Raw genomic sequence first — 57,671 nt, forward strand, 5'->3', positions numbered from 1 at the left:
GGTCCACACCGAATCGGACGAGTGGATGATGAGCTACTACAACCAGGGTCTGGCCACGTTCCACGACAAGCTGGCGTACAAGTTCACCTACCCGGCGACCCCTGACAAGGACGCTGACTTCAACCTGGATCCAACGCACATCACGTTCGAGAACACCAGCACCCTGAAGTACCTCACGGGGCTGACGATCAACACCGCGGGTGACACCAAGGTGAACATCGAGCTGGACGAGCCGGAGCGTGCTGAGTTCATCGCACACGGTTCGTTCGTGGTGAAGTACAACAGCGAAAAGCCTGTTGGCTTCCACAAGGTCAGCGCCGGCCTCTACGAGGTCTCACTCGGCGAGGGCGTGTACCCGACCAACTTCGAGGCTGTATTCGAAGAGATCGACGGCTTCGGTGACAACACCGCTGAGCTGCAGGGTGTCCAGAAGGACACGCTGGGCGCGAACCTGAACGAGATCGACGTGCGCGTCGGCGGTATCGTCAACGGCAACAAGGACCTGACCGGTAAGACCGAGCTGTTCCGTGAGCCCAACGACAGTGAGCGCAAGCTCGTGAGCACCAGTACCGGTGTTCTCGCCGGCTACACCCCGAAGCTCGGCGCAGCCATGGACCTCGAGTTCGACAAGCTCTCGCTGTATGACTACGGAACCGACGGCATCACCCCGAACACGTCGACCCTGTACGCAGGTATGACGAACAACTCGGAAGCTGACATCACCGCGTTCACCATGGATGTGAACCTGGACAGCGCCTACCGTGCACAGGAGATCCGCATCCCGGTAGCCGTCTTCAAGGGCGGTGACTGGGAGGCCAAGAAGGTCACCATCAGCCAGCCCGGCGGCGACGTTGTTCTCGATCTCGGCGAGTTCAAGCTCGAAGGCACCGACTACGTCCTCGACGTGGACGCACTGTTCGACGCTGACATCCTGGAGGCAACCACGCTCAAGGTGGACGCCGGCGGGGAGTCCACGCTCGACGTTCGACGCATCACCAAGGTGAGTGTTGACTTCGCGGCCGCCAAGCCCGGTGTCCGCATGTGGGGCTCGCTCGCCCAGGAGCTTGAGACTGAGAAGGTTCTGCCCAAGCGCATGATCGATGGCGACTACATCACCATTACCGGTGACTGGGTTGACGAGGCGATCGACGGTTGGACGGGGGAGCGCAAGGAGTGGGACTCCAAGCCCGCAGGTCGCGGCGACGGCGAACGTGTCACCGCCGGGACGCACCGCACCGGTTCGTTCTCGGTTCACGGTACGGATTTCGTTACCCCGCAGGGCCTGTGGGCGAATGCTGCCAACAGCGGCAACGCCGGTAGCCACCCTGACCTCAGCAAGGGTTCGATCAGCAACGCCCCCACGGTGCACCACCGCACGGTGGATATGCAGTTCCGCGGCGCGCAGCTGAACGAGGACTTCACCCTGGCAAAGGGTGGTTTCCCCTACGACGCTGACACCAAGGAGCAGGTCGCAACCACGGACATGGTTGTACAGGACACCGCCAAGGTGCTCTACGAGATCCGTAACTCGGCTGCAGTCGATGCTGAGAACCGCAATGCGATGTTCGACCCGTCGGCACACTTCACCGCGCCCCAGGGTATGAAGATCACCGGTATCGAGGTTGTCACCAAGGACTCGGCACAGGGTTTGCATGACGCGATTGCCGCACTGGGTCGCACCAGCTACGACCTCAAGGACAGCAACTTCACCTTCCTGGACACCAACGACCAGGAGAAGTCTCGCTCTGTTCAGTTCAACCTGACTCTGCCCAAGCAGGAGTCGGTGTGGGTGTTCGTTGAGTACGAGGCGATCAACGACTACAGCGATGACCTCGCGGCAACGCAGAATAAGTCGGTCACCATCCGCGCCTACGCCACCCCGGGCATCCAGCACCACCTGGAGAACTTCAACCACTCCGCTGTCTCAGGCAACGGTGTGAGCGAGTCCTCCGGAAGCGAGGCTGACTACAACCAGGACGGTTTTGGCGAGGACAGCGCTGGTCTGGCTGCGACGTACACGTACGCGAACCCGACCACCATCGACATCGAAACGAACTTCGACGCGGAGAGCCTTTCGGGGACTCCGATGACGATCACCGTCGACAAGATGAGCAACCAGCTCCGTCACCACAACACCCACATGGTTGTTGACGTGACCTTCGATACCCGTGCCCGCGGGTTCGAGCTCACCGAACTGCCGAAGCCGACCCACGCGGATGGCTTCCCCGCACCCAAGCTGACGGTTCTCGTCGGCGGCGAGTACGTGGAGTTCGATGCTGACAAGCACGAGCTGAGGGACATCAACAGCATCCGCGTTGACTACGGCATCGTGCCCGGTTACGTCGGCGACGGTGAAGACCGTAAGGACTTCACTGTTCCGTCGTTCGAGATCGTCGGCACCGGTTGGTGGCAGAACTACGGTGGCGAGTCGACCAAGAGCTCGACCATCACTTCGAGTGTGGAGATCGACCTGACGCACCACGACGGCGCTACTGACGGAAACCCCGCAGTGGCTCTGTACGAGGCTGCTGAGACTGACTCGGTCGTCATCTGGAAGGGTCTGCCCCAGGTTGAGTTCAACCTGCAGTCGTTCGACACGAAGCCGGAAGCCGGTACACCGTACGACAACACCAAGGTGGGTAAGGTCAACTACCTCGCCGGTGATGACGTGTTCCTGAAGCTGACCGCTCGTAACGAGAACACCCCCGCCTCGACCAACACCGGTCTCGGTAAGGCTCCCGTTAATGATCCGGTCATCTACGACAAGGTGCCCGAGTACATCGTCAACTCGCTCGACAAGTTCGTCACCGATGGTGAGCTCGACGTGGCTGCAGCTGTGGCTGCCGGCAAGCTCGTGATCAAGCATTACGACATCGACGGTAACGAGATCGCTGACTACGATCTTCCAAGCGTCACCGTGAAATCGATCTCGGGTAAGGATGTGGGCGGAAACCAGAAGTTCACCGACATTCCCCTTGCGGGTGGTGTCCAGGTGGACCGCTCTGGCAAGATCTCGGCAACCGAGCCCACCGACCAGGGTGCAAACCCCGCCGCTGACGTGAAGTTCCAGCTGTTCACCTACGAGTTCGCACGCGACCTCGGCCGCGGTGAGCGCATCGAGGTCATGTACGACGCGAAGATCCGCGAGGAGAAGCTGCCGTACGCGACCTACGAAGACGGACGTCCGGTGTTCGCACCGTTCCTCGGCTGGTACGGCAACGAAGACCCGATCTCACAGAGCGCCCATACGTACGACATGGACATGGCGGCCTTGCTGCACGACGCCGGCTTCAGCGGTACGCGCAGCTTCGAGCAGACTCCTGCTGAGTTCCTGGCACAGTCCAGCTCGTGGGTCTCGGGTGACTCTCGTGAGCGCCGTGTTCAGGACGGCCGGTCGGACACCCATGACACCTACTACGATGCATCGGCGAACAGCCAGGTCGCTGACCGGGTGTACCTGCGCGAGGAGTCTGGGAACAAGCTGTACGAAGGTATTGGCAGCGGTGAGCAGAGTGACATCTCTGCGTACCTGCAGCCGGCCCGGGTGAACGATGGTGTCGTCACGCACGACGAGCGCATCCTGTGGTCGCACGACAACCTGCAGCTGAAGCGTGCATGGCTCTACGGCGCCAGCGAACTGCTCCCCAAGGTGCAGCGCACGACCGCATCGGGTGTCTCAGACGCGAACTTCATCGAGCACGACGGGGACCTTCGGGCGCCGGTGAGCGTGACGGAGTACACCGCTGACAACTACAGCTACGCAGTTGAGCTGGACGAGATCGTCACCGCCCGTCTGCACGCAGCGAACCTGGGTGACCGTGCGATCGAAAGCGGCATCGAGTACACCGAGATCCTGCCGATCGGGTTCAACCCGTTCGATGAGGACGGCAACCTCATCGGGATCACCGCATTCGACGGCTTCGGCAACACGATCGCCCATACCTACGATGTCCTGCAGACGCCCGAGGACGACAAGGGCTACCGTGCTCCGCGTCAGAACCAGGAAGCCGGCACCTTCAAGAAGCTCGACGCAGATGGCACCACCATCGAGAACGAGGTGCCCTACGTGCTCCGCATCAAGGTCGCAGGTGCGCTGAACGGCATGTTCAACGCCGCAGCCACGACCGAGAAGGCGAAGTACCAGTACGTCGATGTGAAGGTTCGCGTCGACGAGCAGGCCCTCGTCCTCAACGGCTCGCAGCGCTACTGGTTCGACCAGCTCACCGTCAGCACCATCGCGGCCGAAGAGTACCTGGCGCTGTACAGCAAGGAATACGGCGCTCTGCACAAGGACCCGAACGTTTACAACCCGAACACCTGGCCGAACGACGGCATCAAGCCCGGCATCGACCTGGCGGACCTCAGCTGGTATCACTGGGGCACCAGCGGGTATACGAGTTACTCTTCGTTCGAGCCTCACGGCATGTACATCCGTGGCCTGAATGCACAGGCGACCGCCACCGTGACCGACCAGAAGCCGGCGCTGGTGACGGGTGACCAGATGGTCATGCGTAAGCCGGCGCTGCGCGTGTGGAACGACATCTCGAAGGACAGCTACCTCACGGGATACCACTCGACGGTGCAGGACTTCACGACTGATCTCCACGAGAAGCTGACCATCCACGCAACCGTGGAGAACCAGCAGATCGAGACTCAGAAGGACTACCACGGCACTTCGGGCAACCGCCTCGGCGAGCTGACTCATCAACCCCAGACCAAGGGCGGTGCCCGCGGTTCGTGGTTTGAGCCGACCGTGACCGTGTCGATGCCGTTCGGTATCGTCCCGATCCTCGAGGACGGCACCATTGCTCGCTACACGGGCAAGGTGGAGAACCAGCAGCATGTGGCGTTCACCGCTCACATCAGCGACGTGGCTTACAACAGCACGACGCCTGCGGTCGATGTGGCCGAGCACCTGAACCTGCGCGTCGAGCGCGTCAAGAGCGAGCAGGGCGAACGCTTCGTGCTGCACTTCACCGCGAAGGACACCCCCGAGGCTCAGCAGATCCTGCACACCATCAAGTACGGCCAGTCCCTGACTGTGTCGCCCCGCGCCACGGTGATCGACATGCCTCCTTACGGCACGGACGAGTCCCTTTCCGACGAGACGAAGTTCCAGGAGATTATGACCTTCGCCAACTCGGAGGCCGACATCTTCGAGCCGATCGTCTCGGGTATGTACAAGACCGGTTCGTACGTGCAGAACCCCAGCGCTGACGCCGGCCGTCTGGACAGCATCGGTACCAACGGTGTGAACCGCATCACCGAATCGCTGATCTCGGAGACGAAGACCTACAAGCGGGACACCGAGGTGCCCCTGCATGTCAGTGGTTCGTGGAAGGTTGCAGGCTCGACCCTGCTCCCCGAGACGGTTCAGGAGTCGGCAACCAACTACGGCGCCTACGGCGGAACGCGTATCGTGATGCGCTTCCCGTCCGTGGTGAACGAGACCAAGATCGGCCCCTACGCTGACGCAGCATCGAACGAGGTCACCCTGCTGGGTGCCGCTGCGAAGTTCTGGGTCTCGACCGAGGCGTACAACAAGCCGGACAGTGCAGGCAGCGACTACAGCCGGATGCTGAGCACCGGCACCGTGCACAACTCGCGCTTCATCTTCACCTCCTACGTGTCATCGTTCGCGGAGAAGACCGGGGATGTGCGCATCAAGGTCGGTAACACGATCATGGACCGCAAGGCGTTCGAAGCTGCCGGCTACACGGTGAAGGCAGTGACTGAGGACGAGCGCATCAAGGGTTGGTCTGAGCGCCAGGTGGTTCGCTGGATCGTGACGCCGCCGGCACCCGACGCCGATACGGCTGCGGGTCGCCTCGAGTCGGATCAGCGCTTCACGCTGCTGCAGGAGTACAGGCTGGTTGACGGCTTCCGTGATGACGAGGCCGAGGGCGGTAAGTGGACGGCTGAGGACTTCAAGGTCGACACCTACATCTCGCTCATCTCGGACGATCTGACCCTTCTGCCCGAGGGTGCAAGCAAGGACGACTTCGTCGTGCAGCCGCTTGCGCCCGTCCGTTACGCGAAGCTCGTGACCGAAACTCTCGTCACCGGCGACATGGACGGTAACGGCAAGGTGGGTAGCTTCCTGGCACAGAACGATGCTTCCTTCGAGGTTGCAAAGCCCAAGGGTGAGGTGCGCGTCAACACCACGCGTCCGCGTATGGAATACACCAACGGCTCCATCGGTGACCCGTACTTCAACTCGTCGGACACGATCGAGTACCTGGTGACCCACGCCAAGAACACCGGCTCGGGCCTGCGGGAGATGGCCATCGACAGCAACCTGCCGGCGCCGGAATCCAATGATCCGAACCACCCTGTGACGAAGTACTGGATCGACACTGCAGTGCTGTCTGTGTCCAGCGGTAAGTGGGAGATCCCCGCTGATGTCGTTGCCCACATCCAGAGCAACGGTAAGACCGTTGACCAGGTGTTCGAGTCCGAGGTGTTCGTCTCACACGTTGACCCTGCAACCGGTTACGCGACCGATGAGTGGGTCTCGCTCGGCAAGCAGAGCATCTACGAGAACAAGACCATCGCAGTGGACCCGGACCTCGTTCGCGACCTCCGTCAGGTTCGTGTAGTAGTTCGCTCGATCGACGCTGACTACCTGGTGCCCACCGGTACCCGCCTGGCAGTTGATGCCGACGCGGACAAGGCCGGCAACCAGGACGTGACGGAGACTGACCCCGAGAACAAGGGTGTCACCAGCTTCGGCGCCGGCGTCACCGACGCTGCGATCAAGATCAACATGCGTGCATCCTCGGATGAGAAGCAGACGATGTTCATCTACGACACCGTTGAGCTGTGGGGTAACTACGTCGCAGACGCAATGGCGAAACTGGATGATGACCAGAACCGCTCCTACCTCACGCCCGCTCGTCCGGTGGTGAACGTCTTCCACGACGCTCTCTACTACCGCTACGACGGAGCCAAGCCTGAAGATCAGCGCTGGGGATGGTCGGACAACATGGCCATCAACCCGTCGTCGTCTTCCCACCTGAAGTTCCGCGGTGAGGTCGTGAACGCCGACGACACCATGTGGAACGAGGAAGAGTCGATCACCTACGCCGAGGACATGCTCATCGACCCCAAGGTGACGTTTGAGCTGCCTCGCGTGATGACCGTTCGCGGTGAAGACGATTGGGTCTACGTGCCCGCCGACAAGGTGGACGAAACGAACCCGCTGAATGACGCTCACCGTTCCAAGGGCCCGCTGCAGAAGAACGCCACGGCAAACCGTGAGTCTGATGCATTCAAGTGGACCTGGAAGATCGTGGCCGCAGACGGCACCGTCAAGCAGTCCGAATCGAACCTTATTCACAAGCGTATCCACGCCGGTGACTGGGACGGCATGGACCGCAACGTCGTAACCATCTGGTTCGAGGGCCAGGTGCTGCCCGGTGACAAGATCGTGATCGACTTCATCGGCCTCATCGACACCTACACCCCGGGTGCAACGAGCGAGGACACCAAGTCGCGCGTCTACACGACCAACAACACCGGCCTCGTGCAGCCGCTCAACTCGGATTGGAATGCTTCGAACACGCTCGGTTACGAGACTGACCGCAACGACCTCGATGCCAACAACCTGCGGAACGACCGCCTGGTCTTCACCGACCGAACCCTCTTCGAGTACGAGGTGTACGACAATTTCGGCAAGCGAAAGGTCGCCTACTCTGACCTGAACCGCGCCGGAACCGCACACCCGCGGATCACGCCTGTTCGTGAAGGCGGGGACTTCAACTACACCCTGACGATCGACAACACGAAGGAGAAGGGCGAGACCCCGTACCCGTTCCCGATCATCTACGACGTGCTGCCTTACGACGGCGACCACGCTGTGATGAACGAGAGTGTGGCGCGCAACTCGCACGGTTCGTCGATCCTGAACCTGGACAGCTTCAAGCTGACCGCAGAGGGCGGTCTGAACAAGACCTACGGTGCACGTGATTACACGATGTACGTGGGTCCGTTCACCAGGCAGGGCGGCAAGGTCGTTGAGGCTGAGCTGCTGCCGGCAAGTGTGGTCAGCACCCAGGAGTTCTACGACTCCATGGGTGTGGGCGGAGCTGCCTCGGCCGAGCGTGACAAGCACTTTGTCTCGCTGGCTGACTTCAAGGCCGCTGTTGCTGCAGACCCGTCGCTGCTGGGTAAGGCCCAGTCGCTGCTGATGCTGTTCAACAACGCAGGCGAGACTCTGCCCGGTCAGAGCAAGCTCACCCTGTCGTACGGCATGAGCACTCCGCTGAACGCACCCGCGTTCCTGGAGACCTGGGACACCGACGCCAAGCCTGATGACGTGGCTCAGTGGAACTCGTTCGCTGCGACCCAGCTCAAGGAGAACTTCAAGCCCCAGGAGTCGAACAACGCCGGCACCTTCGTGACCGAGAAGGCCGACAAGGTCTCGATCGGCAACTACGTCTGGCACGACGCCAACTTCGACGCCGAGCAGAACGAGGGCGAGATCATCACCGATGTGAACGGCCGCGAACTGCTGAAGCCTGCCAAGGACATCGACTTTGACGGCGACATCGACGATGCGGGTATCAACCAGGTCAAGGTCACCCTCCTCAGCCCGAACGGTCGCCACGTCGACTACCTCGGTAACCCGATCAAGAAGGTCGGCAACCAGTGGCTCGTCGTTGACGATGCAACCGGTGAGGTCTTCGTTGACGAGATTGGCCAGAAGACGGAATCTGACGGCCCGGTGGTGACCACCACCCGTACCGACATCAACGGCTGGAACGGTTACTACGTGTTCTCCAACATCACCCCCGGTAACTACCGCGTGATGTTCGAGATGCCGAAGGCGTACGACGGCTACTCGGTGACCACGCAGAAGATGATCTCCGGTGCGGACGTGACCACGTTCCTCCCGAGTAAGGCTGCAGACGTGCAGGTTGCACACGATGCTTCTGCACTCGTTGCAGTGACCGACGTACGTACGGTCACACAGGAGACTGCGGACGACACCCGTATGGGCTTCGACCTCGGTGTTGGCCACCTGTTCGACTTTGGCGGAACTGTGTGGAACGACAAGAACCGTGACGGCCTGATGCAGTCCGACGAGGATCGCCTGGAGAAATACAAGGTCACCCTGAAGAACGCTGACGGCACCGTAGTGCTTCATGCGAACGGCAAAGAGATGACTACCTTCTCGGACACCAATGGTCAATACACCTTCCCCGTCCTCGCACGCCCCGGCCAGTTCTACGTCGAGGTTGTTCACCCCGGTGGCAGCTACGACAAGACACTGCCTGTCACGCCGATTACGCACGCGGAGAACCCGTTCACCCGTGTTGATGACAATGACGTGACGCTCCGCGGCACCGGAGACGACGCCGCGGTTCGTACGAACCTGTTCTCCTTCGATCTGAAGAACCTCTACGAGACCAAGTTCGCTGACCGCATGGCAGTGAACGCCGGGTTCTACACCTACCGCAACACCGGTGTCATCGGAAACCTCGTGTGGGACGACAAGAACCGCAACGGCATCCAGGAGACCGGCGAGCCCGGTCTCGAGGGCCAGGAGCTGAAGCTCGAGCAGTACGAGAACGTTGACGGCCAGTGGGTGAAGAATGACGGCTTCGTCATGACCACCACCTCGCAGGCTGACGGCCTCTACTACTTCCACGAGGTTCCGGCCTTCGCGGGTGACGCTGAGACGGGTACGGCGTACGCCTACCAGGTGATCGTGGACGGTCTGCCGGCCGGTTACACGTTCGCTCCGTCGCGCGAGGGGGGTGACCGCGAGGTTGATTCCGACTTCTTCCTCAACGGCACCATGAACGCGAAGGGCGGTCTGGACAACCTGATCGCGCTGGCTGTTCAGGACGGTCAGTTCCTGCGTGCAGTGGACAACGTGACCATCGACCTCGGTGTGATGGAGCACGCAACCGGCGTTATCGCCGGTGAAGTGTTCATCGACGGGAAGGCTGATGGTCAGAAGGCTGGCGACGGCCTGGCAGCAGAGCGCTTCACCGCGACTCTGCAGGTCAGCACCAACGGCGCCGACTGGACCGACGTTGCAGCTCAGACCGGTGTGAACAAGTACCGCTTCGAGGGTCTGCCGATCTACAACGACGCAGCCGGTGCTGCTAACCAGTACCGCGTGGTTGTGACCGAGGTCCCGCTGTGGCTCGCGATCACCAAGCACAACCAGGGCGCTGACGAAACCGACAGCGACTTCGTTGAGACCGGCCGTAATGGCACCTTCACCGCGCTATCGGATGTCTACACGCTGGCCGAGCCCGTCGAGGGTCAGTTCCTGCCCGTGGACACCCGTGAAGCACTGACGCACGATGATGTTGACCTGGGTCTCGTTGAGCCCGGGGTCGTCATCGGCGGCAAGATGTGGGACGACGCGAATGCCAATGGCCTGCGTGAGGAAGGCGAGAAAGTTCTCGCCGGCCAGACCGTGGTCCTGTGGGAGCTCGTGGATGGCGCGTGGGTCAAGGCCGGTGACTCGAAGGGCGTCACCGACGTGACCGACGAGAACGGCGACTACCGCTTCGTGGTTGAGCCAATGCACTTCGACGAGAGCCACCCTGAGTTCATGCAGGCACGCGAATACCGTGTGACCGCCGAACGCCTGGGCAACCAGCTGTGGTCGCCGCTGAACGTGGGCGGGGACAAGCTCATCGACAGCGACATGATCACGGAAGCTGCAGAGTTCGGTTTCCAGCTGACCGGCGTGACGAACGTTTTCTCGATCATCGATCACGAGAACGGGGTCTCGGTTCCGACCACGATGCGCGACGATGTTCAGATGGATATCGGTGTCACCACCTATCCAGACTCGGTCACCATCGGCGGCGTCGCGTGGGTGGATGCCAACGAGGACGGCACGTACAACGGCAACGAAGACCGCATGGCTGACCGCGAGGTCACCCTCTGGGAGAAGGTCGGCGGCAAGTGGGTTATCGCCGAGGACGTAAACGGCGACTCGGTCAAGGTCACCGATGAGCTCGGCTACTACGGGTTCGAGGTGAGCCCGACTCACTACGACGAGGATCACGCCGGCTTCATGAAGCCGCGCGAGTACCGCACCACGATGGTGATGCCTGACGGCTACCGCCTCAGCACCGCTGACAGCGTTACCACCCTGCAGTTCGACAACGAGGCGACGACCCTGGAGGCCTTCATCACGGAGGTCGCCGAGGACGGCAACATCGTGGTCACCTCGCTCACCGACGATCTGGATCTGGACTTCCCGTTCGTGCTGGTTCCGGTCGAGGGTGGACTGGCGCTCACCGACGATCTGGATCTGGACTTCCCGTTCGTGCTGGTTCCGGTCGAGGGTGGACTGGCGTTCACCGGGGCTAAGGGCTTCGGCCTGCTCCTCCTCGGCGCACTGGGTGCCGGTGTCCTGGGCATCCTGCTCCTAGCTGCAGCCCGTCGCCGCAAGAAGGAAGAGGAAGAGATGCAGGAGGAGCGAGTATGAAGACTGCGCACGAAGAAACCACGCCGGTAGCCGCCGCTGAGGCCGAGGGTGAAACCCCCTCGGCCCGGCGGGGCCGCCGGGCCCGCCGGTCTCATGCTTCCTCCCGCGTCTGGGTCCGCGGGTCCCTCATCGGGATGCTGGCCCTGGTCGTTGGTGGGGCGGTCTGGGCCGGCCTCGGCGCCGGGGACGGCACTCGCACCTACGAGATCGCGGGCGAGGACTACACCTCGAACGTGGAGATCAAGGAGGAAGCCGGAGGGGTCTACATGTACCTGCCGGTGAACACTGACATCGAAGTGGTCGAGGTGGTTACCGCCGACCCCGACGCCACACAGCAGCTGCAGGAGCAGCTGCAAAACCTCGATACATTCGTTCCAGGTGAGCACATCCTGGAACTCCCGGATACGTCCATCCATGTGATTATCGACGGTATCGAGCGGTAGCTTGAAAAGAAGAACCCCCGCCGGATAGTGAACTGCTCCCCGAAAGTTGGACTGAGAAATCAGTTCACACTCGGGGAGCAGTTCTACGCATGGCAGAAGTTCGTTATCGGAGGAACAGCGTGAGGCAGCGGTAGCCCGACTCGGACCCCCAACCCAGCTCAAACAGGTACAACAATGAACGCATCTCGACAAAGCTCAAGGGCCTGAGCCCGGTGCAATACCGTGCCCAGGCCCTCGCGGCTTAGGATCTTATTTGGCCAGTCCAGCTTTCGGGGGAGCAGTTCACACTCAGTGAGTGCGGGCCTGGTCCTCTTAAGTTCTGCCCTGTCTAGGACTCAGCGGGCGCTTCCTCGCCGGCAGCCCAGACGATCGGCTCTCCGGACTCCCAGATGGGGTCGCTGAAGGTCCATACGCCGTCCTGCTCGGAGTAGGCCTGGATCGCGGAGATGCAGACTCCTTCGGAGTGCTCGGCTACCACGTGGATGGCGTCTGTGCCCTCGTCAGGCAGCGTGATGTCGGAGAAAACAGCGACGGCGCGGTTCTGGTCCTTCTGCTCCTCCAGGACGGTATAGAGGTCATCGATCATGGCCTCTGCATCCAGGTCTTCATCGCTCTCCTCGGGAGAGACGGCCACCATGCGGAGTTCGCCGTCGTTCTGCACCACCAGTGCGGCGGGCAGGAAGGCGCCCTGCGCTTCGAGCTGTTCCTGTGTGACACCGAGGGCGGTGCCCAGCAGGGAGTTCAGGTCATCCTGTACCTGGGCGGACGGTTCTCCGCCAGCCAGTTCTACGTCAGCCATGAGCTCATTTCCTAACTAGTTCAAGGACACGGTCGCGGACCTGTTCCATGGTGGAGAGGTCCTCTGCCTCGGCGTTGAGCCGGAGGAAGGGTTCTGTGTTGGACGCGCGGAGGTTGAACCACCACTGTCCGTCATCCGAGGTGAAAGTCAATCCGTCGAGGGAGTCAACGGTGACGCCCGGCCGCTCGAATTCGGCACGGACGCGGTCTACGGCCGCCTGCACGTCGTCGAGCTTGGAGTTGATCTCGCCGGAGGAGAAATACGGTTCGTACTCGCGGGCGAGGTCCGAGAGCGGAAGTTCCTGCTCGCCCAGGGCGGCCAGGACATGCATGGCCGCAAGCATGCCGGTGTCGGCGTTGTAGAAATCGCGGAAGTAGTAGTGCGCGGAGTGTTCCCCGCCGAAGACCGCGCCCTCGGAGGCCATGAGCGCCTTGATGAAGGAGTGGCCAACCCGGGTGCGGACGGCACGGCCGCCGGAAGCTTCGACCAGTTCGGGTACGGCACGGGAAGTGATCAGGTTGTGGATGATGACGGGGACCTCTTCACCGGCTGCCTGGGCTCGGGCAATTTCGCGCCGCGCCACCAGTGCGGTGATCGCCGAGGGGCTCACCGGTGCGCCCAGTTCGTCGATGACGAAGCAGCGGTCGGCATCGCCGTCGAAGGCCAGGCCCAGGTCTGCTCCGTGTTCGACGACGGCGGCCTGCAGGTCGCGCAGGTTCTCCGGTTCCAGCGGGTTCGCCGGGTGGTTGGGGAACGAGCCGTCCAGTTCGAAATAGAGGGGGATGATGTCCAGGGGCAGCCCGGGCAGCAGGGAATCGCCCAGCACGGCGGGGGTGGTGAGCCCGGCCATGCCGTTGCCGGCATCGACTACTACCTTCAGCGGGCGGATGCCGCGCAGGTCCACGAGTTCGCGCAGGTAGGCGGCGTAGTCGCCCAGCACATCGCGGACACTGATCAGCCCGGGCTTCTCCACGGACGGGATCACGCCGTCGTCCAGGTACCGTTCCGCAGCCTTCTGGATTTCCTTCAGCCCGGTCTCGGAGGAGATGGGGACTGCTCCGGCCTTGGCCATCTTGATGCCGTTGTACTGGGCCGGGTTGTGGCTGGCGGTGAAGGTGACACCGGCAGCGTTCAGGGAGCCGCAGGCGTAGTAGAGCTCGTCGGTGGAGATCAGGTCCACCACCAGGACGTATCCGCCGCGGGCAGTGGCCCCCGCAGCGAAGTCCTTGATGAATTCGGGGGAGGACTGGCGCATGTCGCCGCCGACCACGATGGTTTCGCCGGCGAGCTCAAGCACATCGACGAATGCGGCGCCGACGGCCTTCACGATCTGCGGAGTAATGGTCTCGCCCACGATGCCCCGGACGTCGTAGGCCTTGAAGGACTCGGAAAGATCGAATGCAGTAGTCACGCCTTGAAGTCTATAGGGGAGCGCGGGCGGGCCGGCCCAGCCGGGGCGTGCTGCCGCGCACAGGTGTTCTTTTCCACATCCGGTGCCGGGAACGCAGGGACATGTCGGTGGAGGCTGGAATAGTGGAAGGCATGGAACCCGTATCCGTGCCGCCCGTCCAGCCCGTCCAGCTGTCAGCATCCTCCGAAGCCTTCGGCCCGGAGGATGCCCAGGCTCTCCGTGCCGAAGCAACTGCCCTGTTGCGGGCGCTGGTGGGCCGGGAGGATGCGCAGTTCCACGAAGGCCAGTACGAAGCCATAGAGGCCCTTGTCCGCGGAGGGCGGAGGGCCCTAGTGGTCCAGCGGACCGGCTGGGGAAAGTCCGCCGTGTATTTCGTGGCAAGCCTGCTGCTCCGCTCCCGGGGCGCCGGTCCCACGCTGATTGTCTCGCCGCTGCTGGCGCTGATGCGGGACCAGGTTGCCGCTGCGGCACGCGCCGGCGTGCGGGCCGCGGCCATCAATTCGGCGAACCAGCTCGAATGGCAGGACATCTCCGCCCGGCTGGAAGCTGACGACGTCGACGTCCTCCTGGTCTCACCGGAGCGGCTGAACAATCCCGGCTTCCGGGAGAACCATCTTCCGGAACTTGTCCGCCGCTCGGGACTGCTCGTGATCGACGAGGCACACTGTATCTCCGACTGGGGGCACGACTTCCGGCCCGACTACCGCCGGATCCGCCACCTGATCGAACGGCTTCCGGCAAGCGTTCCCGTCCTGGCCACCACGGCCACCGCCAACTCCCGCGTGGTGAAGGACGTCGAAGAGCAGCTGGCCGCCGGCGGGGAAGACGTCTTCACCATCCGCGGAGCCCTGGCCCGTGAATCCCTGCGGCTGGGGGTGCTGCGGCTGCCCAGCCCGCGCAGCCGGCTCGCCTGGCTGCTCACCCACATCGGTGAGCTGCCCGGGAGCGGGATCATCTATGCCCTGACGGTTTCTGCCGCGGAGGACACCGCACGCCTGCTGCAAAAGGCCGGGCACCGCGTCCTGGCCTACACCGGCCGGACCGATCCTGCGGACCGCGAGCAGGCCGAGGCTGCCCTGAAGAACAACGAGGTCAAGGCCCTGGTGGCGACAAGCGCGCTCGGCATGGGCTTCGACAAGCCGGACCTCGGATTCGTGGTCCACCTGGGGGCGCCGTCGTCGCCCGTGGCGTACTACCAGCAGGTGGGTCGTGCAGGCCGCGGGACCCCGAACGCCGACGTGCTGCTGCTGCCCGGAAGCGAGGACCGCGACATCTGGGAATACTTCGCCACGTCGTCCATGCCCGCGGAGGGCCCGGCTAACGCCGTGCTGCGGGAACTGGCCGACGGGTCCGTGCTTTCGACCGGGGCGCTGGAAACCCTGGTGAACCTGAAACGATCGCCGCTGGAACTGCTGCTGAAAGTCCTTGCCGTGGACGGTGCCGTGGAACGCGTTACCGGCGGGTGGCGCGGGACCGGGCAGCCCTGGACGTACGACCGTGAACGCTACGAGCGGATCGCTGCCGCCCGCGTCAAGGAACAGCAGGCCATGCTGGACTACGAGAACACCAGCGGCTGCCGGATGGAGTTCCTGTCCCGCCAGCTGGACGATCCCGCGGCGGCTCCCTGCGGGCGCTGCGACAACTGTGCCGGCCGCTGGTACCCGGACGACATCGCCTCCGAGGCGACGGACAGCGCCAGCCAGGAACTCAGCCGCGTGGGCGTGGACATCGACCCGCGGGGCATGTACCCCACCGGAATGGACCGGCTCGGCGTGCCGGTCAAGGGCAAGATCAAGCCCGACGCCGCCGTCTCCACCGGGCGGGCGCTGGCCCGCCTGACGGACCTGGGCTGGGGCGGACGGCTGCGGGAAATCTTTGCTCCTGGTTCGCCCGACGCTCCGGTTGACCCGGCGCTGCTGCAGGGCTGCGTGCAGGTTCTGGCCCAGTGGGGCTGGGACCAGCGTCCGGTAGCCATCGTGTCAGTCCCCAGCAGGTCCCGTCCGCAGCAGGTCGGTTCCCTGGCCCAGGGGCTCTCGGAACTGGGACGGATCCCTTACCTCGGTGCCCTGCAGCTGCCCCACGGCGGACCTTCCGGCGGTCCCGGAGGAAACAGTGCCTTCCGGTTGGCATCGGTCTGGGAGCAGTTCGCTGTGCCCGAGGGCGGTGCGGACTGGTTTGCCGCCAACCCGGGTCCGGTGCTGCTGGTCGATGATTTCTCCGACAGCCGCTGGACGCTCACTGAGGCCGGGCGCGTGCTGCGGCTGGCCGGGGCGGAATCCGTGCTGCCTTTTGTGCTGGCGCTGAAGGCATAGCGGTTCGTCGGGGGGGGGGCAGGCGCTCAGGCGGCCTGCGAGAGGCGTAATTCAACCCCGCTGACGTGCACGGTCATTAGGGCGCGTGCCAAGTCCGGGTCGCCGGTGCTGATGGCCCGGGCTATGGCCGCGTGTTCGGCCAGCGTGGCCGCCACCGCCTTGTCCAGCGTCAACTCGTTCCAGATCCGGGAGCGCATTGTGCTCCCTGCCAGGCCGTCGAGGAGGCTCTGCAGGTACGAGTTGCCAGAAGCCTTGGCGATCCGCGCGTGGAAAGCCAAATCGTGGGCGACCAGTTCCTCCTCGGAGGAGTTCTCGCCGACGACTGCCACACAGTCCCGGAGATCCGCGGCGGCTTCCGGGCTGATGCGCCTGGCAGCCAGCGAAGCTGAACCCGGTTCAAGGATCCGGCGGACTTCCAGGAGCTGGGCCGCCGAATTCTCCTGGTGGAGGTCCACCACGAAGGACATGGTTTCCATGAGGATCGACGGTTCGAGGCTGGTCACGTAGGTCCCGTCCCCGCGCCTGACGTCCAGGACACGGATCAGCTCCAGCGCTTTCACTGCCTCTCGCAGGGAGCTGCGTGAGAGTCCGAGCCGCTCGCTGAGGTCCTTTTCCGGAGGAAGCCGGTCACCGGCCTTCAGCTCACCTGAGATGAGCATGTCCTTGATCTTGGTGATCGCTTCGTCCGTTACTGCCATGCACCCAGTCTAGTTTCCAGCCGGTGGACCTAGTCCCCGGTGAAGACTGCGGGACGGCGCTCGGCGAAGGCGCGGGTGGCTTCTGCGAAGTCCCGGCTGGGCAGGAACGCGGTATTCCAGACCTGCACGTAGTCCAGGCCCGTTTGGACAGCTTGCTCCGCACCCTGGTCCAGAACCCGCTTCACGCCCTGGACCACCAGTGGAGGATTCGCTGCGATCCGGGCCGCGAGCTCCCGCCCGCGGGCAACGACGTCGTCAGCCAGTTCCGTGACAAGGCCCAGTTCATGGGCGCGCTGGGCCGTGAAGTCTTCACCGGTCAGGGCGAGGTGCCGGGTGGCGCCGGCGCCGATGATCGCGGGCAGCCGCTGGAGGGAGCCGAGATCCGCCACGATTCCCACCCGCACCTCGCGGATGCTGAAGGTGGCACCGGGCGATGCAATCCGGATATCCGCGGCCGAGATCACGTCCACACCGCCGCCAATGCACCATCCCTCGACGGCGGCGATAACGGGTTTGCCGCAGCGGGCCACGGAGCTAACCGCGTCCTGCAGTTCCTGGATCTGGCGGCGGAAGCTGCTGCGCAGGCGAGCATCCGTTCCCCGGGATTCCAGCAGCGGAGCGAAGACGGGCTGCATGGCAGGCAGGTCCAGTCCGTAGCTGAAGGTTCCGCCGGATCCGTAGAGCAGGATGGCGCGGACCTCATCGTCAGCGCCGAGGGCTTCGAACACCCGCGGCAGTTCGGTCCAGAAGTCCGGACCCATGGCATTTCCCTTGGACGGGCCGATGAGCCGGACCTCGGCAACCGGTCCTTTGAGCTCGACGTTCAGGGAAAGCAGGGCGGAATCGAATGTCATGGCATCCTTCGCGGGCTGGGCCGGACGAACCGGCGGGAGCTGGACCTGCGCGCCAATATACCGCGGGCGGAACAAGGCAGGCGGAGAAAAGCTAGGATCAAGGTATGGAGTTTGTGGTCATTGTCTTGTTCGTCGCCGCGATCGTGCTCGTGAACTTTTTGGTGGGCAGGGCCCAGCGCCGCCGTGCTGCACGTCCCGCCGAACCAAAGCAGGCCGGACAGGCAACGCCGAAGGCCGGAACGTCCAAGGCCGCGACGTCCATCCCCGGCGGCCGTGCACCCGCGGGAACATCCTTGGAGACTGCCCGTGAGGCTGTCTCCCGGCTCGACGAAAAGGGCCATCAGCAGGTCTACGCGGCCATCGCGCAGGGCCAGCCCATCCGGGCTATTCAGCTCTATGCCCAGCTGACCGGCTCCGGCCTGCGGGCCGCCAGCACCGCCGTCGCGTCCATGGCCTCCCACCCGCTTCCGTACGTCAAGCCCAAAGCCGCCCCTGCGGCCCCTGAAGAGGCAGCAGCACCGGAAACAACCCTTTCCAATACGGCAACTGAGGAGAGCCCCGACCTAGCGGGTGCGGCTCCCGGGCAGGCAAAGCCTGCTGCAGCCGGCAAGCCGGCCAAGGCTCCGGGCGACGGAAAGTCCGCGGATTCCGCAGATAAGGATGCCAAGGCAAAGGACGCGCAGGCACTGCCCGACGAAGCCGAGATCAGCAAATGGGCGCAGAACCTGCGCCCCGAAGACTTCTAGGCACGCACCCCGGCGTGCCGCCGCACGACCCGCTAGTGTGGCAACATGCTCCCCGCTCCCACCGCCAGGCTGCGCTTTCGCGAAATGACGCCGGTTGACCTCGAACTCATGAGCGGCCTGTTGGGGGATCCCGAGGTGATGACCTACTACCCCGCTCCCAAAACCAGGGATGAAGCAGCCCGCTGGATCCAGTGGAACCAGGACAACTACGCCGCCTACGGGCATGGGCTGTGGATCGTGGAAACGCACGACGGCGAGTTCGTGGGGGATTGCGGCCTCACCTGGCAGAAGGTCAACGGGCGCCCTGAGCTGGAAGTCGGCTACCACACGCGCACGTTCCTGCAGGGCCGCGGCTACGCCACCGAAGCAGCCACCGCCTGCAAGGACCTCGCCCGTGACGATCTTCAGGCAGAGACGCTGGTCGCCATCATCCATCCGCAGAACACCGCATCGCGGCGGGTCGCCGAGAAGCTCGGCATGCTGCCCATCGACGAAGACTACGGCGGAAACATCCCCGTCCGGACCGTCATGGGAATGTCGCTGCGCCGTTAGCTGACCCTGCGCGCGCGCTGGTTCACCCCGTCCGGCCCATAGGGGTAGTTGCCGACCACCGGGGCGCTGAGCGCGTCGAGCCGCTGTGTTTCGGCTTCGGAGAGCTCGACGCCGGTGGCCTGCAGGTTGTTCTCCAGCTGCTCCGGAGTTCGCGCGCCGAGGATCACCGACGTGACGCCGGGTCTCCCGGCCAGCCAGGCAAGCGCGATTTGGGCGGGTTCAGCGCCGTGCGCGGACGCCATCTGCGCCAGCGCATCCAGGATGTGCCAGGTCCGCGGGTTGCTGCTGCGCAGATCCCATTCCTGGAACTGGCGCGTCGGGTTCTCGCCCACCCGGGTATTGCCCGCAGGGACGCTCTCCCTGCGGTATTTCCCGGTGAGCCAGCCGCCTGCCAGCGGTGACCAGGGCAGCAGCCCAAGTCCGGCGTCGAGCGCTGCGGGGATAATCTCCGACTCGATCTCCCGTTCCAGCAGGTTGTACTGCGGCTGCAGGGTCACCGGCGGCTGCCAGTTGTGCAGCTTGGCCATCCACACCGCCTTGGTGAGCTGCCAGCCGGTGAAGTTGGAGAAGCCGTAGTAGCTGATGAGTCCGGAGGACACGGCGTCGTCCAGGAACGCCAGGCTTTCCTCGAGCGGGGTCAGCGGATCCCAGGAATGCAGCTGGTAGAGGTCAACATGCTCCACGCCCAGCCGCCGGAGCGAACCCTCGAGCGCGCGCCGCAGGTGGCGGCGCGAATTGCCCGCGTCGTTCAGGCCGTCTCCGGTGGGGAAGCGGCCCTTTGTTGCCAGGAGCATGGAGTTCCGGGCAGCCTGGTTGGAGTGCAGCCACTTGCCCACAATCTCTTCCGACGCACCGGCATTGTAGATATCCGCGGTGTCGATGAAGTTGCCGCCTGCGGAGAGGTAGTTCTCCATCATCCGGTGCGACGTCCGCTCGTCCGCCTCGTTGCCGAACGTCATGGTGCCCAGGGCAAAGTTGCTGACAACGGTTCCACTGTTGCCCAGCAGGCGCATATCCATTGGGGTACCTCCCGGCCGGCGTCTGGTGTTGCGCTCCACCCTATGCCCCTGTCCCTGAACGGGAAGGGCGGAAACCCCTAATTGCGGGGCGTCAAGTAGTTTCAACCACATAATCGGCAATGGAGAGGGACGACGTCGCAGACGGCGAGGGCGCGTTCCGCAGCAGGGTCGCCCTGCCGGCCTGGTCCCCTGCGCATCCTTCCGCCGAGCGGCCATTTACGGCTCGTTTCGGGCCTGAAAAGAGCTTCTTCTGACCTCTCGGTGGGGGGAGAGGGGGCGGGGCAACAAAAAAGGTCCCCCTGGTGAGAGGGGGACCTTCATGTGGCGGAGACGGGGGGATTTGAACCCCCGGTGGGCTTTAGGCCCACACTTCATTAGCAGTGAAGCCCATTCGGCCGCTCTGGCACGTCTCCATTTGCCCTGGCTAACTCACGCTGCCAGCCTGTCAAGACTACCCACAACGGGGTGCTTTCGGCAAAACACGTTCAGGACAGGCGGCCCGTCAGCGCTTCCCACAGGAACTCATAGGACATGGCGTGCATCCGTGCGGACTGCCGGTTGTCCGCCGCCCCGGCATGGCCGCCTTCCAGCGCCTCGTGGAACCAGACCCGGTCAACGCCGAGTGCCTGCATCCGGGCGGCCATCTTCCGTGCCTGGACCGGGCCCACGCGGTCGTCGCTGGTGGCAGTCCAGATCAGCGTGGGCGGGTATGGTGCGTCTTCGCGCAGCAGGTGGTACGGCGAGAAGGTCTTGATGAATTCCCACTGCTCCGGATCATCGGGGTCGCCATATTCCGCAATCCAGGAAGCGCCCGCGGAGAGCTTCGTGTAGCGGCGCATGTCCAGCAGCGGCACCCCGCAGGACACCGCCCCGAAAAGCTCCGGGTAGAGGGTGAGCATGTTCCCCACCAGCAGGCCGCCGTTGCTGCGGCCGGTGCAGCCGAGGTGCTCCCGGCTGGTGACGCCGCGGGTGGTCAGGTCACGGGCAACTGCGGCGAAATCCTCATAGGCACGGTGCCGGTTGCGCTGCAGCGCAGCACGGTGCCAGTCCGGCCCGTATTCGCCGCCTCCCCGGATGTTCGCCAGGACATACACTCCGCGGCGGACCGTGCCGCCGTCGTCGGTGTAGCTGCGCTCAAGCCAGCCGCGGCCCACAATGCCGCTGTACGCAGGGGTCAGGGCCTGCTCGAACCCGCCGTAACCTGACAGGACGGTGGGATTGCCGCCGTCGAGCACCATGTCCTTGTGCCCGACCTGGAAATAGGGCACCCGAGTGCCGTCGTCGGACACGGCGAAGTGCTGCTCCACGGTGCAGTCGGAGGCGTCGAAGAACGACGGGGAGGTTTTCACTGCCTCCGCCGCCGTGCCCTGGGGGCCAAGGGTTCCGCGGGACAGGGTAGACGGGGTCGTGAAGCCCGTGCTCACCAGCCAGTAGTCGTTTCCGGCAGCTTCGTCCTCGTCATCCACGGCGTACGCGTCCACCGAATGCAGCGGCGGGCAGGCGTTCAGGGCTGCAGCCTGCCAGTCCGCGGCCGGTTCCAGGACCTGGATTTCCGAGGAGACGTCCCGCAGCAGGTTCAGCAGCAGATAGTCCCGCGTCCAGCTCCAGGACTGCAGTGAGACCGACGGCTCGGGACTGAAAAGTGTGCGCAGTTCGCGTCCGCCCGCGAGGAACTCCTCCAGGTCCGCTGCCAGCAGGGACCCTGCCTTGTGCAGGGTTTCGCCGACCAGCCAGTCGGTGCGCGGCCGCATGAGCAGCCACTGGCGGTGCAGGTCCACCGAGACATCCAGCGGAACGTCGATGCGCTGCCAGTCATCGTCCCGCCGCAGGTAGGTGATGCTGTCATAGAAGTCGATGATGTCCAGCGCCAGGTCCCGCTCGAACCCCGGGGTCTGGTCATGGTGGACGTAGCCCATCATGTGGTCCTCAGGGACCTCGAAGTACAGTCCGGCGTCCGCGAGCGGCTGGCCGCGGTGCACCGTACGCACCGTCCGCGGATAGGAAGAAGCAGTCATGCTCCCCGGGCCGAAGTCCGTAGCGACGTACAGTGCATCCGGTCCGGCCCAGGAGACCTGTGTCTTGGCGACGGGCAGGTCGAAGCCCCCGGGGACGAACTCCCGGTCGACGACGTCGTATTCCCGGTAGCGCGCCGCGTCGCCGCCGTCGGGGGAGAGGACGAGCAAAGCGCGGCGGTAGGACACGCCGTCCTCCGGGCGCAGGAAACGTGCACCGCCCCAGACCCACTCCGTGCCCTCGGCGGCACTGAGGGCGTCGAGGTCCAGGAGGGTTTCCCACTGGGTACCGGTGCCGGTGTAGCCCTCCCACGTTGCACGGCGCCAGATGCCTTTGGGATGCTCCGCGTCCCGCCAGAAGTTGTAGTACCAGTCGCCGCGCTTGACCACCATGGGAATCCGGTCGGTCGAATCAAGGACCTCCAGCAGCCGTTCTTCGGTGCCGGCAAAGTCCGTTGCGGAGAGCAGTTCCTCGGTTTCGGAGTTCCTCGCCCGGACCCAGTCCAGCTGCTTGTCGCCGTAGATATCCTCCAGCCAGAGGAATTCGTCGTCAGTGTCCTGGGGCGTTGCTGCGCTCGCGGAAGTCATGTGCCCATCCTAAAGGGGGGGGGGCGGTGACGCGGGTCTCTCGATGCGGGCCCAATGCAGGTGCCGAATCGGGCTAAGCTCCGGCCATGACGTTGCTGATCCTGGACCTCGCCGGAATCTTCTTTTTCGCGGTCTCCGGCTCGCTGCTGGCCGCGCGGCGGAATTTCGACATCGTCGGTTCGCTGCTGCTCGGTTCACTCGCCGGGCTGGGAGGCGGCGTGGCACGGGACCTGATCATCAGCCAGGGAGTGCCGCAGGCCTTCACCGACCCCCTGTATCTGCTGCCGCCGGTTCTGGCAGCCTTGCTGGTCTTCCTGCACGTGCTTGGGGTGCAGCGCTACCGGCGCGCGCTGCTGGTGTTCGACGCCGCCGGGCTGGCCCTGTTCTGCGTCACCGGGACGCTGACTGCCCTCGCCGCGGGGCTGCATCCGGTGTCATCCGCGCTGCTGGGAGTCGCGACGGCGGTGGGCGGCGGGCTGCTGCGCGACGTCGTCGCGAATGAGGTGCCGCAGTTGTTCAATCCCCGCGGTGTCTATGCCGTCCCGGCCATGCTCGGTGCAGGGCTGGTGTCGCTGTTCCACGTGCTGGGCGTCTTCAATCCCGTGGTCGGTACCGCAGTGGCAGTGCTGGTCTTCACGCTCCGTGTCCTGTCACTGCGGTACGGGTGGCGGATTCCGTTGGCCGGGCGGACCACCGGCGCGGGGTCGTTGGACTCCTAGGGCCGGGGAGGCCGGCGTCGAGCCTTAGACGCGGCTGCGGCGATTGGCAGCCGCGCTGAGGCCCAGGGCGGCCAGCCCGCCGATCGCGCCGATGGCCGCGCCCGTCATCAAGCCGCTCGGGATCGCGGCGATCCGTGCAGCCGGGGAATTCAGCACCGGTGAGGTGTTGCCCGCGAAGGCCGAGGTCCACAGCAGCTGATGGGTGAGGACCAGCAAGACCCCGAATATCAGCCCGATGACCAGGACGGACAGGAAGGGCCGGGGAGACCGGGAAAGGACGGTCACGGCGATCCACACCAGTACCGGTCCGATGGCGAGGATCCACGTTCCCGGCGATCTTTCACCGAGGATGTGCAGATCATGCAGGATGACGCGGGGCAGGCCGAGCAGTGCCAGTCCGGCCATGAGCGTCAGCGGCATACCGAAGTACAGGCGTGCCGGGGCAGTATTTCGCGTGGTTGGGTTTTCTCTCATGCGGCCACGGTAGGTTCAGCTGCGGGGCCGCCGCGTCGTCCTGAAAGCGTCAATGCCCCTCGCCTGCAGGCGACCGGGGCCTGTGCTTTCCCGTCAGCGGACCAGTCCTGACCGGTACGCGATGACTGCGAGCTCCGTCCGGTCCCTGGCACCGAGTTTCCCCAGAATGCGGCTGACATACGTCCGGGACGTGGCCGGACTGATGTACAGCGTTCCGGCGATCTCTTCATTCGTGTCCCCGTGCCCCACACGGATCAGGACTTCCAGTTCGCGTTCGCTGAGCTGGGACAGGCGGGGATCCGGTTCCGGCGCGGCGGGGGAGGACGCCACAATCTTCAGGAGCCGGTCCAGGATTGCGGGGGACAGGAGCCTCTCTCCGGAGGCAGCCCGGCGGACGGCGTCGCGCAGTTCCGTGCCTGCGGCGTCCTTCATCAGGTAACCCGCGGCGCCGGCCCGGACAGCCTCCAGGACGTCGCGGTCGTCGTCGAACGTGGTCAGGACCAGCACGTGCGTTTGCGCAAGGCTTTCCTCTGCCCGGATGAGGCGGGTGGCTTCGATCCCGTTCATGACCGGCATCCGGAGATCCATCAGGACGACGTCGGGCCGGGTCCGGAGGACGGTGTCCACCCCGCGGCGCCCGTCGGACGCTTCGGCGACTACCTGGAGATCGCGGTCGCTTGCCAGCAGGCTCCGCAGTCCCGCGCGTATCAGGTGCTGGTCATCAACGAGGGCGACGGTGATCATGACAGCTCCATCGGGAAGACTGCTGTGACTTCAAAGCCTGCCGGACCCCAGCCCGCGGTGAAACGTCCGCCAAGTGCTTCGGTGCGCTCACGCAGCCCTGCCAGGCCGAATCCGGCAGGCAGATCTGCCTCTGGCTGCCCGCTTCGCCCGCCGTTGTCGCTGATCCTCAGCAGAATCGAAGCGCGGTCTTCAGAGAGGTCTATGGCAACGGCGGTGGCATCGGAATGGCGGACGACGTTGGTCACGGCCTCCTGTACGGTGCGGAAGAGTGCCGCCTGGACCGGCTGCGGGACCCGGGACGTGACCTCGTTCCGCAGCGAGACCTCCAGGCCCGCGCTTTGTGCCGGAGCCACGGCGGAGCCGAGTGACCGGATCCCCGGCTCGCCGCCGGAACCCGGCCCGCCGTTCCGCAGGCCGGCAACAGTGCGCCGCAGCTCAGACCCGGCCTCAGCCGTCGTGGAACGGATGACTTCCAGCGCCTCCTGCCGCGCGGCGTCGTCCGTCCCCGCTTCGCGGGCAACCTCGGCATGCAGCGAAATGACGGCCAGCGAATGGCCCATCGAGTCGTGCAGGTCCCGGGAGACGGCAAGCCGCTCAGCAGCGATGCGCTCCTGCGCGTCCCGGCGATACTGCCGGGCCGTCAGGTCCGCGATCCGGGAGGCCTGGCGCTGCAGTTCCCGGCGCGAGCGGACGCTGTCACCCAGACCAACCGCACCACCCAGGATCAGCAGGTTCTGCGGAAGGTCGTAGGCAAGCACGAACGCGGCATCCTGCCCGGCGGACAGGCGGTAAACAAGGGAAACGGCGACGACGACGGCGGATCCTGCCACGGCCGTTGGAAGCCTCCCGCATTCCGCGGCGGAAAAAACCGCGGCTGCGATTGGAACCGCGGTGCCGATGGCGGTGAATCCTGACGCGTAATACGCAAGGAAACCAAGAACGGACAGCACGACGACCAGGACCGGGTAGGTGCGCCGGATGAACATCAGGGCACCGAAACCGGCTGCCCACAAATATGTCCACGCCTCTGGTTGGGTGCCTTCGACGTCGGCAGTGATGAAGGCGGCAAGGATCAGGAACACCCCGGCGGCGAGGAGCGCGTCGTGGAACCGGGGTGCGGACCACAACCTCATGCCCACTGCTTGCCTGCCCGCTGGCCGGGCAGCACCGGACGCGGCCATTTCCCCATGGTACGGCCGGACATCCGGCTGCGGCAGGGGGACTTCCCTTGCCGACAAATCTCCGGACCCCTGTTGCGCACTGACTACCCAGCGTTACTATGTACTGGTACTCAGTATTGCTAGGTATTAAGGAGCGGCGTGTGGGCAAGCAGGCAACGGAGATGCTGAAGGGCGTTCTGGAGGGTATTGTCCTGGCGCTCCTCTCCGGCCGGCCCGCGTACGGCTACGAGATCACCGCGTGGCTGCGGGACAAGGGCTTCACGGATATCGCCGAGGGAACCATCTATGCCCTGCTCATCCGGATCGAGCAGCGCGGACTCGTCGACGTGGAAAAAGTGCCTTCGGAAAAAGGCCCGCCGCGCAAGGTCTACTCCCTCAATCAGCAGGGAGAGGACTATCTGAGCGAGTTCTGGAGGACATGGAGCTTCCTGGCAGGACATCTGGAACAGCTCCGCAAAGGAGAGGAATGACCATGCTGGAGAAAATCACGGGCAGCCTGCGGGACAAGCGCCGCTGGCGGGAGTACAAGGCACGCAAAAAGACGCTCCCCGCCCCGTACGGCACATCGCTTGACGCAGTGGAGAGGTACCTGACCTATCTGGGCGCCCTCAGCAACGGCTCCATTCTGATGTCGATGCTGGAGGACCTTGCCGATCTCTTCGAACGCGCCGCCGCGGACCGCACCCCGGTCCGTGCCGTGGTGGGCGAAGATCCGGTGGAGTTCGCGGAAACTTTCCTGCGGAATTACTCCGACGGACAGTGGATCAACAAAGAACGGGAACGGCTCATCCGGGCCATCGACAGCGCCGAGGAGGACGAAGGAGGCGGTGGATCATGACGGCGGCAGCGGCAGCAGCGCCGGCCATCCGCGTGTCCGGCCTGGAGAAGTCCTTCAAAAGGACGGCGGTGCTCCAGGGCGTGGACTTCGAGGTTGCGGCCGGGAGTATCTTCGCCCTGCTGGGGCCCAACGGCGCCGGAAAGACCACCCTGGTGCGGATCCTTGCCACCTTGCTCAAGCCCGACGCCGGATCCGCGGCTGTGGAGGGCAACGACGTCGTCGCGGATGCAGCGCCCGTCCGGGAGGCCATCAGCCTGACCGGACAATTCGCTGCCGTGGACGACATGCTCACCGGACGGGAAAACCTGGTGCTGGTCGCCCAGCTGCGCCGGCTGAAGCACCCCGGTACGGCAGCCGACGAACTTCTGGACAAATTCGCGCTCGCCGGCGCCGGCGGGAGGCGGGCGGGAACATACTCCGGAGGGATGCGCCGGCGGCTCGACATTGCGATGAGCCTGGTCGGCGGACCATCCGTAATCTTCCTGGATGAGCCCACGAGCGGACTTGACCCGCAGGGCAGGCTCGATGTGTGGAACATGGTCCGGCAGCTCGCCGGGCAGGGCACCACGGTATTGCTGACGACCCAGCACCTGGAGGAGGCCGAGCAGCTGGCGGACCGGATCGCGATCCTGCACGAAGGAAAGATCATCGCGGACGGGACACTCGCCGAGCTGAAGCAGCTGCTCCCGGCGCCAACAGTCCAATACGTGGAGAAGCAGCCCACCCTGGAGGAAGTTTTCTTCGCTGTCGTGGGCAGCGGAGCCACGGCGCAGGACGGCGGACTTCCCGCCGGCCAGGCGCCCGAAAGCCGGCCGGAACGTGAGGAACCGCAATGACTGCCCAAGCACATTTCTATGCCAATACCGCGGTCCTGACCCGCCGGTCCCTGCGGCACATCCTGCGAAGCCCCGACACCATCATCACCACGGCCGTCATGCCGATCGCGATCATGCTGATGTTCGTCTTCGTCCTGGGCGGCGCGATTGATACCGGTTCACCGCAGTACATCGACTACATGCTGCCGGGCATCCTGCTCATCACGGTTGCGTCCGGGGTGGCCTATACGGCTTTCCGGCTCTTCACCGACCTGCAAACCGGGATTATCGACCGCTTCCAATCCATGCCGATCGCACGGGCCAGCACTCTCTGGGCCCACGTGGTCACATCGCTGGCCGCCAACCTGGTCTCCCTCGGGATAGTGGTGGGGGCTGCTTTGGCCCTGGGCTTCCGGACGGCGGCAGGGCCGGGGGAATGGCTCGCGGTGACCGCCGTCCTGGCCCTGTTCACCCTGGCCCTGACGTGGGTCGCCGTGCTGGCGGGCCTGACTGCAAAAAGCGCGGAGGGGGCCAGCGCTTTTTCCTATCCGCTGATCTTCCTGCCGTTCCTCAGCTCAGCCTTCGTGCCGACCGAGACGATGCCGGGACCGGTGCGCTGGTTCGCGGAAAACCAGCCGGTCACCGCGATCGTCAACTCCATCCGGGACCTGTTTGCACGGCAGCCTGTCGGTGCGGACCTGTGGATTGCGCTCGCGTGGTGTGCCGGAATCCTTCTCCTGGCGTACGGACTGTCGATGGCCGCCTACCGGAGGAAGCTTCGCTAGGCAGGGACGCTCCCGGGCGCCGGGCCTCGGCTAGGGTGCGTCCGGGCCGTCGCTGACGCTGCGCCCGGGCTGGTGGGCACGACTCGCCAGCCGGTGCAGCAGCGAGCGGAACTCCCGTGCTTCAGCCGGATCCAGGGTGGAGAGCAGGGCCTCTTCTTCCGCCGCAACGCTGCGTTCAGAGGATTCGAGCCTCTCCAGTCCGGCGGAGGTGGCTACCACCTTCCGGGCCCGGCGATCGGCCGGGTCGGGAACGCGCATCACTTCTCCGGCCTCAGCGAGGGCGTCGATCAGATACGTCAGGACGGTGCGGTCGATGCCCAGATGCGCTCCGAGGGCCTGCTGGTTCGGCAGGTCCAGGCGCACGACGGCGGAAAGCACCTGGAAGCCCCGCAGGCCGCCGGGTGTTCCGGCCAGGGCAGCCTCGGTGCGGGACTGGTAGCAGCCTGCCAACGTGCCTAGGGCCCAGCCAAGGTCTCCGGGCGCGGTTCCGGGCGTGCGGCTTTCCTGTAAGGCGTTGGTGGTCATGGCCTCCATACTATCCCCGGTATGCGGCTTCGTAGATGTTCTTGGGTACCAATGTTCTACCTCTCATCCTATTGCGGTGTCAGGGCTGGAACCGGTAACCCATTCCGTGCTCAGTCAGCAGATGGGCTGGCGCTGCCGGGACGGGCTCCAATTTCCGGCGCAGCTGGGCCATGTACAGGCGCAGATAGCCGGAGTCTGTTGTGCCCGGCCCCCACACGTCGGCGAGCAGCTGGGCCTGGGTGACCAGGCGGCCCGGCTGACGAAGGAGCACTGAAAGCAGATGCCATTCCGTGGGGGTCAGCCGGACGGCGGCGCCGTCGTCAATCCGCGTGACCCGGCGGGCGGCGAGATCCACGCGCACATTGCCGAAACTGACGGCAGGGCTTTCCTGCGCTGCGCCGGTCCGGCGGTTCAGGGCACGGATGCGTGCCAGCAGTTCCTCAGCGGAAAACGGCTTGGTGACATAGTCATCCGCGCCCAGATCCAGGGCGCGGACTTTCTCCGCGGAATCGGAGCGGCCGGAAATCACCAGGATGGGCATGGAGCTCCAGCCGCGCACAGCTTCGATGACTTCCATGCCGCTGAGCCCCGGCATGCCCAGATCCAGGACCAAAAGGTCAGGATGCGAGTCCACCGCCCGGCGCACGGCGGTGGCGCCGTCCTGGGCTGCCACCACCTCGTAGCCGTATGCCGCCAGGGTGATTTTCAGGGCGCGCAGTATCTGGACGTCGTCGTCGGCGAGCAGGATCCTCACAAAGCCTCCGCAGCATCCGCAGGCCGGGAAGCCGCTGCCGCCGGCAGGATCAGCACCATGGTCAGGCCTCCGCCGGGTGTCTCTTCCGTCTCCAGGGTTCCGCCCATGCCTTCCATGAATCCCTTCGCTACAGCCAGGCCCAGTCCCAAACCGGTCTCGTTATCGGTGTCCCCGAGCCGCTGGAAGGGAACGAACATCTCTTCCGCGCGTTCGGCGGAGACGCCAGGTCCGCAGTCTATGACGCGGATTTCCACCCGGCCGCCAAACTCGCTGGCCGTGAGCAGTACCTTGGCATCCCCAGGAGAGAAGCGGACGGCGTTAGCCAAGACGTTGACCAGCACCCGCTGCAGCAGCACTGCGTCTCCCAGCACGGGAGGCAGGCCGGGCGCCAGATCCAGCTGCACCTCCGCGGGCCCCACGCGGAGTTCTTCAAGAGCGGGCAGAACGGCGTCCGCGGCTTCCAAGGGGGCCAGGGAGACGGCCAGGGCTCCGGCTTGCAGCCGGCTGACGTCCAGCAGGCTGGTCACCAGCTCGGAGAGGGCGTTCAGCGACTCTTCCGCGGTGGCCAACAGCTCCTGCCGGTCCCTGACACTCCAGTCCACATCTTCGGCCCGCAGGCTTGTGACGGCCGCCGTGGCCGCAGTCAGGGGCCGCCGCAGGTCATGCCCGACGGCGGCCAGCAGCGCCGTGCGGACCTTGTCGGCAGCGGCCAGGGGGCCCATGCCTTCAGCCTTGGCTGACAAGTCCCGGTAATCCAGTGCAGCTCCAAGCTGCGCCGCGATGACTTCAAGCAGCCTCAGGTCCGCTGCCTCCGGAACGCTGCCGTACAACTCCAGGACGGCAGCGCCGACGGGCACCCGGTGAGTGGGCTGCCCGGACACTTTGCCGGCAACCGCCAGGTCCGCTTCCCCGGACCGCAGCCGGGCGGCGTCGAGGTTGAACGCCTCCCGGACCCTGCCCACCAGGGCTTCCACCGTGTCTTCCCCGCGCAGCACGTTGCCGGCGACGGCGGCCAGCAGGTCCGACTCCGTCGCCGCCCGGCGGGCTGCGCGAGAGCGCCGGGCGGCGCGGTCCACCACGAAGCTGACCAGCATGGCGTTGGCGGAGTAGAGCACCAGGGCGAACAGGTGCAGGGGCTCTGAGACGGTCACTGTGTGCAGCGGCTGGATAAAGAAGTAGTCCAGTGTCACCCCGGAGAGCAGCGCGGCGAACAGCGCAGGCCAGATGCCGCCCGCCAGCGCCACCAGGATGACCAGCAGCTGATAGGCCAGCACATCGCTGGTAATGGATTCCGGGGTGCTGACCCCTACCAGCAGCCAGGTGAGCAGAGGTCCGCCTGCCAGCGCCAGCGCGAAACCGGCCAGCCGCCGTCGGGCACTGAGTGCGCCGCCCAGCCGGGGCAGGCTGCGGTGCCCGCCTGCGGCACCGTGGTTCACAATGTGCACGTCAATGTCTCCGGAGAGCCGGATGACGGTGGCTCCGATGCCTGGTCCGCCGAACAATGCCCGCAGCCGCGGGCGGCGGCTGACGCCGATCACCAGCTGAGTGGCGTTCGCGGAGCGGGCGAAATCCACCAGCGCGCCGGGAATGTCCGCCCCGACCACCTGGTGGAAGGTTCCGCCGAGCTTTTCCACCAGCGCACGCTGCACTGCCAGTTCCCCAGGGTGGCTTTCGCGCAGTCCATCGGGATTGGTGACGTGCACGGCCAGCAGCTCCCCGCCGGAAGTGCGGGCAGCTATCCGGGCACCCCGGCGCAGGAGGGTCTGGCCTTCCGGTCCACCGGTCAGGGCCACGACCACGCGCTCGCGGGCCTCCCATTTGCTGCGGATTCCCTTCTCCGTGCGGTACCGGTTCAAGGCACTGTCCACCTCGTCGGCCAGCCAGAGCAGTGCCAGCTCGCGCAGCGCGGTCAGATTGCCCACCCGGAAGTAGTTGGAAAGAGCCGCATCCACCCGTACTGCCGGATAGACCAGGCCTTCGGCGAGGCGGCGGCGCAGCAGTTCCGGGGCCAGATCCACGAGCTCGATCTGGTTCGCGGACCGCAGTACGTCATCCGGCACCGTTTCGCGCTGCACGGTGCCCGTGATGCCTTCAACGACGTCGTTCAGCGAATCAATGTGCTGGATGTTCACGGTGGAAAGCACGTTGATGCCGGCGTCGAGCAGTGCCTGGACGTCCTGCCAGCGCTTGGCATGCCGGAGTCCCGGGGCGTTGGTGTGTGCCAGTTCGTCCACGAGCGCATAGCCCGGGCGGCGGGCCAGCACGGCGTCCAGGTCCAGTTCCTCCAGCAGCAGTCCCCGGTGCTCCATCCGGAGCTGCGGCACCTGCTCCAGGCCCTGGGCGGCGGCGGCCGTGGCGGCCCGGCCGTGGGTCTGGACCACGGCCACCACCACGTCCTGTCCGTCATCGTGAAGGCGGTGGCCTTCGTCCAGCATGGTGTAGGTCTTCCCGACCCCCGGTGCTGCGCCCAGGAAAACCCGGAGCTCTCCTCGCGTCATTGCTTAAGTGTCCAGCTCCTGCAGCGCCATGTTCAGTTCCAACACGTTTACGGTTGGTTCGCCCAGGAATCCCGCGGTGCGGCCGGCGACGGCGGCATCCACGAGGGCTCGGACGGCGTCCTCGGGCAGTTCCCGGGCCCGTGCCACGCGGGGCACCTGCAGGTAGGCGTAGTCCGGGCTGATGTGCGGATCCAGTCCGGAGGCGGAGGCGGTCACGGCGTCGGCCGGGACCTGGTCCGCGGGCACCGACTCGAGAGCCGCAACCTCCCGTCGCCGTTCCGCCACGGTTTCCGCCAGTTCCGTGCTGGACGGGCCCAGGTTGCTGCCGCCGGAGGCAGCGCCGTCGTAACTCCCGGGACGGGACTGGAACCAGTCCGGCACGGCGGCCCCGGAACTGTCCGTGAAGGACTGTCCGATCAGGGTGGATCCGGTGACGGTGCCGTCAATGATCGCCGGTGAGCCGCCGGCCTGGCGGGGAAATGCGGAGGCGGCAGCAGTGGCGAGGAGGGGATACAGGATGCCGAGCACCAGGGTGAAGAGGGCCAGCGCCCTGGCAGCAACGGCGAGCTGACGGGTGGCGGAGCGAAACGCGGTCATGGGAGGTCCTTTAGTGAGTGGTCTAGAAACCGGGGAGGAGGGAGACGGCCAGGTCGATCAGCTTGATGCCGATGAACGGTGCGGCCACACCGCCCACCCCGAAGACGAGCAGGTTCCGGCTGAGGATCCCGGAAGCGCCGGCCGCACGGTACTTCACCCCGCGCAGGGCCAGCGGAATCAGGGCCAGGATGACGACGGCGTTGAAGATCACCGCGGACAGGATGGCCGAGGCGGGGGAGTGCAGGCCCATCACGTTCAGGACCGCCAGGCCGGGGAAGAGGCCCATGAACATGGCGGGGATGATCGCGAAATACTTGGCGACGTCGTTCGCGATGGAGAACGTGGTCAGCGCCCCGCGTGTGATCAGCAGCTGCTTGCCGATCCGGACAATGTCGATCAGCTTGGTGGGATCCGAGTCCAGGTCCACCATGTTGCCGGCCTCCTTGGCCGCGGACGTACCTGTGTTCATGGCGACGCCGACGTCCGCCTGCGCCAGCGCCGGGGCGTCATTCGTGCCGTCCCCCGTCATGGCGACCAGCCGGCCGCCCTCCTGTTCCCGGCGGATCAGCGCGATCTTGTCTTCCGGAGTGGCCTCGGCGAGGTAATCGTCCACGCCGGCCTCAGCAGCGATCGCTTTCGCAGTGCGGGGGTTGTCTCCGGTGACCATGACCGTGCGGATCCCCATCCGGCGCAGCTCGGCGAACCGGTCCTTCAGACCCTCCTTCACCACGTCTTTCAAATGGACGACGCCGAGGATCCGTGCGGCGCCGCCGGCGTCCCGGACCGCCACTACCAGAGGGGTGCCGCCGGAAGCGGAAATGGCGTCTGCCCGGTAGGTCAGGTCCGCGAGGACGGAAACCTCAATGCCGCCGCTCTCGGAGGCCCAGTCCAGGACGGCCGATCCGGCGCCCTTGCGGATGCTGGAACCGTCCGGGTAGTCCAGGCCGCTCATCCGGGTCTGGGCGGTAAAGGGAATGTCCTCGGCGTCCGGCAGCGGAGCCGGAACAACACCCTGGGAGGCGGCCAGTTCAACAATGGAGCGTCCTTCAGGCGTGGGGTCCAGTGATGACGCCAGGGCAGCTGCCCGGATGAGTTCCTCCTTCTCCGTCCGGGCCACGGGGAAGAACGCTGCAGCCTGCCGGTTGCCGTAGGTGATGGTGCCGGTCTTATCCAGCAGCAGGGTGGTGACGTCCCCGGCAGCTTCCACGGCACGGCCGGACATGGCCAGCACATTGTGCTGCACCAGCCGGTCCATGCCGGCAATGCCGATCGCCGAGAGCAGGGCGCCGATGGTTGTCGGAATCAGGCAGACCAGCAGGGCGGTGAGCACGGGGACGCTGATCGTGGCACCGGCGTACCCGGCCATCGGGTTCAGGGTCAGCACCACCAAAAGGAAGACCAGGGTCAGGGTGGACAGCAGGATGTCCAGCGCCACCTCGTTGGGGGTCTTGCGGCGGGATGCGCCTTCCACCAGGCCGATCATCCGGTCCACGAACGTCTCACCCGGGCGGCTGGTAATGCGCACCACGATCCGGTCCGAGAGCACGCGGGTGCCGCCGGTGACAGCAGACCGGTCACCGCCGGATTCACGCACCACGGGCGCGGATTCTCCGGTGATTGCCGATTCGTCCACGGAGGCAATGCCGTCGACGATCTCGCCGTCGCCGGGGATGACCTCCCCGGCGGTGACCACCACGACGTCGTCCAGCACCAGGTCCGCGGAAGCCACGGACTCCACTGGTGTCTGCAGGGCAGCAGCATCCGACTGGGGGTTGTAGCCGCACACGCGCCGGGCGGCTGTGGTGGTGCGGGTGGCCCGCAGCGTGGCGGCCTGCGCCTTGCCGCGGCCTTCCGCGACCGCTTCGGCGAGGTTGGCGAAGAGCACGGTGAGCCAGAGCCACACGGCGATCAGCCAGGTGAACCCGGCCGGTACGGGACTGCCGCCGGAGGAGGAGGAACCGCCGGTGAAGGATTCAGCTACCGCGATGGCGGTGATGAGCACGGCGCCGGCTTCGACGACGAACATAACCGGGGTGTGCCACATTCGGCGCGGGTCGAGTTTGGCCAGCGCAACAGGCAAGGCCTTTACCGCCTGCTGCCAGCTGAAACCGGCTGCGGCTGCCGGGCGCGGGGCGGACGGGGCCGGGGCGCTGCCCGGTTCGGGGCGGTGTTTGGTGAGGGTGGACATATCAGATCAGTCCTTCTGCCAGGGGACCCAGCGCGAGTACGGGAAAGAAAGTGAGAGCGGTGACGAGCACGGTGACGCCGCCGAGGACGGCCACGGACTGCGGCCGGTGCGTGGGCAGGGTGCCCGCGGTGACCGGAACCTTGCCCTGCGCCGCGAGGGTTCCGGCCAGGGCCAGGACAAAGAGGATGGGCAGGAAGCGTCCCAGCAGCATGGCCAGGCCCAGGGCGGTGTTCAGCCAGGGGGTGTTGGCGGTGAGCCCGGCGAAGGCCGATCCGTTGTTGTTGGCCGCTGAGGTGAAGGCGTACAGCACCTCACTGAACCCGTGCGGACCGGCGTTGAGCATGGAGGTTTCCCGAATCTCGGCGCTGATGCCGGGCAGCGCGAAGCTCAGCGAGGTGCCGGCCAGAACCAGCGCCGGCATGGTCAGCACATACAGGCTGGCCAGCTTGATCTCCCGCGGCCCGATCTTCTTGCCCAGGTATTCCGGTGTGCGGCCCACCAGCAGCCCGGAGATGAAGGCGGCGACGACGGCGAGGACCAGCATGCCGTACAGGCCGGATCCCACGCCGCCGGGGGCGATTTCGCCCAGCATCATATTCAGCATGGCCATGAGGCCGCCCAGCGGGGAGAAGCTGTCATGCATGGAGTTGACGGCTCCGGTGGAGGTGAGGGTGCTGGTGCTGCCGAACAGGGTGGACCCGGCGATACCGAAGCGGGTTTCCTTGCCTTCCATTGAACCGGCCGCGCCGTCCGCTGCGGCGAACTCGAGTGCCGTCATAGCGGCCAGGGAGAGCACGAAGATTCCGGCCATCGCGGACAGGATGGCATAGCCCTGCCGGCGGTCGCCGATCATGGTCCCGAAGGTCCGGGGGAGCGAAAACGGAAGAATGAGCATCAACAGCACCGAGAACAGGTTGGTGAACGCCGTCGGGTTCTCAAAGGGGTGCGCGGAATTGGCGTTGAAGAACCCGCCGCCGTTGGTCCCGAGGAGCTTGATGGCCTCCTGCGTCGCCACCGGCCCGCCGGGGATGCTCTGGGTTCCGCCCGCCAGGGTGGAAACCTCGGTGAAACCGCTGAAGTTCTGGATCACCCCGCCGAGCAGCAGCACCAGCGCGGCCAGCGCCGCTCCGGGCAGCAGGATCCGGGTCAGTGACCGGGTGAGGTCCACCCAAAAATTCCCAATCGTTTGCGCGCCGCGGGCCGCGAATCCGCGGACCAGGGCAACCGCAACGCACAGCCCGACGGCGGCGGACAGGAAGTTCTGCACCGCCAGCCCCGCAGCCTGCACGGCGTAGCCCAGCGTGGCTTCGGGCGCATAGGACTGCCAGTTGGTGTTGGTCACGAAGGACACAGCCGTGTTGAAGGACAGTGCTTCGGGAACGGCCGGCAGGCCGAGCGCCGCCGGAAGCAGGGGCTGCAGCCTCTGCAGCAGGTACAGGGCCAGTACGCCCAGGGCGGAGAACGCCAGGACAGCGCGGAAGTAGCTCTGCCAGGACTGCCCCTTCCGGGGAGCAATGCCGAGCACCCGGTAGGCGCCGCGTTCCGCGGCCAAGTCCTTCTCAGAGGTGTAGGTACGCGCCATGTAGTCACCGAGGGGGCGGTGGGCCAGGGCAAGAACCAGTGCGACGGCGAGGAACTGGCCCAGCGCCAGCCACCCCGCCATCAGAATTTCTCCGGCCGCAGCAGGGCAGCCAGTACATAAACCGCCGAAGCGGCTGCCAGGATCAAGGCAGCGCAGTCGAAGAAGGTCACAGCTTCTCCACCGCCCTGGCCAGCAGGGCAAGGCCGGCGAAGAACGCCGCCGTGCCCGTGATGATTACTACGTCCAGCATGGGATTCCCCCAAGAAACTCGTCGCTCCTCCCGCCGGTCCGGCAGGAGGGGCGCACTTAGGCGCCGGAATGAGTAAAAACCTGATGCAGGGCAGATTTAGGAATCCTCACGGATTCCTAACGCGGGACTCACGGACCATAACGGAAACCCAGCAGTTGCCTTCCCTGCGGCGGGCTCCCCGGCGGGCACCGTTCCGCTGCACGTGGGCACGCGGGTAAGGTTCTTCGCACGCAGACCCCCGCGAGAGGAACCTTGCTGTGCCGATGCTCATGACGTTCCTGCTGTTGGCCGGCATCATTGCCGCAGTGGTCCTGATCGTGCTGATCTTCCGCGGCTCCCGGATCCCGGTCGAGGACGTTGAAGGACGCAGGCGGGTCAACCGCTGGTTCTGGATCCTGGCAGTCTTTGTGGCGGCGGTTTTTATCTTTGCATCCTTCACCTGATCTTTCGGGGGCTCTCGGGAGCCCGTCCCAGGAGGGCAGCGGCAGAGCCCCCGACTTCGGCGGATACCCTAGAAGCATGGACAAAACACAGGGACTCCGCGTTGCCGTCATCGGAGCCGGCCCGCGCGGGATCTCTGTCCTGGACCGCCTGCTGGCGCGCTTCCTCACACATCCCGCGGAAGACCGCCCGGATCTGAAGATCCTGATGATTGATCCGTTTCCCCCCGGATCGGGCCATGTCTGGCGTCCCGGGCAGTCCCGCCACTTCCTGATGAACACGCCGGTGCTCTTCCCCACCGTTGTCCCGGCGGCTGGAACGGAGCATGCGTTCGCTCCGTCGGTTACCGGCCTTTCCTTTGGCGACTGGGTGCGCCAGGCGCTGACTGACCCGGGGTCCGGGCTCAACGAGTCAGACCGTGCGGAAGCGGCCCGCCTGTCGCCGTCGGACTTCCCCAGCCGGGCGATCTACGGACGGTACCTGGAATGGACCTACGCGGAGCTCGCGGCGGCTGCGGCGGAAGCCGGTGCCGCCGTCGTCCACCATCGGACGGAGGCGCTGGCACTGCGCCGTGCCGGGGACGGCTTCGAGATTGAGGTGGCAGGGGAGGACGCGCTGATTGCCGACGCCGTCGTCCTGGCCCTGGGACACCTTCCGGCCGCCCTGAACCCCGAACAGTCCCGGCTCAGCGATGCCGCCGCCCGGCTGGGCCTGCGCTACCTGCCTCCGGCTGTCCCGTCGGACGCGGATTTCACCGTGCTGCCCGCCGGCGAACCGGTTCTGGTCCGCGGCCTGGGCCTGAACTTCTTCGACATCATGGCCCAGGTGACGCTGGGCCGCGGCGGCCGCTTTGTTCCCACGGGCGAACCAGCCGGACGTTCCCTGCGCTATGAACCCAGCGGGCGTGAGCCGGTCCTGGTGGCCGCGTCCCGCCGCGGAACGCCGTACCGGGCCAAGGCGCAGCTGGAGAGCTACCTGCCCAAGAGCGTGACGCTGCGCTGGTTCACCCGGGAAGCTGCCGCCAGCTTCGCCGCCGAAGGGATCCAGCCAGGTTTCGACCATGACTTTTGGCCGCTGCTGCACCGCGATGCCGTGTGGGCCTACTACTCAACCCTGGCCCGCACCGCACCGCACTGCCTCAGCGTGCCGCCGGAATCATTCCTCGCCGACCTGGACGCAGCGCTGAACGTTGACGGACCGGACTGGGACGCGGCGAAGGAAGAGGTCCTGCGGCGCTGTGTACCCGCCGAAAACCGGACGAGCCTGGAGGCCCTGGCACAGCCGCTGGGGCGCCGTCCGTTCGCTGACGCCGCGGAGCTGGATGCAACCGTCCTGGCCTACCTCGAAGACGACGCCGCCGGGTCCGCGAAGGGCGAGGATGACCCGCTGAAAATGGCCATTGGCGCCCTGAACGCCGGTCGTTCAGTCCTGAAAGCCGTGGTGGCCGACGGCGGTTTGTCCGAGGAATCCTGGCTCACCGAACTCCGCGGCTGGTTCGAACCCCTGGTGGAAGGACTTGCCAGCGGCCCGCCGCCGGAACGGATCGAGCAGCTCGCGGCCCTGACCCGTGCCGGGCTGGTCCATTTCGTGGGCCCGGATCCGAGGTTTGACGTCGATGAGGCGCGCTCAGTCTTCACCGCTTCGTCTCCGTGGACCCCGGGAGAATACGCCGCCCGGACCATGGTCGAAGCGATGATGCCGCCCAACCGGGTCAATGCCACGCTCTCCCCGCTGCTGGCCGACCTGCTGCACCGGGGACAGGCGCGGTCCAAGGTCATGATGGCAGCTGGCGGCACCCCGGTGCTGACACCAGGACTGGATGTTTCCCTGCCCCCTTACCGGCCTTTGGACGTGAAGGGCGAACCGCAGGAGAACCTCTACATCCTGGGACTGCAGCTCTCCTCAGTCCAGTGGGGAACCGCGATCGCGGCCGAGGCCGGGGCGCCGGCCGATTCCGGCGCCCGTACCCTGCGCGATGCGGACGACATCGCGGCCGCAGTCCTGGCCGGCCCCGGGGTGCCCCGGGACCAGTCAGATTCCGCTAGAACGGATACTGGCGCGGTTCGTGCTGGAGCGTGACCGTCTGGTCCTGAGTGAACTCATCGATGGCCCACTCGCCGTTGAACCGTCCCAGGCCGGAGTTCTTCACGCCTCCGAACGCCACGTGCACCTCGTCATGGACAGGCATGTCGTTCACATGGGCCATGCCCACCTGAAGCTTCCGGGCGAACTGCAGCCCGCCTTCGGCTGAACCGGTAAAGACCGCGCCGGAGAGTCCCTGCGGTGTGGCGTTCGCCAGCTCCAGGGCGTGGGCGGCGTCGCGTGCCCGCTGGATTCCGGCGATCGGTCCGAAGATCTCTTCGCGGGCCAGTTCCATGTCCTGGCTGACGCCGGTGAAGATCCACGGCGTGAGGACCTGGCCGTCGGTGCTGCCTTCGAGTACGGCTTCGGCGCCTTCTTCCTTGGCGGTGCGAATCTTCTCCTCCAGGCCTTCAAGCTGCTTGGCGTTGATGATCGGGCCGATCACGGTTGTGGGATCCGAGGGATCCCCGGCCGGCAGTCCGCGGACATGCTCGGTGAACTTTTCCACGAACTGGTCGTGGACCGGGTCCTCCAGGATGATGCGGTTGATCGCCATGCAGATCTGGCCCTGGTGCAGGAACTTGCCCATCACTGCGGCACGGACGGCCTGGTCCACGTCGGCGTCGGCCAGAAGCACAAAGGGTCCGTTGCCGCCGAGCTCCAGCGCCGTGTGCTTCAGGTGCTCCCCGCTTGCGGCAAGGGCACCAACGTTCTTGCCCACCGCCGTCGAACCCGTAAAGGAAATCAGGGACGGCACCGGATGCTCCACGAAGGCATTACCGATCTCCGAGCCGGCACCGGCCACGACGCTCAGCACGCCGGCGGGCAGCCCTGCCTCTTCGAAGACCTTCGCGATCAGCAGTCCACCGGTCACCGGGGTGTCGCTGGCCGGCTTGAGCACGACGGCGTTGCCCAGGGCCAGGGCTGGAGCCACCGAACGCTGGGAAAGGTGCAGCGGGAAGTTCCAGGGGCTGATCACGCCGACGACGCCGAGCGGTCCGCGGTAGACACGGTCTTCCTTGCCCGGGATGTCGGAATCGAGGATCTGGCCGTGGACACGGTGCGGGAAGGATGCTGATTCCCGGGTGATGGCAATGGCGGAATCGATCTCGATGGCGGCCTTGACCGCGGTGCTGCCGGATTCGGCGGCGAGCCACGCGGCGATCTCATCGCGGCGTTCGGTCAGGATGTCGGAGGCGCGTTCCAGGATGCGGCGGCGTTCGGCCGGGGGAGTCGCCGCCCAGCGGGGCTGGGCATCCCGGGCGCTTTCATACGCGTCGTTGAGGTCTTCGATGGAGGCCAGCCGCAGGCTCAGGAGCTCTTCGCCCGTGTACGGGTTGGTGTCCGGCATGGTCTTGGACGAGCGGCCTTCGCTCCACTGTCCGGCGATGAACTGCTTGGCCGGAATCCAGCCGGATGCTGCGGGATTGGGGGTGGTCATGGGCGATCTCCTTTGTGCGGGTCACGTTTCTGACGGTGATGGGTACAACCGGGCGGGGTGCTGTGTTGTTCCCGGTGGGTGCCGGGTGGGTGCGGGGTGGGGCTGGGGCTGCCGGGCGGGTGGTTGGTGGGTCGGGTTGGGGCTGGGTGCCGGGTGGTTGGTGGGTCGGGTTGGGGCTGGGGCTGCCGGGCGGGTGGCCGGGCGTGCAGGGTGGTTGATGTCGGGCGGCCGGGTGCGGTGCCGGTGCGGTGCCGCGTGGGAGGGGCCGCAGTGGGCCGCCGGGTGGGCGCGGAAACACTGCATCTTGGGTTAACACTGCATTTTGGGTTCGGAAACACTGCGTTCCGGGATTTCGCTGCACCCTGTGACACGGATTCGCTGCGTTTCGGGAAAAACCGGTCGTCCGGGGAAAATCCAGCCGCGGCGCCGCGCAGCAAATTCCCACAGCAATCGAATCAGCCCGAAACGCAGCAAAACCGGACGGGGTGCCCGGATTCCGGTTCCCTCACTGCGACGCTCGGCGGGAGCCGAACTGGCCTGGGCGGTTGCACCTAAATCCTCTGCTGCACAAACGCTGTTATGGCTCCGCCGCAGATTCCTTTGCTGCAATGACGTCCCTCTGGCCGGCCCAAAGCGACATCATTGCAGCAACAGATGGAAAACGACCGTTCTAAAACAGCGTTATTGCGTCAATGAATGCCGGACCTGTCTCGGCAGTGGTCAGACCGGTCTCGCTGACTGCGCGGCGGCCAATGCACCCCCGCTCCCGCACACACCCTCACCCCACGCCACCCCAGCGCACCGCAGAATCCTAGCCACCTAGTGAAATTACTGTTTTACTAGGTGGCATTAGCAGGGTGGGAGAAAGCAGAAGAATGGCCGAGGCAGCGAAGGCAGACAGCACCACCCGGACAGTGGAACGGGCACTGGCCCTGCTGAGTGTGGTCTGCCAAGAGGGCGCAGTAACGCAGTCCGAAGCAGCCAAGGCCGCCGGCCTCTCCACCAGCACCGCGCTGCGGTTGCTGCGCACCCTGGAAGGAACCGGCTTCGTGCGGCGGGAGGAGAACGGCACCTACCGTCCGGGCGCAGCGGTAGTGCAGCTTGGCGTGCTGGCGCTGAGCTCGGAATCCCTGATCGCCACGTACCGGGCGGCCATGGACAGGATCGTGGAGGCGACCGGGGAATCCACCTACCTCAGCATTCCGGCGGCCGGCGGCCACGGCCTCTACATCGCCATCGCAGAGGGGACGCAGTCCGTCCGCCACGCCAACTGGGTGGGCCGCCGCTTCCAGCTCGAGGGAAGCGCCGCCGGCAAAGCCATGAGCGGCGACGTCGGCGCGTCCGGCTGCGCTGTGGTGGGCGACGGCGTCGAACCTGACATCACCGCCATTGCCGTACCGCTGACGGCCGGCGGAAAAACAGTGGCAGCCATGAGCGTCGTCGTTCCGAGCTACCGGATGACACCTGCGCGGATCGATGACATTTGCCGGGTCCTGACCGCAGAAACCAGTGCAGTTCAAACACACGGCTAACCGACAACGACGACGGAGAACCCCATGACCCAGGAAACCACCCCGCGCACCGTCCGGGCCCCGCGCGGCACCGACCTGAACGCCAAAAGCTGGCAGACCGAAGCCCCGCTGCGGATGCTGATGAACAACCTGGATCCGGAGGTCGCCGAGCGTCCCGAAGATCTGGTGGTCTACGGCGGAACCGGCAAAGCGGCCCGGAACTGGGAGTCGTTCGATGCGATTGTCCGCACCCTCGAAACGCTCGACGACGACGAAACCCTCCTGGTGCAATCCGGCAAACCCGTGGGTGTCTTCCGGACCAATGAGTGGGCGCCGCGCGTGCTGATTGCCAACTCCAACCTCGTGGGGGACTGGTCCACCTGGCCCGAGTTCCGGCGGCTGGAGGCCGAGGGCCTGACCATGTACGGACAAATGACCGCCGGCTCCTGGATCTATATCGGCACCCAGGGCATCCTGCAGGGCACCTACGAGACCTTCGCCGCGATCGCCAACAAACGGTTCGGAGGATCGTTGGCCGGCACCGCCACGCTTACCGGCGGCTGCGGCGGCATGGGCGGAGCCCAGCCGCTGGCGGTCACGCTCAACGGCGGAGCGGTGCTGATTGTCGACGTCGACGAAACAAGGCTGCGGCGCCGCGCCGGCAAACGCTACCTGGACGACGTCGAAACCGACCTCGACGCCGCGCTCGCCAAGGTGATGGCCGCCAAGGCAGAGGGCCGGGCTCTCTCCGTGGGGCTGGTCGGCAACGCCGCAGAGGTCTTCCCCGAGCTGCTCCGCCGCCGGAATGCGGGGGAAGGCGCTGACTTCGACATCGTCACCGACCAGACCTCGGCCCACGATCCGCTCAGTTACCTGCCGGAGGGTGTGACGGTAGAGGACTGGCACCGCGAAGCGCAGGCGGACCCGGAGGGCTTCACCAAAAAAGCGCAGGCTTCCATGGCCCGCCACGTGGAAGCCATGGTCGGCTTCTCCGACGCTGGCGCCGAGGTCTTCGATTACGGCAACTCGATCCGTGACGAAGCACGCCAGGGCGGCTATGACCGTGCGTTCGACTTCCCCGGCTTTGTCCCCGCCTACATCCGGCCGCTGTTCTGCGAGGGCATGGGCCCGTTCCGCTGGGTGGCGCTCTCCGGTGACCCCGCGGACATCGCCGTCACCGACGCCGCGCTGAAGGAACTCTTCCCGGAGAAGGAACACCTGCACCGCTGGCTGGACGCTGCCGCCGAGCACGTCGAATTTGAAGGCCTTCCCGCCCGGATCTGCTGGCTCGGCTACGGGGAACGTGCCAAGGCCGGGCTGCTGTTCAACCGGCTGGTCGCCGAGGGCAAGGTCTCCGCGCCCATCGTGATCGGCCGGGACCATCTGGACTCCGGATCGGTGGCTTCCCCCTACCGTGAAACCGAGGCGATGAAGGACGGCTCCGACGCAATCGCTGACTGGCCGCTGCTGAACGCCCTGCTCAACACATCCTCCGGCGCCACCTGGGTATCGATCCACCACGGCGGCGGCGTCGGCATCGGCCGGTCCCTGCACGCGGGGCAGGTCTCCGTGGCCGACGGCACCGAACTGGCCGCCCGCAAACTCGAACGGCTGCTTACCAACGATCCAGGCACCGGAGTGATGCGGCACGTTGATGCCGGCTACGACGAGGCAGCGCAGGTCGCAGCAGAGCGCGGCGTCCGTATCCCGATGGCCGAATAGGGTAAACCCATGGCAGCAGTAACTTCCCTTCTGGACAGCATCTCCGATATCGGCCGGGATCCGGTCCGCGGCGGCTACAGCCGCCCGGTGTTCTCGGCCGCGGAAACGGAGCTGCGCTCCTGGTTCACCGCCGAGGCACAGTCCCGCGGACTCGCCGTGGAGACCGACCGCAACGGCATCCTTTGGGCCTGGTGGGGCGAACCCCAAAAGGGCGCACTGGTCACCGGCAGCCATCTGGATTCAGTTCCCGGCGGCGGCGCGTTTGACGGACCGCTGGGCATCGCTGCCGCGCTCGCCGCCGTCGACGTTCTGAAAGAGCGCGGTGTCCAGCGCAACCGGTCCCTGGCCATCACCGTCTTTCCGGAGGAAGAGGGCTCCCGCTTCGGTGTCGCCTGCCTGGGCTCCCGCCTGCTCACCGGTGCCATTGACCCGGACACTGCCCGAAACCTGCGCGACGACGCCGGCACCACCTTCGCCGACGCCGCCCGTGCCGCCGGGCTGGACCCGGAACACCTCGGCCGGGACGAGGACGCCCTCGCCCGGATCGGGGACTTCGTGGAACTGCACGTGGAGCAGGGCCGCGGACTCGGAGAAGACGGTCCCGCCGTCGCCGTCGGCAGTTCCATCCTGGGCCACGGGCGCTGGAAGCTGACCGTGCACGGGCAGGGCAACCACGCCGGAACCACGTTGATGGAAGACCGCGCGGACCCGATGGTCGCAGCCGCGCAGATCATTACCGCTGTCCAGCAGACCGCCGCCGCGCAGCCCGGTGCCCGCGCCACCGTGGGCCGGATCCAGGCCATCCCCGGCGGGACCAACGTTATTCCGTCCCGGGTGGACCTGTGGCTGGACGCCCGGCACGAGGAGGACGCGGTCACCGCGCGCCTGGTGGAAACCATCCACGGGAAGGCGCAGAAGATCGCCGCCTTCGAGGGGTGCTCCGTGACACTGGCTCAGGAATCCTTCAGCCCCACCACGAGTTTTGACCCCGCCCTCCAGCGCCAGCTGCAGCTTGCCCTGCCGCAGGCTCCGGTGCTGGTCACCGGAGCAGGGCACGACGCCGGAATCCTCGCCGGCCACGTCCCGGCGGGCATGATCTTTGTGCGCAACCCCAGCGGGATTTCGCACTCGCCGGAGGAATACGTGGAAGACGCCGACGCCGACTACTCCGCCACAGCGCTCGCAGATGTCCTGGAGGACCTGCTGTGACCCGCCGTGCGGCGGGGGTCTGGTGCGAGCAGGCCATGTGGGACGGCAGAATCGAACACGGCGTCCGCCTGAGTGTTGACTCCGGAGGAGTCGTTGCTGCCGTGGAAACCGGCGCGGCACCCCGGCCCGGGGACCTGGTCCTGAACGGCGTCGTGTTCCCTGCCGCCTCCAACGCGCATTCGCACGCTTTCCACCGGGTGCTGCGCGGCCGCACCCACACCGGGGGAGCGGACAGTTTTTGGACCTGGCGCCAGGCCATGTACCAGGCCGCCGGGACGCTCACCCCTGACCTGTATGAGGAAGCAGCCACCGCTGTTTTCGCCGAAATGCTGACTGCCGGCTATACCTCCGTGGCCGAGTTCAACTACGTCCACCACCAGCCCGACGGCACTCCGTATTCCGGTCACGACATGGAACTGGCGCTGGGCCGCGCAGCACGGGCCGCGGGTATCCGGCTGACGCTGCTGGACACCTGTTACCTGGCCGGAGGGTTTGGGGAACCCCTGGCACCGGAACAGCTCCGCTTCGGAGACGGCAGTGCCCAGGCATGGCTGCAGCGGCTCGCCCGCCTCAGGGAGGCGTTCGAGGCAGAGTTCGACCCGTCCGAGGCGAGCATCGGCGCGGCCCTGCACTCCGTCCGCGCCGTCCCCGAGGAAGCCCTGGCAGATATCGCCGGCGGTCTGGATCCCGAACTTCCGCTGCACATCCATGTCTCCGAACAGCCCGCCGAGAACGACGCCTGTCTGCGGGCCACTGGCCTGACCCCGGTACAGCTGCTGGGAAAGCACAATCTGCTCAGCCCCCGCCTTTCCGCAATCCACGCTACCCACCTGTGCCCGCAGGATATCGAGCTGCTGGGCAGTGCGGGCGCCACGGTCGTAATGTGCCCGACTACGGAGGCGGACCTCGCGGACGGCATCGGACCGGCCGCAGGGCTCGCTTCTGCCGGGGTGCGGATCGCGCTGGGCTCGGACCAGCACGCCGTTCTCGATCCGTGGCTGGAGATGCGGGCGCTGGAACACGGTGAACGGCTGGCCTCAGGGACCCGCGGCCGGTTTGCCCCCGCTGACCTGCACCAGGCGCTGTCCGACGGCGGTGCTGCCGCGCAGGGGCGGCGCGTGCCCGGTTTCGCGGCCGGCCGCATGTGCGACCTGATGGCGGTGGATCCCGCCAGCGCACGGACCGCCGGTGCGGACCCAGCCCAGCTGGCACTCTGTGCAACGGCGCAGGACGTGACCGCCGTCGTCGTCGGCGGTGTGCTGGCCGCTGACCGGGGGCAGCATGTGCGGCTGGGGGATCCGGGGCGCCTGCTGGCCACTGCGATCCGGAACCTCGACGCCGCTGCGGGCGTGCAGATGACCGAAACCGTGTCCGGAGCCAAGGCATGAGCACCCTGGTCACCAATATCGGTGAGCTTTCCACGATGGACCCTGCGCGGGGCAGCGAACCGGTGCTCCGGGACGCGGCGGTCGTGTTCGAAGGCGAACGGATCGCCTGGATTGGCCCCGCCGGGCGGGCACCGGCAGCTGATGAAGCGGTCGACGCCGGCGGCCGGGCCATGCTTCCGGGATGGGTGGATTCCCACACCCACCTGGTCTTCGCCGGAGACCGCAGCGCGGAGTTTGAAGCGCGGATGGCTGGGGAGCCCTATGCTGCCGGCGGGATCGCCGTCACCACCGAAGCAACCCGCGCGGCGGGGGACTACGACCTCACCCGGCTGCTGCTCGGGCGGCAGGCCGAAGCCGCAGCGGGCGGCACCACTTGGCTGGAAACCAAGACCGGGTACGGGCTGGATGTGGAGCAGGAAGCGCGCAGCGCCCGGATTGCCTCCACCGTAGTGGATGACGTGACGTTCCTCGGCGCGCACCTGGTTCCCGCGGGCAGCGACCCGGAGGAGTACACCGACCTGGTCTGCGGTCCGATGCTTGCGGCAGTGCGGCCCTACGTGCAGTGGGCCGACGTGTTCTGCGAGCGCGGGGCCTTCACGGAGGACCAGTCCCGCCGGGTGCTCACCGCCTGCAGGGACGCCGGACTGGGCCTGCGGGTGCACGGCAACCAGCTGGGTCCGGGGGCCGGGGTCCAGCTTGCAGTGGAGTTCGCTGCTGCCAGCGTGGACCACGTCAACTATCTTTCGGCGGACGACGTCGGGGCGCTCGCGGGCAGCTGGGCCGGCTGGGACGCCGCCGCCGGAGCTGGAACTCCGGGAACCGTGGCCACCTGCCTTCCCGCCTGCGACCTCTCGACCCGGCAGCCGCTGGCTCCCGGACGCCGCCTGCTCGACGCCGGCGTCGAAATTGCGCTGGCTTCCAACTGCAATCCGGGAACGTCCTACACCTCGTCGATGAACTTCTGTGTAGCAACTGCTGTGCTGCAGATGGGGCTCAGTGTCCCCGAAGCGGTCCGGGCAGCAACCTATGGCGGCGCCCTGGCCCTTCGGCGCCACATTGGGGAGGACCGGGACGGTGCACGGGCGGTGGGTTCCCTCGCCGTCGGGCACCGTGCCGACCTCCATCTGCTGAACGCACCGTCGGCAGCGCACCTTGCCTACCGTCCCGGGATGCCGCTGACCGCGGCCGTCTGGCGGGCCGGGAACAAGGAACATGGGTCGGGCTATCCCAGCACCTGTTGACTGAAGTCGGCTGGACAGCCCGGGAATGCGTGAAGCAATATCGCGGGCCACCTCCTCGGGGGGACCGTTTCTTGGTTCCTGCGTGCAGTGAGGCGTTGAAAGTGAGGGAAACCCAAGCCCGAACCGGGCCGTTGCTCTGGGAAAGCACCACGTCACCATTGCCCGCCTGCTCCCCGTTCTCGTTGAGCCCCCGGACGGAATACTGATCAAGGTGGCTGATGCCCGGCACAAGGCGGAAGACACCTACTCGGTTCAATTGCCGGCTCACTACGAAGAGTTGGCTCGAAAACCTGGCGCAAAGGCAAGATCCACGCTGTCAGACCTGTGTTTCGTGCCCTGGGCGACGCGACGGCGCTCGTCTACGAAACCATCGAGGGATCCCACCACTCCCCCACCACTGCTGACATCATCCGAACCATTGGAGTTAGCCGATCAGCAACGGACAATGCGTTGGCAACCATGGAAAGCCTCAGAATGATCCACAGGGACGGACGTCAGTGGAAAATAACGTCCACAGGTAACCTCACCAGCCTCGCGGGCCGCCTCGGAGCGCTGGCCGACTATCAAGCACAGATCAGCAGGGACCGCCGCGAAAGAGCCCGCTGGCACGCTTACCTTGACCGGCACAACACCCCAGCACTGCAGAGCACATAGATCTACGACCCAGTGATTGAAGAACACTGGCTGCCGCCAGGCGATGAAAGTGATCCAGGGCCCTATATCTGGGCTGCGGCCTAGGGCACGCAGCCCCGGGACTCCTTCACGTAACCAGTTGAGACCTCATAAACTCCAGACGCTCCTGGTGAGAGGGATGCGTACTCAGCAGACGGAGGACCACTTGAAGAGCGCGGACAGTCCGCGTGTATTTTTTTGTGTTTCTAGAATCGCTTTCTTGTATGAGATGCCCGTCGGAGTATTGGCGAGCGTCGTCAATGAAGGCAAAATATTGCGCAGCTCCGTGATCTTCGCCCGAAAATTCGATTGCAAAGGCATCGGCACCTAGTTCATCTGCCCGGCGCAGAGCACTCATAGCCAGCAGCATAAGTAAGAAGAATGCCAACGCAGACATGCGGAGAAGCATCCACTGATCGCTGCCACCTGAAAGCTCCGCAGAAGCACCGAAACCAGCCTTGTGGTGCCGAGAGGCCAGAGTGTTTGGCGAAACTAAGGATCGGTACCAGCCGGAAAGGCCGGATGCGTTCGTCAAGTCAAAAAGCTCTTCGATGACACAATTGGCCGAGGTCGCGATATTAATAATTCAAGTTGATAGTAAAAGTTGATAGGGAGTGTTTAGGATCACTATGCCGCATTCAGGCGGCGGTAACAGTGACTCTAGGAGAACTTACATGTTCAAGAAAATAATGGGGGCGACCATTGCGGCGGTCGTAATAGCATCGACAGGGCTGGTCGGCGGACTCCCGGCAGCCCAAGCTGCGCCGGGCGCACCCTTCAAGTTGCCCTATCCGGCCGGTTTCGGGTACCAGATCACCCAGTCGCCATCTAGCTCGTTCTCGCATAACGACAACTACAACCGGCACGCCGTTGACATAGGCATGCCGACAGGTGCAACGGTTGTTGCTTCGGCAGCGGGGACGGTCTATTCCTCAGGATGGGACGGTGGCGGTGGCGGGTACATGGTCCTGATCAATCATGGCAATGACCGCTGCTCTCAGTACGCCCACCTCAAGACCAACCCGCTGGTTGGATACGGCCAGTCAGTCGCCCAGGGTCAACACATCGGATATTCGGGAAGCACGGGCAATTCAACTGCGCCCCACTTGCACTGGAACATCGTGAACTGCGGCAACAAATTGAGCCGTGAAATTCCCAACACGGTTGAGATGGGCACTAACTACCCCAGGGGTGTCACTGCGGTAAGCCAGAACGGACTTTCGAACGGCCTTCCCGGAGCGGATGGTGAGCGCGTGTCCGACTTCAGTGGAGACGGGCAGTCCGATGTCCTGGGGGTCGACGGTAACGGCGACTTCTGGTACTACCCCCACAGCGGCAGCGGGCTCAGCGCCCGTAGTAAAATCGGCAGCGGCTGGGCAAACCACAAGCACGTGGTATCCGCAGACTGGAGCGGCGACGGCGCCGCTGACGTCATTGCCGTCGATCCTGGGGGAGACCTGTACTACTACCCGAACAACAACTACCAGCTCTCCAGTGCCACAAAAATCGGCAACGGCTGGGCCAACTACAAGCATGTTATGGCGGCTGACTGGAGCGGTGACGGGCAAGCCGATGTCATCGGTGTCGATGCCCAGGGTGACCTCTGGTACTACGCCCACAACGGAACCGGGCTCAGCGCCAAAGTCAAGATCGGCAGCGGCTGGGCTAACTACAAACAAGTGATGGCAGCTGACTGGAGCGGAGACGGGCAAGCCGACATCCTCGGTGTCGATGCCCAGGGTGACCTCTGGTACTACGCCCACAACGGAACCGGGCTCAGCGCCAAAGTCAAGATCGGCAGCGGCTGGGCCAACCACAAACAGGTTATTGCTTCAGACTGGAGCGGAGACGGGCAAGCCGATATCCTCGGTGTGGATGCCCAGGGTGACCTCTGGTACTACGCCCACAACGGAACCGGGCTCAGCGCCAAAGTCAAGATCGGCAGCGACTGGTCCACCTTCCTACACATCATGTAACAAGCATCAACGCGAAGAATCTTCCTTCCAGCGGAGACATGCGTCCGCTGGAAGGAGGATTTTTTGTTTGTTGGAACATCCGCAGTTCCATTGCTAACGACCAACCGTGTGTGTGCCGAACGGGACCGGGTACGCGGACAGGGAGCTGTGGTGACATTGGCAAGGATAAACGTTGAACGCTAACCGCATCCTCACCATAGCCTCCCTGACTGGCGCCGGTGCCCCGTCCGGCTATCCGGCCCGGCACCACCTGACCAAACCCATCCGTGCAGCCGCAGCGGCCGCCGGCGACAGCTCGGCAGTGAACCTCTGGGCAGGCACGGGGTTCCGGGCGGCAGGCCGCTGCCCCTCACTAGGCTCCTCGCAGACCTGGAACCCTGAGCCCTCCGGGACAAAAGAATAGTCCGCTCTCTGGACTGCCTACTGGCGGGGTCCTACGATACAAGGCACACTGGCCTGCGTGTGAGCCGGGCGGTGGACGGTCAGGACCTCCTGCGGACCCAAGGCGGCGTTGATGTCTACGTTGAAGTACTCAGCGGACGAAGGAACGACTGTACCTCCGCGCGTTGTGCCGGTGTCCAAGGGCAGGGCAGTGGTCGACTGGCTGACGACGACGGACCACAAAAAGGTCGGCTACCTGTACCTGATCACGTCGTTCATCTTCTTCTGCCTGGCCGGGGTGATGGCCCTGATCATCCGGGTCGAACTGTTCCAGCCCGGGCTGGAGATCGTGTCGTCGCGGGAGCAGTACAACCAGCTCTTCACCATGCACGGCACCCTGATGCTGCTGATGTTCGCAACTCCGCTGTTCGCCGGTTTCGCGAACGTGATGATGCCCCTGCAGATTGGTGCGCCCGACGTCGCCTTTCCCAGGCTCAATGCCCTGGCCTACTGGTTCTTCCTGTTCGGCTCCCTGATCGCCGTGTCCGGGTTCATCACGCCGCAGGGTGCAGCGTCCTTCGGGTGGACTGCCTACGCGCCGCTGTCCAACACGACGTTCTCCCCCGGGGTCGGGGGTGATCTGTGGGTCTTTGGGCTCGCCCTGTCCGGCTTCGGAACCATCCTGGGCTCAGTCAACTTCGTGACCACGATTATCTGCCTGCGTGCCCCCGGGATGACGATGTGGCGGATGCCAATCTTCACCTGGAACACCCTGGTGACCGCCATCCTGGTCCTGATGGCCTTCCCGCCGCTGGCCGCGGCCCTGTTCGCGCTTGGAGCGGACCGCAGGTTCGACGCCCATATCTTCGATCCGGAGAACGGCGGGGCCATCCTCTGGCAGCATCTGTTCTGGTTCTTCGGCCACCCCGAGGTCTACATCATCGCCCTGCCCTTCTTCGGGATCATTTCCGAGATCCTGCCGGTCTTCAGCCGAAAACCCATCTTTGGCTACAAGGGCCTGGTCTTTGCCACAATTGCGATCGCCGGGCTGTCCATGACCGTGTGGGCGCACCACATGTATGTCACGGGCCAGGTCTTCCTGCCCTTCTTCGCCATCATGACCATGCTGATCGCCGTGCCGACCGGAGTGAAGTTCTTCAACTGGATCGGCACTATGTGGCGCGGTTCCGTGACTTTCGAAACTCCGATGATATGGGCCCTGGGGTTCCTGATTACGTTCCTCTTCGGCGGCCTCACCGGGATCATCCTGTCCTCCCCGCCGCTGGACTTCCACGTCTCGGACACCTACTTCGTCGTCGCCCACTTCCATTACGTCGTCTTCGGCACCGTGGTTTTCGCGATGTTCGGCGGGTTCTACTTCTGGTGGCCGAAGTGGACCGGAAAGATGCTCAACGAGCGCCTGGGCAAGATCCATTTCTGGCTGCTGTTCCTGGGCTTCCACATGACCTTCATGATTCAGCACTGGCTCGGTGTGATGGGTATGCCCCGGCGCTACGCCGACTACCTGGTGGAGGACAACTTCACCGGAATGAACCAGCTCTCCACTATCGGCTCCATGATCCTGGGCTTCTCCATGGTTCCGTTCCTCTGGAACGTGTACGTAACCTGGCGCCGCGGCAAGAAGGTGGAGGTGGACGACCCGTGGGGCTTCGGGTGCTCGCTCGAGTGGGCAACGTCCTGCCCGCCGCCGCGGCACAACTTCACCTCCCTGCCGCGCATCCGGTCCGAGCGGCCGGCGCTGGACCTGCACCATCCGGAGCTGAAACCCCGTGCCAACGAGAAGTCGGACTCCGTGGCTGCCAATATCTTCGGCGCGGCGGACATGGGCAGCGAGGATCCCAAGAATCCGGATCCCCGGCAGTAAGCGGGCCCACTGCGGTGCCCTGAGTACGCCGGCGTTCCCGTTACTCGCGTCAGTGACTCGGGAGCCCCGTTCCGGTTTTGCTGCGTTTCGGGTGGATTCGTTTGCTGTGGGAATTTGCTGCGCGGCGCCGCGGCTGGATTTTCCCCGAACGACCGGTTTTTCCCGAAACGCAGCTGGTCAGCCTCCTGCGGCGCCGGTATCGGCGGCTGAAGGACCGGATGCGCTCGGTGGGCAGACGTTGAGCCGCCCTAGACTGAAACCAGGGGATTCCACCGCAGGAACGTGCCATCAGAGTGCACGCGCAGGGGCAATGCCGCCCTTCGGCCCCGGTGAGAGGAGTTGTTGTGAAAGCCTGGCAGTACATGGGGGAGCGCAAGCCGATCCAGCTGAATGACATTCCGGAACCTGTTCCGGGTCCTACGCAGGTCATCATCGACGTCAAAGCCGCGGGACTGTGCCACTCCGACGTGATGTACATGGAAGTCGGGGACCAGGCCATGCCGTTCCTGCCCATGACGCAGGGGCATGAGAACGCCGGGGTCATCACGGCACTCGGAGCCGAGGTCACCGGCTTCAAGGTGGGCGACGTTGTGGGCGTCTGCTCCTCAGGAGTGCAGGCCCCGCTGGGGATGTTCACTCCGGGCGGTTTCGCCGACAAACTCGCGGCTGACTACCGCGACCTTGCCAGGGTCCCCGAAGGACTGGACCTCTCCCTGGCTGCCCTCGCCACTGATGCGGGCATGACCTCCTACCACGCCATGATCAAGGTCGGCGGCGCGGCGAAGGGCATGAAAGTAGGTGTCATCGGGTTCGGCGGCCTGGGCCAGATCGGCGCCCGCGCAGCCGTGCTTGCCGGTGCTGAAGTCCACGTCGCCGAGATGAAGGAAGCAGCCTGGGACAACGCCCGCGAGGTGGGTGCGGTCAGCTGTGTCAAGGACGCAGCAGAGTGGGTAGCGAATCCCCGCGCCGGCGGCGACTTCGACCTGATCGTCGACTACGCAGGCTTCGACACCACGCAGAAAGCCATCAACGCCGTGAAGCGCGGCGGAAAGGTGGTGCAGGTCGGCCTGGGCAACCCCACGTTCACGGTGGCAACCAACACCATCCTGGGCAAGAAGCTCGAAGGCTCGCTCGGCGGCACCGTGGAGGACATCGAGGAAGTCTTTTACCTGATGCTGCGCGGAGAGATCCGTCCCGGTTATGAGGAAATCGGTTTCGATGAAATCGACAAGGGCCTGGAGCGGCTGAAGAACAATGAGGTCCTCGGCCGCCTCGTGGCGAGGTTTGGCGGCTAAGGGCAGCCGCCAACACCCGCCCCAACCCCGGCTGAGCGCGGATCAGTTCCAGAAAAAGGGTCAGTTCCGGGAAACGGCCCTGATTCGCGCTGCCAGGTCCCCAGCGTGCGACGCCGGCCACCAGTGTCCGGCGTCGACGGCGGTGAAACGGACGCGGGGTGCGAACTCCTCCACACCCTGGTTCAGCGCAGGTGAGAGGAAGGGGTCCCGAAGGGGAACAACAACCTCCACCGGAACAGCAGTTGGCTCCCGGGGAGCGGTGTCCCCGGGAGCGGCAAAGTTGGCCCGGTACAGCGCCAGCCCCCGCTGCAGGTTGCGCCCTGCCGGCCGGCCCTGGGTCCGCTCGTAGAGCCGGGCGCCGGCGGCGTAGAACAGCAGTTCCGGAAGCACGGGCAGCTGGAAGAACGCCACGTAGGCGCTGCGCAACGATTGCTTCAGTACGTCGAACCAGCGCCGCGGGCTTCGCAGCCGTTCGGTGAACCACCGGCGGAAGTGATGCAGGTCAGGGCCGGAAATGCTGATGTACCGGCTGATGGCGGCATCGGCCCGCCGATCACGGACCGCGGCCCAGCCCTGGATGGATCCCCAGTCATGGCCGACGAGCTGGACGGGCCCCGCGGCCGTGGCTGCCAGCACGGCGTAGAGATCCTCGACCAGCACCGGCAGCCGGAACGCGTCCAGCCGCGAGGAAGCGGCGGCGGACTGCCCGGCATTGCGTGTGTCATAGGTAATGATGTGGTGGTCTTCGGCAAGTTCGCTGATGAGCCCGGCGAACACAGTATGGTCATCCGGATAACCATGGACCGCCAGCACTTCCGGAACACCCGGACCCGGCTCCGGTCCGTACTCGAAGACGGCAAGCTGGGCGCCGGGGGCACTCACCCAGCGGCGTCGTTCGGTGGGGTGCAGGGCATCCTCAACGGTGGTGGTCATGGTTTCTCCCTTCGTGCTCCCTTTGGCCGGGAACTGGATAGCGAAAAGCGGCACCGTCCGAGGGTCTCCCCTCGGACGGCGCCGCTTAGCCATTGCCTAGCCGGTGCGGGTTAGCCGCGGCCGGAGAGGCAGATCAGGTACCGTGCGTAGTCCACCGCGTACTTGAGCCAGCCCCGCAGATCCCACCAGTTCTTCGGCTGGACGGGACGGACACAGGTGGGCTGCTCCGGTGCTGCGGGCTCAACAGTGACCGGGATGGTGACCGTTGTCCCTGACGGATCAGCGGTCAGCACCAGGGAGCCGGGGCCGGACGCCGACGCCGGAATGGCGGCGGTGACGCTGGCGGCACCGGCAGTTACCGGGACCGTTCCAAGTGCGACGGCGGTTCCGCCGGCAGGGACCCAGCTCACGGCCAGTGTGGTGTTGGCCGGGCTGCCCAGGGAGGTCAGGTCCAGCTTCTCCACGGTGAAGGCGACGCTGGAACCGGCCTTTGCGGTGGCCGGAGCACCCTTGACGACTACGCCCTGGCGGGCGAAATCGGGGGAGACCGGGCTGCTGGCCTGCAGGTAGCTGATCCACGCGTCACGGTCGATCAGGCCGGAGTCACGGGTGTCCGTGCCCTGGGCGAAGGTGGAGAAGTTGTCCCCGCCCTGCGCCAGGAAGCTGAACGTACCCACGCGGTAGGCCCGGTCCATGTCCAGTGCTTCGCCGTTGACGGTGACCGACTGGATCCGGGAGCCGCGGGCCTGGTCCGGATCGTAGGTGTAGGTCACGTTGTCGGAAAGCCCCAGGGCCAGAAAAGCCCGGGAATTTCCGTCAGGCTGCCACTGCTCTTCGAGGACCGACTTGAGCTGCGCACCGGTCAGGGTGGTGGTCCACAGGTTGTTCACGAACGGCAGCACGGCGTTGGCTTCGGCGTAGGTGATCACGCCGTCCTCGTCGTAGTACAGCTCGGCCCGCATGCCACCCGGGTTGACGACGCCGATTTCGGCCCCGCCGCGCTCAGGTGAGCCGAGCGAGGAGAGCAGCGAGTCGGCCACCAGGTTGCCCAGGGTGGACTCGTTGCCGCGGTCATCGCGGGATGTTCCGGCGAACGCCGTGGTGATGTCCGCTGTGACCGAGCCGATCGGCTGGTTGCCGACCTCGGCCGCGAACGCCAGGGCGGCGTCGACAATCCGCTTTACTTCGGCAACCGCCGGGTACGCGGAAACCAGCTCTGCTGCCGGAGCAGCAGTGCGGGCCACGTTGCCGGCCGCGTAGGAAAGGACCTCATCCGTCTCGGCGCTGTATTCGAGCTGGATCTGGCCAATGTATTCACCATAGGAGCCGGTCTGGACCACGGGACGGGTCTTGCCCTCAACACCGGGGACCGGTGCGTCCCACGCGTACTGCTTGTGCGTGTGGCCCGTGTAGATGGCGTCCACCAGTGCGCTGGTTTCCGTCACGATCTCCGCGAAGGCACCGCCGCCGGCGATCTCCTCCTCCAGCGTGGCGCCGTCGAGGGTCCCGGAGCCGGCACCCTCGTGGTATTCGGCGATGATGACGTCGGCGAGGCCTTCGGAATCCAGGCGCTCAGCGACTCGGTTCACTGCTTCCACCGGATCGCCGAACTCGAGCGTGGAGATGCCGCCGGGGGAAACCAGGGTGCCGGTCTCTTCGGTGACGGCTCCGATCACAGCCACCTGAACGCCGTTCACGTCCAGGATGGTGTACTCCGGCAGCGCCGGGGTTGTGGTGCCCTTGAGGTAGACGTTGGCGCCCAGGTAGTCGAAGTCGGAGGCGGGAACCACACGGTCAGTGAGGTCCGCGAAGCCGCCGTCGAACTCGTGGTTGCCCACTGCCGAGGCCCGCAGGCCCAGCGCGTTCAGGACGTCGATGGTGGGCTGGTCCTGCTGTACCGAGGAGGCGAACAGGGATGCACCGATGTTGTCGCCGGCGGAGAGGAACAGCGAGCTGCCCTCTTCAGCGGCAGCCTTGAGCTGCTCGACGGTACCGGCGAAGTTGACGGTGTTGGCGTCAATGCGGCCGTGGAAATCGTTGATGTTGAGCAGGTTCAGGTCCGTGACCTCGGCCTCAGCCGGAACCAGGTTCATCCCCACCAGGATCGGATCGTGGTCCGAGGAACGGTAGGGATCCGCTGCGTAGTAGTCGGTGGCGTTGTAGTTGTACCGGCTGTATTCGAAGGCGATCGATTCAACCGAGTTGATGTTCCAGATGTCGGTGCCGGTGACATCCTCAGCAGCAGCGGGGGAGGCCAGGATGTGATCCAGGGATCCGACCAGGCCGCTGAAGGCGTAGGAGTGCTTGCCGGTGGCCTTGCCCAGGTTCAGGTACCCGGCTTCAGCGAAGACCTGCATGGGGTCTTCTGCGGCGTAGGAGTTGAAGTCACCGAGCAGGAAGACCCGATCGGTTCCGGCATCCTGCGCCACGGTGTCCGCAAACGCTGCCACGGCCTGGGCCTGGCGGACGCGGTCGGCGTTCCAGCCGCCCTGCCCGTTGTCTGCGTTTTCGCCGCTCGCCGGCGCGGAACCCTTGGACTTGAAGTGGTTCGCGATCGCCACGAAGCTCTCGCTGTCTTCCCCGCCGGCCGGCTTGAAGGCCTGGGCCAGCGGTTCGCGGGCGTTGGAGAAGACGCTCTCATCGTTCAGG

42 protein-coding genes, 1 tRNA gene and 1 pseudogene (2 of these 44 running past the window's edge) are annotated in these 57,671 nt (G+C 65.4%); 23 read left to right on the plus strand and 21 right to left on the minus strand.

The window, feature by feature from the left end; translation table 11 throughout:
- The 3 genes and pseudogenes from NF551_RS01905 to NF551_RS01915 form a co-directional block, all read left to right on the plus strand.
- Positions 1-11,461: the 3' portion of an SdrD B-like domain-containing protein gene (locus tag NF551_RS01905; protein ID WP_227896213.1), read on the plus strand. It extends 3,782 nt beyond the left edge of the window; the window shows 11,461 of its 15,243 coding nt (coding positions 3,783-15,243); the start codon falls outside the window, past its left edge; it ends in the stop codon at positions 11,459-11,461.
- Positions 11,458-11,904 carry a hypothetical protein gene (locus NF551_RS01910; RefSeq protein WP_227896212.1) on the plus strand — a complete coding sequence of 149 codons (447 nt, stop codon included), beginning with the start codon at positions 11,458-11,460 and terminating at the stop codon, positions 11,902-11,904. Before NF551_RS01905 ends, NF551_RS01910 begins: the two co-directional genes overlap by 4 nt.
- A gap of 167 nt (positions 11,905-12,071) precedes the next feature.
- Positions 12,072-12,149 (plus strand): annotated as a pseudogene (locus tag NF551_RS01915) (IS3 family transposase); the annotation flags it as partial.
- Positions 12,150-12,232: 83 nt separating this feature from the next.
- On the opposite strand, the gene NF551_RS01920 reads toward NF551_RS01915, so the two are convergent.
- Positions 12,233-12,703, minus strand: coding sequence for a hypothetical protein (locus tag NF551_RS01920; RefSeq protein ID WP_227896211.1), 471 nt, complete (start codon positions 12,701-12,703; stop codon positions 12,233-12,235).
- 4 nt (positions 12,704-12,707) lie between these two features.
- Positions 12,708-14,114 (minus strand): phosphomannomutase/phosphoglucomutase, encoded by a 1,407-nt coding sequence (locus NF551_RS01925; protein WP_227896210.1) that lies wholly within the window; start codon positions 14,112-14,114, stop codon positions 12,708-12,710.
- Between the two features lie 131 nt (positions 14,115-14,245).
- On the opposite strand from NF551_RS01925, the gene NF551_RS01930 reads away from it, so the two are divergent.
- On the plus strand, positions 14,246-16,426 hold the full coding sequence (locus tag NF551_RS01930; protein WP_227896209.1) for a RecQ family ATP-dependent DNA helicase: 2,181 nt from the start codon (positions 14,246-14,248) through the stop codon (positions 16,424-16,426).
- Between the two features lie 26 nt (positions 16,427-16,452).
- On the opposite strand, the gene NF551_RS01935 is transcribed toward NF551_RS01930, so the two are convergent.
- Positions 16,453-17,124 carry a FadR/GntR family transcriptional regulator gene (locus tag NF551_RS01935; protein ID WP_227896208.1) on the minus strand — a complete coding sequence of 224 codons (672 nt, stop codon included), beginning with the start codon at positions 17,122-17,124 and terminating at the stop codon, positions 16,453-16,455.
- 29 nt (positions 17,125-17,153) lie between these two features.
- Entirely contained in the window at positions 17,154-17,978 is an 825-nt protein-coding gene (locus NF551_RS01940; protein ID WP_227896207.1) for a crotonase/enoyl-CoA hydratase family protein, read from the minus strand.
- 104 nt (positions 17,979-18,082) lie between these two features.
- Between NF551_RS01940 and NF551_RS01945 the strand changes: the two genes are divergently transcribed.
- Entirely contained in the window at positions 18,083-18,724 is a 642-nt protein-coding gene (locus NF551_RS01945; protein WP_227896206.1) for a hypothetical protein, read from the plus strand.
- A 45-nt stretch (positions 18,725-18,769) separates the two neighbouring features.
- On the plus strand, positions 18,770-19,276 hold the full coding sequence (locus NF551_RS01950) for a GNAT family N-acetyltransferase (protein ID WP_227896205.1): 507 nt from the start codon (positions 18,770-18,772) through the stop codon (positions 19,274-19,276).
- On the opposite strand, the gene NF551_RS01955 is transcribed toward NF551_RS01950, so the two are convergent.
- The 3 genes from NF551_RS01955 to NF551_RS01965 form a co-directional block, all read right to left on the minus strand.
- Entirely contained in the window at positions 19,273-20,295 is a 1,023-nt protein-coding gene (locus NF551_RS01955; protein ID WP_227896204.1) for an aldo/keto reductase, read from the minus strand. The two genes, NF551_RS01950 and NF551_RS01955, sit on opposite strands and share 4 nt — an antisense overlap.
- Positions 20,296-20,617: 322 nt before the next feature.
- Positions 20,618-20,708 (minus strand) — tRNA-Ser (locus NF551_RS01960).
- A 72-nt stretch (positions 20,709-20,780) separates the two neighbouring features.
- Entirely contained in the window at positions 20,781-22,895 is a 2,115-nt protein-coding gene (locus tag NF551_RS01965; protein WP_227896203.1) for a prolyl oligopeptidase family serine peptidase, read from the minus strand.
- Between the two features lie 86 nt (positions 22,896-22,981).
- On the opposite strand from NF551_RS01965, the gene NF551_RS01970 reads away from it, so the two are divergent.
- Complete coding sequence (locus NF551_RS01970) at positions 22,982-23,614, plus strand: trimeric intracellular cation channel family protein (protein WP_227896202.1); 633 nt, start codon at positions 22,982-22,984, stop codon at positions 23,612-23,614.
- A gap of 24 nt (positions 23,615-23,638) precedes the next feature.
- Here the strand turns inward: NF551_RS01970 and NF551_RS01975 are convergent, their stop codons facing one another.
- The 3 genes from NF551_RS01975 to NF551_RS01985 all read right to left on the minus strand — a co-directional run bounded on the left by NF551_RS01975 (position 23,639) and on the right by NF551_RS01985 (position 25,965).
- A complete protein-coding gene (locus tag NF551_RS01975) occupies positions 23,639-24,088 on the minus strand; it encodes a hypothetical protein (RefSeq protein WP_227896201.1) in 450 nt (149 codons plus the stop codon).
- A 93-nt stretch (positions 24,089-24,181) separates the two neighbouring features.
- Complete coding sequence (locus NF551_RS01980) at positions 24,182-24,832, minus strand: response regulator (protein WP_227896200.1); 651 nt, start codon at positions 24,830-24,832, stop codon at positions 24,182-24,184.
- The gene (locus NF551_RS01985) at positions 24,829-25,965 is read right to left on the minus strand and encodes a sensor histidine kinase (RefSeq protein ID WP_227896199.1); all 1,137 of its coding nucleotides are present in this window, start codon (positions 25,963-25,965) and stop codon (positions 24,829-24,831) included. Before NF551_RS01985 ends, NF551_RS01980 begins: the two co-directional genes overlap by 4 nt.
- Positions 25,966-26,153: 188 nt before the next feature.
- Between NF551_RS01985 and NF551_RS01990 the strand changes: the two genes are divergently transcribed.
- From NF551_RS01990 to NF551_RS02005, 4 genes are read left to right on the plus strand one after another with little or no spacing between them, the layout of a single operon-like run.
- Positions 26,154-26,483 carry a PadR family transcriptional regulator gene (locus NF551_RS01990; protein WP_227896198.1) on the plus strand — a complete coding sequence of 110 codons (330 nt, stop codon included), beginning with the start codon at positions 26,154-26,156 and terminating at the stop codon, positions 26,481-26,483.
- A complete protein-coding gene (locus NF551_RS01995; protein WP_227896197.1) occupies positions 26,480-26,851 on the plus strand; it encodes a DUF1048 domain-containing protein in 372 nt (123 codons plus the stop codon). Before NF551_RS01990 ends, NF551_RS01995 begins: the two co-directional genes overlap by 4 nt.
- Entirely contained in the window at positions 26,848-27,687 is an 840-nt protein-coding gene (locus NF551_RS02000) for an ABC transporter ATP-binding protein (protein WP_227896196.1), read from the plus strand. The genes NF551_RS01995 and NF551_RS02000 overlap by 4 nt, the downstream gene beginning before the upstream one ends.
- A complete protein-coding gene (locus NF551_RS02005; protein ID WP_227896195.1) occupies positions 27,684-28,451 on the plus strand; it encodes an ABC transporter permease in 768 nt (255 codons plus the stop codon). The genes NF551_RS02000 and NF551_RS02005 overlap by 4 nt, the downstream gene beginning before the upstream one ends.
- A 30-nt stretch (positions 28,452-28,481) precedes the next feature.
- On the opposite strand, the gene NF551_RS02010 is transcribed toward NF551_RS02005, so the two are convergent.
- The 7 genes from NF551_RS02010 to NF551_RS02040 all read right to left on the minus strand — a co-directional run bounded on the left by NF551_RS02010 (position 28,482) and on the right by NF551_RS02040 (position 36,765).
- A complete protein-coding gene (locus NF551_RS02010; RefSeq protein ID WP_227896194.1) occupies positions 28,482-28,976 on the minus strand; it encodes a MarR family winged helix-turn-helix transcriptional regulator in 495 nt (164 codons plus the stop codon).
- Positions 28,977-29,055: 79 nt separating this feature from the next.
- A complete protein-coding gene (locus tag NF551_RS02015; protein WP_227896193.1) occupies positions 29,056-29,730 on the minus strand; it encodes a response regulator in 675 nt (224 codons plus the stop codon).
- Positions 29,727-32,228 (minus strand): DUF4118 domain-containing protein, encoded by a 2,502-nt coding sequence (locus NF551_RS02020; RefSeq protein WP_227896192.1) that lies wholly within the window; start codon positions 32,226-32,228, stop codon positions 29,727-29,729. The genes NF551_RS02015 and NF551_RS02020 overlap by 4 nt, the downstream gene beginning before the upstream one ends.
- Before the next feature lie 3 nt (positions 32,229-32,231).
- On the minus strand, positions 32,232-32,825 hold the full coding sequence (gene kdpC, locus NF551_RS02025; RefSeq protein WP_227896191.1) for a potassium-transporting ATPase subunit KdpC: 594 nt from the start codon (positions 32,823-32,825) through the stop codon (positions 32,232-32,234).
- A gap of 22 nt (positions 32,826-32,847) precedes the next feature.
- Positions 32,848-35,013: a potassium-transporting ATPase subunit KdpB gene (gene kdpB / locus NF551_RS02030; protein ID WP_227896190.1), complete on the minus strand. Its 2,166-nt coding sequence runs from the start codon at positions 35,011-35,013 to the stop codon at positions 32,848-32,850.
- Position 35,014: 1 nt separating this feature from the next.
- Positions 35,015-36,676: a potassium-transporting ATPase subunit KdpA gene (kdpA, locus tag NF551_RS02035; protein WP_227896189.1), complete on the minus strand. Its 1,662-nt coding sequence runs from the start codon at positions 36,674-36,676 to the stop codon at positions 35,015-35,017.
- Positions 36,676-36,765 (minus strand): potassium-transporting ATPase subunit F, encoded by a 90-nt coding sequence (locus NF551_RS02040; RefSeq protein ID WP_227896188.1) that lies wholly within the window; start codon positions 36,763-36,765, stop codon positions 36,676-36,678. The genes kdpA and NF551_RS02040 overlap by 1 nt, the downstream gene beginning before the upstream one ends.
- Positions 36,766-37,102: 337 nt before the next feature.
- On the opposite strand from NF551_RS02040, the gene NF551_RS02045 reads away from it, so the two are divergent.
- Both NF551_RS02045 and NF551_RS02050 read left to right on the plus strand, forming a co-directional pair.
- A complete protein-coding gene (locus NF551_RS02045; RefSeq protein ID WP_227896187.1) occupies positions 37,103-37,288 on the plus strand; it encodes a hypothetical protein in 186 nt (61 codons plus the stop codon).
- A 76-nt stretch (positions 37,289-37,364) separates the two neighbouring features.
- A complete protein-coding gene (locus tag NF551_RS02050) occupies positions 37,365-39,365 on the plus strand; it encodes an FAD/NAD(P)-binding protein (protein ID WP_227896186.1) in 2,001 nt (666 codons plus the stop codon).
- On the opposite strand, the gene NF551_RS02055 is transcribed toward NF551_RS02050, so the two are convergent.
- On the minus strand, positions 39,328-40,809 hold the full coding sequence (locus tag NF551_RS02055; RefSeq protein WP_227896185.1) for an aldehyde dehydrogenase family protein: 1,482 nt from the start codon (positions 40,807-40,809) through the stop codon (positions 39,328-39,330). The two genes, NF551_RS02050 and NF551_RS02055, sit on opposite strands and share 38 nt — an antisense overlap.
- A gap of 875 nt (positions 40,810-41,684) precedes the next feature.
- Between NF551_RS02055 and NF551_RS02060 the strand changes: the two genes are divergently transcribed.
- The 6 genes from NF551_RS02060 (at position 41,685) to NF551_RS02085 (ending at position 48,534) form a co-directional block, all read left to right on the plus strand.
- Positions 41,685-42,341 (plus strand): IclR family transcriptional regulator, encoded by a 657-nt coding sequence (locus NF551_RS02060; protein ID WP_227896184.1) that lies wholly within the window; start codon positions 41,685-41,687, stop codon positions 42,339-42,341.
- A gap of 24 nt (positions 42,342-42,365) precedes the next feature.
- Complete coding sequence (gene hutU / locus NF551_RS02065; protein WP_227896183.1) at positions 42,366-44,042, plus strand: urocanate hydratase; 1,677 nt, start codon at positions 42,366-42,368, stop codon at positions 44,040-44,042.
- Positions 44,043-44,051: 9 nt separating this feature from the next.
- Complete coding sequence (locus tag NF551_RS02070; protein WP_227896182.1) at positions 44,052-45,251, plus strand: allantoate amidohydrolase; 1,200 nt, start codon at positions 44,052-44,054, stop codon at positions 45,249-45,251.
- The gene (locus NF551_RS02075; RefSeq protein WP_227896181.1) at positions 45,248-46,639 is read left to right on the plus strand and encodes a formimidoylglutamate deiminase; all 1,392 of its coding nucleotides are present in this window, start codon (positions 45,248-45,250) and stop codon (positions 46,637-46,639) included. The genes NF551_RS02070 and NF551_RS02075 overlap by 4 nt, the downstream gene beginning before the upstream one ends.
- Entirely contained in the window at positions 46,636-47,880 is a 1,245-nt protein-coding gene (locus NF551_RS02080) for an amidohydrolase family protein (RefSeq protein WP_227896180.1), read from the plus strand. The genes NF551_RS02075 and NF551_RS02080 overlap by 4 nt, the downstream gene beginning before the upstream one ends.
- Before the next feature lie 324 nt (positions 47,881-48,204).
- Positions 48,205-48,534 carry a hypothetical protein gene (locus tag NF551_RS02085; RefSeq protein WP_227896179.1) on the plus strand — a complete coding sequence of 110 codons (330 nt, stop codon included), beginning with the start codon at positions 48,205-48,207 and terminating at the stop codon, positions 48,532-48,534.
- Between the two features lie 106 nt (positions 48,535-48,640).
- On the opposite strand, the gene NF551_RS02090 is transcribed toward NF551_RS02085, so the two are convergent.
- The gene (locus tag NF551_RS02090) at positions 48,641-49,087 is read right to left on the minus strand and encodes a M48 family metalloprotease (protein ID WP_227896178.1); all 447 of its coding nucleotides are present in this window, start codon (positions 49,085-49,087) and stop codon (positions 48,641-48,643) included.
- Positions 49,088-49,226: 139 nt separating this feature from the next.
- Between NF551_RS02090 and NF551_RS02095 the strand changes: the two genes are divergently transcribed.
- From NF551_RS02095 to NF551_RS02110, 4 genes are all read left to right on the plus strand, one after another.
- Positions 49,227-50,528, plus strand: coding sequence for a VCBS repeat domain-containing M23 family metallopeptidase (locus tag NF551_RS02095; protein WP_227896177.1), 1,302 nt, complete (start codon positions 49,227-49,229; stop codon positions 50,526-50,528).
- A 172-nt stretch (positions 50,529-50,700) separates the two neighbouring features.
- On the plus strand, positions 50,701-50,931 hold the full coding sequence (locus NF551_RS02100) for a hypothetical protein (protein WP_423721825.1): 231 nt from the start codon (positions 50,701-50,703) through the stop codon (positions 50,929-50,931).
- Between the two features lie 111 nt (positions 50,932-51,042).
- Positions 51,043-52,794 (plus strand): aa3-type cytochrome oxidase subunit I, encoded by a 1,752-nt coding sequence (ctaD, locus tag NF551_RS02105; protein WP_227896176.1) that lies wholly within the window; start codon positions 51,043-51,045, stop codon positions 52,792-52,794.
- Positions 52,795-53,138: 344 nt separating this feature from the next.
- On the plus strand, positions 53,139-54,089 hold the full coding sequence (locus NF551_RS02110) for a zinc-binding dehydrogenase (RefSeq protein ID WP_227896175.1): 951 nt from the start codon (positions 53,139-53,141) through the stop codon (positions 54,087-54,089).
- Between the two features lie 60 nt (positions 54,090-54,149).
- Here the strand turns inward: NF551_RS02110 and NF551_RS02115 are convergent, their stop codons facing one another.
- Both NF551_RS02115 and NF551_RS02120 read right to left on the minus strand, forming a co-directional pair.
- A complete protein-coding gene (locus NF551_RS02115) occupies positions 54,150-55,022 on the minus strand; it encodes an alpha/beta fold hydrolase (RefSeq protein WP_227896174.1) in 873 nt (290 codons plus the stop codon).
- A gap of 110 nt (positions 55,023-55,132) precedes the next feature.
- Positions 55,133-57,671: the 3' portion of an ExeM/NucH family extracellular endonuclease gene (locus NF551_RS02120; protein ID WP_227896173.1), read on the minus strand. Its footprint extends 1,946 nt past the window's final position; the window shows 2,539 of its 4,485 coding nt (coding positions 1,947-4,485); the start codon falls outside the window, past its right edge; it ends in the stop codon at positions 55,133-55,135.

It is taken from the genome of Arthrobacter caoxuetaonis, assembly GCF_023921125.1.
Lineage (GTDB): Bacteria > Actinomycetota > Actinomycetes > Actinomycetales > Micrococcaceae > Arthrobacter_B > Arthrobacter_B caoxuetaonis.

What these genes read in the sequence shown, in the direction of transcription:
- NF551_RS01910 (WP_227896212.1), top strand. Translation starts at nt 11,458, where the DNA reads ATGAAGACTGCGCACGAAGAAACCACGCCGGTAGCCGCCGCTGAGGCC.
- NF551_RS01920 (WP_227896211.1), bottom strand. Translation starts at nt 12,703, where the DNA reads ATGGCTGACGTAGAACTGGCTGGCGGAGAACCGTCCGCCCAGGTACAG.
- NF551_RS01930 (WP_227896209.1), top strand. Translation starts at nt 14,246, where the DNA reads ATGGAACCCGTATCCGTGCCGCCCGTCCAGCCCGTCCAGCTGTCAGCA.
- NF551_RS01935 (WP_227896208.1), bottom strand. Translation starts at nt 17,124, where the DNA reads ATGGCAGTAACGGACGAAGCGATCACCAAGATCAAGGACATGCTCATC.
- NF551_RS01940 (WP_227896207.1), bottom strand. Translation starts at nt 17,978, where the DNA reads ATGACATTCGATTCCGCCCTGCTTTCCCTGAACGTCGAGCTCAAAGGA.
- NF551_RS01945 (WP_227896206.1), top strand. Translation starts at nt 18,083, where the DNA reads ATGGAGTTTGTGGTCATTGTCTTGTTCGTCGCCGCGATCGTGCTCGTG.
- NF551_RS01950 (WP_227896205.1), top strand. Translation starts at nt 18,770, where the DNA reads ATGCTCCCCGCTCCCACCGCCAGGCTGCGCTTTCGCGAAATGACGCCG.
- NF551_RS01955 (WP_227896204.1), bottom strand. Translation starts at nt 20,295, where the DNA reads ATGGATATGCGCCTGCTGGGCAACAGTGGAACCGTTGTCAGCAACTTT.
- NF551_RS01965 (WP_227896203.1), bottom strand. Translation starts at nt 22,895, where the DNA reads ATGACTTCCGCGAGCGCAGCAACGCCCCAGGACACTGACGACGAATTC.
- NF551_RS01970 (WP_227896202.1), top strand. Translation starts at nt 22,982, where the DNA reads ATGACGTTGCTGATCCTGGACCTCGCCGGAATCTTCTTTTTCGCGGTC.
- NF551_RS01975 (WP_227896201.1), bottom strand. Translation starts at nt 24,088, where the DNA reads ATGAGAGAAAACCCAACCACGCGAAATACTGCCCCGGCACGCCTGTAC.
- NF551_RS01980 (WP_227896200.1), bottom strand. Translation starts at nt 24,832, where the DNA reads ATGATCACCGTCGCCCTCGTTGATGACCAGCACCTGATACGCGCGGGA.
- NF551_RS01985 (WP_227896199.1), bottom strand. Translation starts at nt 25,965, where the DNA reads ATGAGGTTGTGGTCCGCACCCCGGTTCCACGACGCGCTCCTCGCCGCC.
- NF551_RS01995 (WP_227896197.1), top strand. Translation starts at nt 26,480, where the DNA reads ATGACCATGCTGGAGAAAATCACGGGCAGCCTGCGGGACAAGCGCCGC.
- NF551_RS02000 (WP_227896196.1), top strand. Translation starts at nt 26,848, where the DNA reads ATGACGGCGGCAGCGGCAGCAGCGCCGGCCATCCGCGTGTCCGGCCTG.
- NF551_RS02005 (WP_227896195.1), top strand. Translation starts at nt 27,684, where the DNA reads ATGACTGCCCAAGCACATTTCTATGCCAATACCGCGGTCCTGACCCGC.
- NF551_RS02010 (WP_227896194.1), bottom strand. Translation starts at nt 28,976, where the DNA reads ATGACCACCAACGCCTTACAGGAAAGCCGCACGCCCGGAACCGCGCCC.
- NF551_RS02020 (WP_227896192.1), bottom strand. Translation starts at nt 32,228, where the DNA reads ATGACGCGAGGAGAGCTCCGGGTTTTCCTGGGCGCAGCACCGGGGGTC.
- kdpC (WP_227896191.1), bottom strand. Translation starts at nt 32,825, where the DNA reads ATGACCGCGTTTCGCTCCGCCACCCGTCAGCTCGCCGTTGCTGCCAGG.
- kdpB (WP_227896190.1), bottom strand. Translation starts at nt 35,013, where the DNA reads ATGTCCACCCTCACCAAACACCGCCCCGAACCGGGCAGCGCCCCGGCC.
- kdpA (WP_227896189.1), bottom strand. Translation starts at nt 36,676, where the DNA reads ATGGCGGGGTGGCTGGCGCTGGGCCAGTTCCTCGCCGTCGCACTGGTT.
- NF551_RS02050 (WP_227896186.1), top strand. Translation starts at nt 37,365, where the DNA reads ATGGACAAAACACAGGGACTCCGCGTTGCCGTCATCGGAGCCGGCCCG.
- NF551_RS02055 (WP_227896185.1), bottom strand. Translation starts at nt 40,809, where the DNA reads ATGACCACCCCCAATCCCGCAGCATCCGGCTGGATTCCGGCCAAGCAG.
- NF551_RS02060 (WP_227896184.1), top strand. Translation starts at nt 41,685, where the DNA reads ATGGCCGAGGCAGCGAAGGCAGACAGCACCACCCGGACAGTGGAACGG.
- hutU (WP_227896183.1), top strand. Translation starts at nt 42,366, where the DNA reads ATGACCCAGGAAACCACCCCGCGCACCGTCCGGGCCCCGCGCGGCACC.
- NF551_RS02070 (WP_227896182.1), top strand. Translation starts at nt 44,052, where the DNA reads ATGGCAGCAGTAACTTCCCTTCTGGACAGCATCTCCGATATCGGCCGG.
- NF551_RS02080 (WP_227896180.1), top strand. Translation starts at nt 46,636, where the DNA reads ATGAGCACCCTGGTCACCAATATCGGTGAGCTTTCCACGATGGACCCT.
- NF551_RS02095 (WP_227896177.1), top strand. Translation starts at nt 49,227, where the DNA reads ATGTTCAAGAAAATAATGGGGGCGACCATTGCGGCGGTCGTAATAGCA.
- ctaD (WP_227896176.1), top strand. Translation starts at nt 51,043, where the DNA reads ATGTCTACGTTGAAGTACTCAGCGGACGAAGGAACGACTGTACCTCCG.
- NF551_RS02115 (WP_227896174.1), bottom strand. Translation starts at nt 55,022, where the DNA reads ATGACCACCACCGTTGAGGATGCCCTGCACCCCACCGAACGACGCCGC.